50 protein-coding genes and 1 tRNA gene (1 of these 51 running past the window's edge) are annotated in these 57,671 nt (G+C 65.3%); 23 read left to right on the forward strand and 28 right to left on the reverse strand.

Translation table 11 applies throughout. The features are described from left to right. Nucleotides 1-134 precede the first annotated feature (134 nt). The 7 genes from lon to HGR_RS05150 all read right to left on the reverse strand — a co-directional run bounded on the left by lon (nt 135) and on the right by HGR_RS05150 (nt 11,022). Nucleotides 135-2,582, reverse strand: coding sequence for an endopeptidase La (gene lon / locus HGR_RS05120; RefSeq protein ID WP_006297057.1), 2,448 nt, complete (start codon nt 2,580-2,582; stop codon nt 135-137). Nucleotides 2,583-2,849: 267 nt separating this feature from the next. After that, entirely contained in the window at nt 2,850-4,115 is a 1,266-nt protein-coding gene (clpX, locus tag HGR_RS05125; protein WP_006297059.1) for an ATP-dependent Clp protease ATP-binding subunit ClpX, read from the reverse strand. Between the two features lie 136 nt (nt 4,116-4,251). After that, on the reverse strand, nt 4,252-4,899 hold the full coding sequence (clpP, locus tag HGR_RS05130) for an ATP-dependent Clp endopeptidase proteolytic subunit ClpP (protein WP_050797397.1): 648 nt from the start codon (nt 4,897-4,899) through the stop codon (nt 4,252-4,254). Nucleotides 4,900-5,055: 156 nt separating this feature from the next. Then, on the reverse strand, nt 5,056-6,369 hold the full coding sequence (gene tig / locus HGR_RS05135; protein WP_006297061.1) for a trigger factor: 1,314 nt from the start codon (nt 6,367-6,369) through the stop codon (nt 5,056-5,058). 78 nt (nt 6,370-6,447) lie between these two features. Further along, nucleotides 6,448-6,534 (reverse strand) — tRNA-Leu (locus tag HGR_RS05140). 176 nt (nt 6,535-6,710) lie between these two features. Then, nucleotides 6,711-9,860, reverse strand: a complete 3,150-nt coding sequence (locus HGR_RS05145; protein WP_006297062.1) for an efflux RND transporter permease subunit — start codon at nt 9,858-9,860, stop codon at nt 6,711-6,713. 7 nt (nt 9,861-9,867) lie between these two features. Beyond that, the gene (locus tag HGR_RS05150) at nt 9,868-11,022 is read right to left on the reverse strand and encodes an efflux RND transporter periplasmic adaptor subunit (RefSeq protein WP_006297063.1); all 1,155 of its coding nucleotides are present in this window, start codon (nt 11,020-11,022) and stop codon (nt 9,868-9,870) included. 85 nt (nt 11,023-11,107) lie between these two features. Here HGR_RS05150 and hpnC point away from each other — a divergent pair, with 85 nt between their 5' ends. Beyond that, nucleotides 11,108-12,013, forward strand: coding sequence for a squalene synthase HpnC (hpnC, locus tag HGR_RS05155; RefSeq protein ID WP_006297064.1), 906 nt, complete (start codon nt 11,108-11,110; stop codon nt 12,011-12,013). Between the two features lie 67 nt (nt 12,014-12,080). Here the strand turns inward: hpnC and HGR_RS05160 are convergent, their stop codons facing one another. Beyond that, complete coding sequence (locus HGR_RS05160; protein ID WP_006297065.1) at nt 12,081-13,007, reverse strand: LysR family transcriptional regulator; 927 nt, start codon at nt 13,005-13,007, stop codon at nt 12,081-12,083. A gap of 153 nt (nt 13,008-13,160) precedes the next feature. Here HGR_RS05160 and HGR_RS05165 point away from each other — a divergent pair, with 153 nt between their 5' ends. Continuing rightward, nucleotides 13,161-13,940: an SDR family NAD(P)-dependent oxidoreductase gene (locus HGR_RS05165; protein ID WP_006297066.1), complete on the forward strand. Its 780-nt coding sequence runs from the start codon at nt 13,161-13,163 to the stop codon at nt 13,938-13,940. Between the two features lie 117 nt (nt 13,941-14,057). Here HGR_RS05165 and HGR_RS05170 read toward each other — a convergent pair whose 3' ends face one another. From HGR_RS05170 to HGR_RS05195, 6 genes are all read right to left on the reverse strand, one after another. After that, entirely contained in the window at nt 14,058-15,512 is a 1,455-nt protein-coding gene (locus tag HGR_RS05170) for an aldehyde dehydrogenase (protein ID WP_006297067.1), read from the reverse strand. A gap of 10 nt (nt 15,513-15,522) precedes the next feature. Next, nucleotides 15,523-16,377 (reverse strand): ABC transporter ATP-binding protein, encoded by an 855-nt coding sequence (locus HGR_RS05175; RefSeq protein WP_006297068.1) that lies wholly within the window; start codon nt 16,375-16,377, stop codon nt 15,523-15,525. Continuing rightward, nucleotides 16,374-17,171 (reverse strand): ABC transporter ATP-binding protein, encoded by a 798-nt coding sequence (locus HGR_RS05180; RefSeq protein WP_006297069.1) that lies wholly within the window; start codon nt 17,169-17,171, stop codon nt 16,374-16,376. The genes HGR_RS05175 and HGR_RS05180 overlap by 4 nt, the downstream gene beginning before the upstream one ends. A gap of 109 nt (nt 17,172-17,280) precedes the next feature. Then, nucleotides 17,281-18,309: a branched-chain amino acid ABC transporter permease gene (locus HGR_RS05185; RefSeq protein ID WP_039852493.1), complete on the reverse strand. Its 1,029-nt coding sequence runs from the start codon at nt 18,307-18,309 to the stop codon at nt 17,281-17,283. Nucleotides 18,310-18,339: 30 nt separating this feature from the next. After that, nucleotides 18,340-19,230, reverse strand: coding sequence for a branched-chain amino acid ABC transporter permease (locus tag HGR_RS05190; protein WP_006297071.1), 891 nt, complete (start codon nt 19,228-19,230; stop codon nt 18,340-18,342). 165 nt (nt 19,231-19,395) lie between these two features. Further along, nucleotides 19,396-20,598: an amino acid ABC transporter substrate-binding protein gene (locus HGR_RS05195; protein ID WP_006297072.1), complete on the reverse strand. Its 1,203-nt coding sequence runs from the start codon at nt 20,596-20,598 to the stop codon at nt 19,396-19,398. Nucleotides 20,599-20,777: 179 nt separating this feature from the next. Here HGR_RS05195 and HGR_RS05200 point away from each other — a divergent pair, with 179 nt between their 5' ends. Next, nucleotides 20,778-21,773, forward strand: a complete 996-nt coding sequence (locus tag HGR_RS05200; RefSeq protein WP_006297073.1) for an AraC-like ligand-binding domain-containing protein — start codon at nt 20,778-20,780, stop codon at nt 21,771-21,773. 45 nt (nt 21,774-21,818) lie between these two features. Here HGR_RS05200 and HGR_RS05205 read toward each other — a convergent pair whose 3' ends face one another. After that, the gene (locus HGR_RS05205; RefSeq protein ID WP_006297074.1) at nt 21,819-23,459 is read right to left on the reverse strand and encodes a methyl-accepting chemotaxis protein; all 1,641 of its coding nucleotides are present in this window, start codon (nt 23,457-23,459) and stop codon (nt 21,819-21,821) included. Nucleotides 23,460-23,685: 226 nt separating this feature from the next. Here HGR_RS05205 and hpnD point away from each other — a divergent pair, with 226 nt between their 5' ends. From hpnD to hemH, 4 genes are all read left to right on the forward strand, one after another. Next, a complete protein-coding gene (hpnD, locus tag HGR_RS05210) occupies nt 23,686-24,579 on the forward strand; it encodes a presqualene diphosphate synthase HpnD (RefSeq protein ID WP_006297075.1) in 894 nt (297 codons plus the stop codon). Nucleotides 24,580-24,637: 58 nt separating this feature from the next. Continuing rightward, entirely contained in the window at nt 24,638-25,957 is a 1,320-nt protein-coding gene (gene hpnE, locus HGR_RS05215; RefSeq protein WP_039852495.1) for a hydroxysqualene dehydroxylase HpnE, read from the forward strand. A 78-nt stretch (nt 25,958-26,035) separates the two neighbouring features. Next, entirely contained in the window at nt 26,036-28,552 is a 2,517-nt protein-coding gene (locus tag HGR_RS05220; RefSeq protein WP_006297077.1) for a penicillin acylase family protein, read from the forward strand. 9 nt (nt 28,553-28,561) lie between these two features. After that, nucleotides 28,562-29,593, forward strand: a complete 1,032-nt coding sequence (hemH, locus tag HGR_RS05225; RefSeq protein ID WP_006297078.1) for a ferrochelatase — start codon at nt 28,562-28,564, stop codon at nt 29,591-29,593. 46 nt (nt 29,594-29,639) lie between these two features. On the opposite strand, the gene HGR_RS05230 is transcribed toward hemH, so the two are convergent. The 8 genes from HGR_RS05230 to HGR_RS05265 all read right to left on the reverse strand — a co-directional run bounded on the left by HGR_RS05230 (nt 29,640) and on the right by HGR_RS05265 (nt 37,051). Continuing rightward, entirely contained in the window at nt 29,640-30,200 is a 561-nt protein-coding gene (locus HGR_RS05230) for a cysteine hydrolase family protein (protein ID WP_006297079.1), read from the reverse strand. 49 nt (nt 30,201-30,249) lie between these two features. Then, a complete protein-coding gene (locus HGR_RS05235) occupies nt 30,250-30,924 on the reverse strand; it encodes a glutathione S-transferase family protein (protein ID WP_006297080.1) in 675 nt (224 codons plus the stop codon). Nucleotides 30,925-31,038: 114 nt separating this feature from the next. Continuing rightward, nucleotides 31,039-31,905, reverse strand: coding sequence for an alpha/beta fold hydrolase (locus HGR_RS05240; protein WP_006297081.1), 867 nt, complete (start codon nt 31,903-31,905; stop codon nt 31,039-31,041). After that, nucleotides 31,902-32,999, reverse strand: a complete 1,098-nt coding sequence (locus HGR_RS05245; RefSeq protein WP_006297082.1) for a branched-chain amino acid ABC transporter permease — start codon at nt 32,997-32,999, stop codon at nt 31,902-31,904. The genes HGR_RS05240 and HGR_RS05245 overlap by 4 nt, the downstream gene beginning before the upstream one ends. Before the next feature lie 148 nt (nt 33,000-33,147). Next, complete coding sequence (locus HGR_RS05250; RefSeq protein ID WP_006297083.1) at nt 33,148-34,134, reverse strand: branched-chain amino acid ABC transporter permease; 987 nt, start codon at nt 34,132-34,134, stop codon at nt 33,148-33,150. Nucleotides 34,135-34,255: 121 nt separating this feature from the next. Beyond that, the gene (locus HGR_RS05255) at nt 34,256-35,041 is read right to left on the reverse strand and encodes an ABC transporter ATP-binding protein (protein ID WP_006297084.1); all 786 of its coding nucleotides are present in this window, start codon (nt 35,039-35,041) and stop codon (nt 34,256-34,258) included. Between the two features lies 1 nt (nt 35,042). Next, nucleotides 35,043-35,801, reverse strand: coding sequence for an ABC transporter ATP-binding protein (locus HGR_RS05260; protein WP_006297085.1), 759 nt, complete (start codon nt 35,799-35,801; stop codon nt 35,043-35,045). Between the two features lie 56 nt (nt 35,802-35,857). Next, entirely contained in the window at nt 35,858-37,051 is a 1,194-nt protein-coding gene (locus HGR_RS05265; RefSeq protein ID WP_006297086.1) for a substrate-binding domain-containing protein, read from the reverse strand. 210 nt (nt 37,052-37,261) lie between these two features. On the opposite strand from HGR_RS05265, the gene HGR_RS05270 reads away from it, so the two are divergent. From HGR_RS05270 to HGR_RS17960, 12 genes are all read left to right on the forward strand, one after another. Then, nucleotides 37,262-37,750 carry an RNA-binding S4 domain-containing protein gene (locus HGR_RS05270; protein WP_006297087.1) on the forward strand — a complete coding sequence of 163 codons (489 nt, stop codon included), beginning with the start codon at nt 37,262-37,264 and terminating at the stop codon, nt 37,748-37,750. 246 nt (nt 37,751-37,996) lie between these two features. After that, entirely contained in the window at nt 37,997-38,923 is a 927-nt protein-coding gene (locus HGR_RS05275) for a MerR family transcriptional regulator (protein ID WP_006297088.1), read from the forward strand. 4 nt (nt 38,924-38,927) lie between these two features. Further along, nucleotides 38,928-40,007 (forward strand): SAM-dependent methyltransferase, encoded by a 1,080-nt coding sequence (locus tag HGR_RS05280; RefSeq protein WP_006297089.1) that lies wholly within the window; start codon nt 38,928-38,930, stop codon nt 40,005-40,007. A gap of 100 nt (nt 40,008-40,107) precedes the next feature. Then, a complete protein-coding gene (locus HGR_RS05285; RefSeq protein WP_006297090.1) occupies nt 40,108-40,656 on the forward strand; it encodes a DUF2878 domain-containing protein in 549 nt (182 codons plus the stop codon). Further along, nucleotides 40,649-41,437, forward strand: a complete 789-nt coding sequence (locus tag HGR_RS05290) for a DUF1295 domain-containing protein (protein ID WP_006297091.1) — start codon at nt 40,649-40,651, stop codon at nt 41,435-41,437. The genes HGR_RS05285 and HGR_RS05290 overlap by 8 nt, the downstream gene beginning before the upstream one ends. Beyond that, a complete protein-coding gene (locus HGR_RS05295; protein ID WP_006297092.1) occupies nt 41,434-42,159 on the forward strand; it encodes a DUF6134 family protein in 726 nt (241 codons plus the stop codon). Before HGR_RS05290 ends, HGR_RS05295 begins: the two co-directional genes overlap by 4 nt. Before the next feature lie 28 nt (nt 42,160-42,187). Next, nucleotides 42,188-42,748: a lipocalin family protein gene (locus HGR_RS05300; RefSeq protein ID WP_006297093.1), complete on the forward strand. Its 561-nt coding sequence runs from the start codon at nt 42,188-42,190 to the stop codon at nt 42,746-42,748. Further along, a complete protein-coding gene (locus HGR_RS05305) occupies nt 42,748-43,716 on the forward strand; it encodes an acyl-CoA desaturase (protein WP_006297094.1) in 969 nt (322 codons plus the stop codon). Before HGR_RS05300 ends, HGR_RS05305 begins: the two co-directional genes overlap by 1 nt. Next, nucleotides 43,713-44,963: an NAD(P)/FAD-dependent oxidoreductase gene (locus tag HGR_RS05310; protein ID WP_006297095.1), complete on the forward strand. Its 1,251-nt coding sequence runs from the start codon at nt 43,713-43,715 to the stop codon at nt 44,961-44,963. The genes HGR_RS05305 and HGR_RS05310 overlap by 4 nt, the downstream gene beginning before the upstream one ends. Then, entirely contained in the window at nt 44,956-45,759 is an 804-nt protein-coding gene (locus tag HGR_RS05315; protein WP_006297096.1) for a DUF1365 domain-containing protein, read from the forward strand. Before HGR_RS05310 ends, HGR_RS05315 begins: the two co-directional genes overlap by 8 nt. Then, nucleotides 45,756-47,024 (forward strand): SAM-dependent methyltransferase, encoded by a 1,269-nt coding sequence (locus HGR_RS05320; protein WP_006297097.1) that lies wholly within the window; start codon nt 45,756-45,758, stop codon nt 47,022-47,024. The genes HGR_RS05315 and HGR_RS05320 overlap by 4 nt, the downstream gene beginning before the upstream one ends. Before the next feature lie 74 nt (nt 47,025-47,098). Continuing rightward, nucleotides 47,099-48,754 (forward strand): methyl-accepting chemotaxis protein, encoded by a 1,656-nt coding sequence (locus tag HGR_RS17960; protein WP_006297098.1) that lies wholly within the window; start codon nt 47,099-47,101, stop codon nt 48,752-48,754. Here the strand turns inward: HGR_RS17960 and HGR_RS05330 are convergent. Together HGR_RS05330 and HGR_RS05335 are read right to left on the reverse strand one after the other, a co-directional pair. Beyond that, nucleotides 48,735-50,678 (reverse strand): FAD-binding monooxygenase, encoded by a 1,944-nt coding sequence (locus HGR_RS05330; protein WP_006297099.1) that lies wholly within the window; start codon nt 50,676-50,678, stop codon nt 48,735-48,737. The two genes, HGR_RS17960 and HGR_RS05330, sit on opposite strands and share 20 nt — an antisense overlap. Before the next feature lie 179 nt (nt 50,679-50,857). Next, nucleotides 50,858-51,466 carry a MarR family winged helix-turn-helix transcriptional regulator gene (locus HGR_RS05335; RefSeq protein WP_006297100.1) on the reverse strand — a complete coding sequence of 203 codons (609 nt, stop codon included), beginning with the start codon at nt 51,464-51,466 and terminating at the stop codon, nt 50,858-50,860. A gap of 115 nt (nt 51,467-51,581) precedes the next feature. Between HGR_RS05335 and HGR_RS05340 the strand changes: the two genes are divergently transcribed. From HGR_RS05340 to HGR_RS05355, 4 genes are all read left to right on the forward strand, one after another. Continuing rightward, complete coding sequence (locus HGR_RS05340; RefSeq protein ID WP_006297101.1) at nt 51,582-51,935, forward strand: TA system antitoxin ParD family protein; 354 nt, start codon at nt 51,582-51,584, stop codon at nt 51,933-51,935. 134 nt (nt 51,936-52,069) lie between these two features. Further along, nucleotides 52,070-53,785 (forward strand): DNA-3-methyladenine glycosylase 2 family protein, encoded by a 1,716-nt coding sequence (locus HGR_RS05345; RefSeq protein ID WP_006297102.1) that lies wholly within the window; start codon nt 52,070-52,072, stop codon nt 53,783-53,785. Continuing rightward, complete coding sequence (locus HGR_RS05350; protein WP_006297103.1) at nt 53,782-54,348, forward strand: methylated-DNA--[protein]-cysteine S-methyltransferase; 567 nt, start codon at nt 53,782-53,784, stop codon at nt 54,346-54,348. Before HGR_RS05345 ends, HGR_RS05350 begins: the two co-directional genes overlap by 4 nt. Beyond that, nucleotides 54,345-55,238 carry a DMT family transporter gene (locus HGR_RS05355; protein WP_006297104.1) on the forward strand — a complete coding sequence of 298 codons (894 nt, stop codon included), beginning with the start codon at nt 54,345-54,347 and terminating at the stop codon, nt 55,236-55,238. Before HGR_RS05350 ends, HGR_RS05355 begins: the two co-directional genes overlap by 4 nt. A 79-nt stretch (nt 55,239-55,317) precedes the next feature. Here the strand turns inward: HGR_RS05355 and HGR_RS16750 are convergent, their stop codons facing one another. The 3 genes from HGR_RS16750 to HGR_RS16755 form a co-directional block, all read right to left on the reverse strand. Continuing rightward, nucleotides 55,318-55,980, reverse strand: a complete 663-nt coding sequence (locus HGR_RS16750) for a hypothetical protein (RefSeq protein ID WP_006297105.1) — start codon at nt 55,978-55,980, stop codon at nt 55,318-55,320. A 113-nt stretch (nt 55,981-56,093) separates the two neighbouring features. Continuing rightward, nucleotides 56,094-56,321: a DUF4357 domain-containing protein gene (locus HGR_RS05365; protein ID WP_006297106.1), complete on the reverse strand. Its 228-nt coding sequence runs from the start codon at nt 56,319-56,321 to the stop codon at nt 56,094-56,096. A 144-nt stretch (nt 56,322-56,465) separates the two neighbouring features. Beyond that, on the reverse strand, nt 56,466-57,671 hold the 3' portion of the coding sequence (locus HGR_RS16755; RefSeq protein WP_237701374.1) for an AAA family ATPase. 372 nt of this gene lie beyond the right edge of the window; the window shows 1,206 of its 1,578 coding nt (coding positions 373-1,578); the start codon falls outside the window, past its right edge — the gene reads right to left on this strand; it ends in the stop codon at nt 56,466-56,468.

Consider the following 57,671-nt stretch of genomic DNA (forward strand, 5'->3'; position numbering starts at 1 on the left):
ACCTCAACCTTGGCAAGGTTGCGCTCTACCAACTGAGCTATTCCCGCGTTAAGAGACCATGATTATAGAACGAATTTCAGTCTCGTCACGAGGGCCAGTGTGAATTTTTTTCACACTGGCCCAAGGGGCCAAGCTCAATGTTTGATCGAGCCCTGAGCAGCCGCTGGCGTCACGGCTTCCACCGTCGCAGCTGCTGCTGCTGCGGCGGCGGGCTCATCGTCTGGCAAAGGCGTGGGCAGGCGTTCCAGGGCAATCTCCAGGACCTTGTCAATCCATTTGACCGGCACGATATCCAGTCCACTCTTGACGTTGTCAGGAATCTCCTGAAGGTCCTTGACGTTCTCCTCCGGAATCAGCACGGTCTTGATGCCGCCTCGCAGGGCCGCGAGCAGTTTTTCCTTCAAGCCACCAATGGCTGTGACTTCGCCGCGTAGGGTGATTTCGCCGGTCATGGCCACTTCACCGCGCACGGGAATGCCGGTCATGGCGGAGACCATGGCCGTGGTCATCGCCGCACCCGCGCTGGGACCGTCCTTCGGTGTGGCGCCATCCGGCACGTGCACGTGGAGATCACGCTTCTCAAAGTACTCGTCTGGAATACCCAGACTGCGTGCGCGGCTGCGAACCACAGTGCGGGCGGCCTCGACCGACTCTTTCATCACGTCGCCCAGAGAGCCGGTACGTGTGATATTGCCCTTGCCGGGCATGAGCGCTGCCTCGATGGTCAGCAAATCGCCGCCCACCTCCGTCCACGCCAACCCCACGACCTGGCCCACTTGGTTCTGCTGTTCGGCGCGCCCATAGTTGAACTTGCGCACACCCAGATAATCGTGCAGATTCTCCGCGTTGACCTGAACCTGGGGCGTCAGTTTCTTGAGCTGCAAGCCCTTGACGACCTTGCGGCAGATCTTGGAGATCTCTCGTTCCAACGAGCGGACACCCGCCTCACGGGTGTAGTAACGAACGATGTCGCGGATCGCGTCTTCGGTGATCAGCAACTCCTCGTCCTTGACGCCATTGTTCTTCAGCTGCTTGGGACTCAGGTAGCGCTGAGCGATATTGACCTTCTCATCTTCCGTGTAGCCTGAGAGACGGATGACCTCCATGCGATCCAGCAACGCTGGCGGGATGTTCATGGAGTTGGAGGTGGCGACGAACATCACATCCGACAGGTCGAAATCGACCTCGACATAGTGGTCGCCGAACTTGTTGTTCTGCTCAGGATCCAGCACTTCCAACAGAGCGCTCGACGGATCACCCCGAAAATCCGTGCCCAGCTTATCGATCTCATCCAACAGGAAGAGCGGGTTGCGCGTGCCGACCTTGGCCAGCGACTGCAGCACCTTGCCCGGCATGGCGCCAATGTAAGTCCGTCGATGGCCCCGGATCTCCGCTTCGTCGCGCATGCCTCCCAACGCCATGCGGACATACTTGCGTCCGGTGGCCTTGGCAATCGACTGCCCGAGCGAGGTCTTGCCGACGCCGGGTGGCCCGACCAAGCACAGGATCGGCGCCTTGACCTTGTCCACGCGCTGCTGGACCGCGAGGTATTCAAGGATGCGGTCCTTGACTTTTTCCAGGCCGAAGTGATCCTGGTTCAGCACTTCCTCGGCATTCGCCAGGTCATGCTTGATCTTGGTTTTTTTGCTCCAGGGCAAACCGACCAGGGCGTCAATGTAGTTGCGCACCACGGTGGCCTCGGCCGACATGGGCGACATGAGCTTGAGCTTCTTGAGTTCGTTCTCGGCCTTCTTGCGCGCCTCGGCGGGCATGCGGGCGAGCTTGATCTTTTTCTCGATCTCCTCGAGATCCGCACCGTCCTCGCCCTCGCCCAGTTCTTTCTGGATGGCCTTGACCTGCTCGTTCAGGTAAAAATCGCGCTGATTCTTCTCCATCTGACGCTTGACACGCCCACGGATGCGCTTGTCCACGTTCAGGATGTCGACTTCGCGCTCGATCTGCTCAAACAGATTCTCAAGCCTGTCTTTCACCTCGGACAAGCTCAGCACCGTCTGCTTGTTCTCCAGCTTGAGTGGCAAATGCGCGGCGATGGTATCGGCCAGTCGGCCGGGGTCATCGATGCTGGAAATCGAAGTCAGGATTTCGGGAGGAATCTTCTTATTGAGCTTGACGTACTGGTCAAACTGCTGCATCACGGCCCGGCGCAAGGCTTCGATTTCACTGCTCAGCTTCTCTCCCATCACCTCCGAGGCAGCGGCCTGCACCGGGACCACCGTCGCGGTGAAATGGGTTTCGCCTTCCGTGATGTTTTGAACGTTGGCGCGCTGCTGCCCTTCGACCAGCACCTTCACCGTGCCATCGGGCAACTTGAGCATCTGCAGAATCGTGGAAACACAGCCCACGTCGAACATGTCCGAGACTTGGGGTTCGTCCTTCGCAGCGGCTTTCTGCGCCACCAGCATGATGCGGCGCTCAGCTTCCATCGCGGCTTCGAGGGCCTTGATGCTCTTGGGGCGCCCCACGAACAGCGGAATCACCATATGGGGGAAGATCACCACGTCGCGCAGAGGCAGCAGCGGCAATTCCAGGGGTTCAGGCGGCAGATGAGTTTGACCGGACATGGAGGGTCCTCGCAATGTTTTTGATGAGCAGGCTGTGAAGGGTTAGATGCGGGGAAGATTCTCTTTTTCCAGCCCTGCGATGCATATTAAGCCGCTGAGGATGATGTTAAGCAGGATTAGACCTGCTGAAACCACGAAGGAAACCATGGAAAACCGACAGCTTTCCATGTTCCTGCGTTTTTCGCATGATTTTCTGGCAAAACCGCCCCGATCAGACGCCCCCTGGGATTGGCAAGCGCACCGCCCCCAAGGAATCACGCATTCGCGTCAAGCTTGCTTGGCCGCCTCGCGGTACACCAACAGCGGCGGCTTATGTTCCTCGATCGTGGACTCATCCACGACGACCTTCTCCACATTGCTCAAGGTCGGCAAATCAAACATCGTGTCGATCAGGGACTGCTCCATGATCGAACGCAGCCCACGCGCGCCAGTCTTGCGGGCCAGACTTTTCTTGGCGATCGCGGCCAGCGCCGTGGGGCGAATCTCCAGCTCCACGCCCTCCATGCCGAAAAGCTTGGCGTACTGCTTGACCAGCGCATTCTTGGGCTCGGTCAGGATCTGCACCAGGGCATCCTCGCTCAGCTCGGCCAACGTGGCGACCACGGGCATGCGCCCCACGAGTTCGGGAATCAGGCCGTACTTGATCAGGTCTTCCGGCTCGACTTCCTTGAACACTTCCGTCAAGCTGCGCTGAGTCTTGCTTTTGACGGCCGCACCAAAGCCGATGCCCGACGATTCCGTGCGTCGCTCGATCACCTTCTCCAGACCAGCGAACGCGCCACCACAGATGAACAGGATGTTGGTCGTGTCGACCTGGATGAAATCCTGGTTCGGGTGCTTGCGCCCGCCCTGCGGCGGCACCGAGGCCATCGTGCCCTCGATGAGCTTCAGCAAGGCCTGCTGCACACCTTCGCCGGAGACGTCGCGGGTAATGCTGGGGTTGTCGCTCTTGCGTGAGATCTTGTCGATTTCGTCGATGTAGACGATGCCACGCTGGGCCTTCTCGACCTCGTAATTGCAGTTCTGCAGCAACTTGGCAATGATGTTTTCGACATCCTCACCCACGTAACCGGCCTCGGTGAGGGTGGTCGCGTCAGCCATCACGAAAGGCACGTTGAGCTGGCGCGCCAGGGTCTGCGCCAGCAGGGTCTTGCCCGATCCGGTGGGGCCGATCAGCAAGATGTTGCTCTTGGCCAGTTCCACCTCATCCTTGCGCGCGGTCTCTTTGTGCTGCAAACGCTTGTAGTGGTTGTACACCGCCACCGCGAGCGTGCGCTTGGCGGCATCCTGTCCAATCACGTAGTTGTCCAGGTTGGCCTTGATCTCGGCCGGGGTAGGCAAGCTGCCGCGCCCCGCGTTCTGGTCGGTGGGGGCAGGCAGCTCGTCACGGATGATTTCATTGCACAGCTCGATGCATTCGTCGCAGACGAAGACCGAGGGACCGGCAATCAGTTTGCGCACCTCGTGCTGGCTCTTGCCGCAGAAAGAGCAGTACAAGGTTTTTTCGCTGGATGTGCTTTTTTTGTCGGCCATATATTCATCACCTTCCTTGCCCACCGGGAAATTCCCGGGCAGATCATAACCAAGCGCGCGCCCTGCTCTGGCGAGCCCTCCTGGCCTTGAAAAAGGCACGGGGTTGGCCCGACAAAAACCGTGCCGCCCGGGGAACTCAAGGCCGTTTTGCGATCACCTGGTCGACCAGACCGTAGTCCTTGGCCTCGTCAGCCGAGAGGTAGTAGTCACGTTCGGTGTCGCGTTCGATTTTTTCCAGCGGCTGACCCGTGCGTTCCGCCAGGATCTTGTTCAACTGCTCGCGCGTCTTGAGGATCTCGCGGGCGTGGATCTCGATTTCCGTCGCCTGGCCCTGCGCGCCGCCAAGTGGCTGGTGGATCATGATCTTGGAATTGGGCAGGGAGAAACGCTTGCCTTTGGCACCGGCCGCCAGAAGGAAAGCGCCCATGCTGGCCGCCATGCCGATGCACAGCGTGGACACGTCGGGCTTGATGAAGTTCATCGTGTCGAAGATGGACATGCCCGCGCTGACGCTGCCGCCCGGGGAGTTGATGTAGAGCGAAATCTCCTTGTCGGGGTTCTCGCTTTCCAGGAACAGCAACTGCGCCACCACCAGGTTGGCGGTCTGGTCGTTCACCGGCCCCACCAGGAAGATCACGCGCTCGCGCAACAGGCGCGAGTAGATGTCATAGGAACGTTCGCCACGCCCCGACTGCTCGATCACGATCGGCACCATGCCCAAGGCTTGCGTTTCGGTGGCGCCATGGTAGGCGGAGGGATGAGCGACAGAGTTGCGCAGATTCATGTTGACTCCAAATTAGAGACCCGGACTTTATCGCCATTTATATAACGGAAATCGCCGGGGCCGCGAACGGCGGAAAGACCGCCGTTCAAGCAAATGGGGCCTGCAACCGGGACTGCAAGCCCCGGCTCAGGCCCCAACCACGTGCGACGCCGGGAATCAGCCGGGCTGTCCCATCAGATCATCGAAGGAAATCGCCTTTTCCGTAACCTTGGCCTTGGACAGCACGAACTCCGTGACGTTGTTCTCAATCACCACGGCTTCGACCTCGGCCATGCGGCGGTTGTCGCTGAAATACCAGCGCTTGACGTCTTCCGGACGCTCGTAGCTGGCAGCCAGTTCATCCACGTGGGCCTTGATCTGCTCGGGCGTGGCTTCCAGCTTGTTGGCGCGCACCAGTTCGGCCACCACCAGGCCCAGGCGCACGCGGCGCTCGGCCTGCGGCGTGAAAAGCTCGGTCGGAATCGGGGCTTTGTCGGCGTCCTTGATGCCGCGGGCCTTCAGATCAGCGCGCGCGCTCTCGACCATGCGATCCAACTCGGCAGCGACAATGCTCTTGGGCAGGTCGAGCTCGGCCTTGGCGATCAGGGTGTCCATCACCGCCTGCTTGTTGCGCGCCACAAGGCGGGCCTTGACCTCGCGCTCCAGGTTCTTGCGGATGTCGGCATGCAAGGCGGCCACGGTGCCCTCGGCCACGCCCAGGGACTTGGCCAGCGCATCGTCCACCTCGGGCAGGTGGGCGGCCTCGATCTTCTTGACCGTGACCAAGAAGTCGGCGGTCTTACCGGCCACGTCCTGGCCGTGGTAGTCGGCCGGGAAAGCCAGAGGGAAGGTCTTGCTCTCGCCCGCCTTCATGCCACGCACGGCATCTTCGAACTCCTTGAGCATCTGGCCTTCGCCCACCAGGAATTGGAAGCCGTCGGCCTTGCCGCCCTGGAAGGGTTCGCCGTCGATCTTGCCCTCGAAGTCCACCGACACGCGGTCGCCATCCTGGGCGGCCTCGTCCTTGCCCCGCTGGGCGAAGGTGCGGCGTTGCTTGCGCAGGATGTCCACGGTTTTCTGGATCGCGGCCTCGCTGACTTCGGCGTTCACCTTTTCAATCTCGGCGCCGGAGAGTTCACCGATCTTCACTTCGGGATAGACCTCGAACACCGCGTCGAAACTGACCTGACCCTCGGGTGCATTGTCCTTTTCGGTGATGCGCGGTTGACCAGCGACGCGCAACTTGGCTTCATTGGCGGCGGAGGCAAACGCCTCGCCCACCTTGTCGTTCATGACCTCGTACTGCACGGAGAAACCATAGCGCTGGGCCACGACGCTCATCGGCGCCTTGCCCGGACGAAAGCCGTCCATGCGCACGGTACGCGCGAGCTTCTTGAGGCGAGCATCCACCTCGGTCTTGATCACGTCCACGGGCAGGTTCAGGGTGATCTTGCGCTCGAGCTTCTCGAGGGTTTCAACGGTAACGGCCATGGTCTACTCCAAAAAATCGACGATTCGGACAGATCGGGGCAAATACAGCGGCCTTGGCCGCCAGGAATTGCCACAGTGTGGTGCGCGGGGGGGGACTCGAACCCCCACACCCTTGCGGGCGTCAGGACCTAAACCTGGTGCGTCTACCAATTTCGCCACCCGCGCAAAGAAAGACAAAAGGCGGTGATCGCAGGCCCGAAGGCATGCAACACCGCCTTACGAAATCGGTGAACCGTCTATTTTAACCGGGCCGACACCCTGATTCCGCGCCTGGGCATGGCGTCATGCAAGGGCGATGAGCCTGCGGGACTCAAGCCGTGGCGGGCCATGCCCACCGCAGATCAGTACAACGCCGGTTTGTCACGCTTGACGCGGAACCAAGCGGCATACATCGCCGGCAATGCCAGTAGCGTCAGGACGGTCGCCACGACCAGCCCCCCCATGATGGCAATCGCCATCGGCCCCCAGAACACGCTGCGCGACAAGGGGATCATCGCCAGCACCGCGGCGGCGGCCGTCAATACGATGGGGCGCAAACGCCGCACGGCGGACTCGACAATCGCATCCCAGGCAGCCACCCCGTTCGCGCGCTCCTGTTCGATCTGGTCAATCAGGATCACCGAATTGCGCTGAATCATGCCCATGAGCGCGATCACGCCCAGCAGCGCGACGAAACCAAACGGCCGATTGAACAGCAGCAAGGCCGCGGCCACGCCCGCGATGCCGAGGGGACCTGTCAGGTAAACCAGCAGGGCACGGCTGAAACTCTGCAATTGCAGCATCAGCAGGGTGAAGGTAATGAAGAGCATGACCGGCATGCCAGCCGCAATGGAACTGGAGCCCTTGGAGCTCTCCTCCACGGTGCCCGCCACCTCGATGCGGTAGCCGTTGGGCCAGCGCAACTCCAGGGTTTTGAGCACGGGCAACAGTTCCGCCGTGACGGTCGCGCCCTGCAGGCCCTCGGCAATGTCGCTTTGAACCGTGATGGCGTAATCTCGGTTCTGGCGCCACATCACGCCGGGCTCCCAGGTGAACTGGGGCTTGGCGATCTGGGTCAACGGAATCTGGCGGCCGCTGGCCGTGGGCAGGTAGGCGTTGCCCAGGTCGGTGACGGCATCACGTTCGTCCAGCGGCTGGCGCAACACAATGTCGATGAGCTTGTCACCCTCGCGGAACTGCCCCACTGTCGCGCCGACCAGCGTGGTCTTGGTGGCCTGCGCGATGGACTGGCTGGTCACGCCCAGGGCACGGGCTTTGTCTTGATCCACCTCCAAACGGATCACCTTGACCGATTCGTTCCAGTTGTCATTGACGCCACGGGTGTTGGCGTTCTCGCGCATGAGGGCTTTGACCTCGTCCGCGCGCGCGCGCAGCACCGCCGGGTCCGGCCCCATCACGCGGAACTGAACGGGGTAGGCCACGGGCGGGCCATTGGGCAGCAACTTGACGCGTCCACGCACCTCCGGGAATTCCTGGGCCAGCACCACGGGCAGCTTCAGCCGCAGCGACTCGCGCACCTTCAGATCCTTCGACATGACGATGAGCTGGGACACGTTGGTCTGCGGAAACACCTGGTCCAGCGGCAGATAGAAGCGTGGCACGCCCGAACCCACCCAGGTACTGACAGCGGTGACACCTTCCTCGGCCATCAGGCGGCGCTCGACGCGGCGCGTCACCTCCTCGTTGGCCGCGAAGGATGTTCCCTCGGGCAGCCAGAGATCCACCAGAATCTCCGGACGCACGGAATCGGGAAAGAACTGCTGCTGCACCCGGCTCATCCCAACCAGGCCAAGCGCAAAAGTCAGCAAAGTCGCACCGATGGTCAGCCACCGATGCTGGACGCACCAATCGACCGCTCGGCGGAAGGCCTGGTAGAAGGGCGTGTCGAAGTGTTCGTGGTGCTCGGCCCCCGCCGCCGTGGGCTTGACCTTGAGCAGCACATTGCCCAGATACGGCACGAAATAGATCGAGGCCAGCCAGGACAGCACCAGCGCGATGCCCGTGACCGCGAAGATGGCGAAGGTGTACTCACCCGTCGAGGACTTGGCCATGCCGATGGGCAGGAAGCCCGTGGCCGTGATCAGCGTGCCGGTCAGCATTGGCATGGCCGTCACCTCGTAGGCGAAGGTCGCGGCGCGGGCCTTGTCGTAGCCCTCTTCCATCTTGCGCACCATCATCTCGACGGCGATGATGGCGTCGTCCACCAGCAGGCCCAGCGCGATGATGAGGGACCCCAGCGACACCTTGTGCAGGCCGATACCCCAGTAGTGCATGGCCAGGAAGGTCACCGCCAGCACCAGTGGAATGGTGATGCCGACGACGAGACCCGGGCGCATGTCCACGTACCAGCGGCGCCACGGCGGCAGAGTGCCCCCGACAGGGGTGTCACGTTTGTGCAGGCCCAGGCTGAGGAAGCTCACGGCTAGCACGATCACCACGGCTTCGATCAGCACGTGCACGAACTCGTTGACAGATTCAGACACGGATCTGGGTTGGTCCTGCACCTGCAACAGGCGCACGCCCGCGGGCAAAGTTTTCTCGATGCGCGCCGAGACTGCCTTGAGCGCCTTGCCGAGGGCAATGATGTCGCCACCCTTGACCATGGACACACCCAGGGCGATGACTTCACGCCCGTCATGGTGGACCTTGACCGCTGGCGGATCGGCGTAGCCGCGCGTGATGGTGGCGATGTCGCCCAGGCGCAACTGCGCACCCGAGGTGCCACGGATTGGCATCTCGCGCAGTTCTTCCAGCGCATTGAACTGCCCAGCCACGCGCACCTGCACCACGTCCAGCGGCGTTTGCACGGCACCCGCGCTCTCCACGGCGTTTTGCTGACCCAACTGGGCCAGCACTTGGTTCATGTCCAGTCCCAGTTGCGCCGCCGTCTTCTGGGAGATCTCGACAAACACCTTTTCGTCCTGAGCGCCGAACAATTCGACCTTGGCCACATCGGGCACGCGCAGCAGCTGCTGGCGGGCGTCATTGGCGAAGTCCTTGAGTTCGGCGTAGCTGAAACCCTCGGCGTCCAGCGCGTAGATGACCCCGTACACGTCACCGAAGTCATCGTTGAAGTAAGGCCCCTGGATGCCTGCGGGCAGCGTATGACGCATGTCGCCCACTCGCTTGCGCACCTGGTACCAGGTGTCCGCCACTTCCGACGGGGGCATCGAGTCCTTGAGGTTGAAGACGATCTGCGATTCGCCTGGCTTGGAATAGCTGCGAATCTTGTCGGCGTAAGGCACCTCCTGCAGGGTGCGCTCGAGCTTGTCCGTGACCTGCTCGGCCACCTGTTGCGCGGTGGCACCCGGCCAACTGGTGCGCACCACCATGGCCCGGAAAGTGAAGGGCGGGTCTTCGTCCTGCCCCAGTTGGAAATACGCCGTCAAACCCAGCACCATCAGCACCACCATCAGGTAGCGCGTGAGCGCGGGATGCTCCAGGGCCCAGCGCGAGGGGTTGAAGCCCTTTTTAGGTTCCATCTGCGTCATGACCGTCTCACTCCGCAGCCTGGGCCGACTTCGGTTGGTAGATCGTCACTTTCTGACCTGGCGAGAGCACGTGGACTCCCGTGGCCACGACCAGCTGACCCGGCTGCAAGCCAGACGCGATCACGGCCTCGTTGCCATCGGCCGTCGAAACCTGGACCGGCTGCGACCGGACAGTCATGGTGGCCGTGTCCAGCACCCACACCGCGGTCACCTGCCCGTCCTGGCGCAAGGCACTGCTGGGCAACTTGATGGCCTGCATGGTGGTGGCGTTCGTGTTGGCGTTCTTTGCCTGCACCGGGGTGGACGGCAGTACCGCCACGGTCGCACCCAAGGGCGGCAGCTTGCGTGCGGAATCCGACGCTTCGATGCTGGCCTTGACCAAGAAGGTGCGCGTCACCGGATCAGCGCTGGCCGCGACCTCACGCACGCGACCAGGCAGCATCTCCCCCGTGGCCCAGATTCGCAGCTGAACCGGCATGCCGTTGATCATCAACGCCACTTGCCCTTCGGGCACGGAAAACACCACGTCGCGGGGACCATCCTGAGCGATGCGCAACACCGGAGCGCCTGCCGCGACCACCTGACCCGGCTCCGCCTCGATCGCGGTGACGACACCCGCGGCATCGGCAACGAGCTTGGCATAGCGGGCCTGGTTGCCTTGCGTCGTCAGTTGGGCCTCGGCCTGATCCAACTGGGCCTGAGCGGCTTTCAGCTGCGCCTCGCGCCGGTCCAGTTCCGCATCGCTGATGAAGTTCTGCGCCCGCAGTTCGCGGTAGCGTTGCAGATCGGCCGCCGCCAGGTCGCGATTGGTGCGAGCCGCCGCCGCCTGCGCGCGGGCCGCGTCCGCCGTCAGCTGATAATCCTGCGCGTCCAGCTGCGCGAGCACATCGCCCACGTTCACATGCTGGCCCAGGTCCACTTGGCGCTGAACGATCTTGCCAGCGACCCGGAAGCCCAGCCGCGACTCGGTGCGGGCACGCACCTCGCCCGCGAACTCGCGCGTGGACTGCAAGGGACTGGCGCCCACCGTCAGCACCTTGACGGCCCGCACCGGCTCTTCCACGGGGGACTGCTTTGAACAGGCGGCAAGCACAATCGCAGCCGCCAGCGTGAGGCCGATGGCGCCCACCCGGGACAAGGAAGATGAAAAACGATGCCGCATGAGAATTATTCCGCCGTTTGAATGCTAATGACTGACCAGTCAGTAATTTATTAAAACCCCTGTTGCTTGTCAAGCCATCCCTGTCGTGAACCCCGCCTCCTCCGTACAGCACTACGAAAACTTTCCCGTTGCATCGCTGCTCTGTCCACCGCGGCTGCGTGCTCCGATCCAGGCGCTCTACCACTACGCCCGCACGGCAGATGACATCGCCGACGAAGGAGATGCCCCGGCCACGCAGCGCCTGGCGGATTTGACTGCCTACCGGGACGAGCTACAGACCTGTTTCGCCGCCTCTGCGGCGCAGGCCAAGACTCCGTCCCGCTGGCCCCACATCTTCGACCCGCTGCGCCTCGTCGTCCATCGTGTCGAGCTTCCAGAAACACCGCTGACCGACCTCCTGTCCGCCTTCATGCAGGACGTTGAAAAAACCGAACAAACGATCCGCCAAGGCAGCCGGCCGGGCGCAGCCTATGCCGATCGCGCTGAGTTGCTGGACTATTGCCGCAGGTCGGCTAACCCGGTGGGCCGGCTGGTGCTGCACCTGCATGGCATTGACGACCCGGCATCGCTGGCGCAAAGCGATGCGATCTGCACGGCCTTGCAGCTCATCAATTTCTGGCAAGACCTCAGCCGGGATATCCCGCGTGGTCGGCACTATCTGACGGCGGCCGACCGCGCTGCCCACGGCGTGAACGACGCGGACTTGCAAGCGCTGCGCGGCACGGCACAAACGCAAGCCCTGATCGCCGACTGCTGCGCCTGGGCAAGGCAACTGATGCGGCAAGGCGCTCCACTGGTCCACCGCATGCCTGGCCGCATGGCCTGGGAGTTGCGCTTCGTCGTGCAAGGCGGCCTGCGCATCCTCGACAAGATCGAGGCCCAGGGCTTCAACACCCTGCAGCGCCGACCGCGAATCACCGTGGCCGACGGAGCACTGCTGCTGTGGCGCGCCCTCGGCATGCGCGCGCGGGCCACGAGCCCGGGGCCTTGAAGCGCCCCTGCTTCGGCCAGCGTGGGCAGCTTGCCGATGCCGATGCCGATGCCGATGTCGATGCCGGCTAGCCTGGTGCCGGATCGGTGGGCGTCCGCGCCAACTTGGCGCTCAGAACCTCGGCCAGCCAGTTCATGAACACCTGCGTGCGGCGCGGCAGTTGCCTGCGGTTCGCGTAGACCAGCGACACCGGCATGGCGGGCGCACGCCACTGGGGCAGCACCTCGACCAGCAGGCCCTGCTCGATCAGGGGCCGCGTGCCAATGGCCGGTGCCTGGATCAGGCCCAGCCCCGCCATGCAGGCGGCCGAGTACGCCGCTGTGTCGTTCACCGTCAACGCCCCCGCCATGGGCAGGTTACGGACATCGCCCTGCTCCACGTACTCCCAGCCCACGGGCCGCCCTCCCAAGGTCGGCAAGTAGTGCACGAGGCGGTGCTTCGCCAGATCTTCCAGCGTTTGGGGGGTGCCGTGCTGGGCCAGATAGGCCGGACTGGCGCAGTTGAGCTGCACCATGTAACCCAGGGGCCGGGCCACCAGGGCCGAGTCGTCCAGCGTGCCGATGCGCAGCACGCAGTCGAAGCCCTCGCGCACCAAGTCCACGCGTCGGTCGGTGCTGCTGAGTTCCAGCTCCAGCTCGGGATGCAGCGCGAGGAACTCACCGAGCCGGGGCAGCACCTGCTGGCGCGCCACGCCGCTGGGCATGTCCACGCGCAGGCGCCCGCGCACCGCCTCGCCACCTCTGCGGAACAGGGACTGCGCGTCGTCCAGTTGTGCCAACAACTCCTTGCAACGCTCGTAGAACACTTGGCCGTCCTGCGTGGTCTGAACGCGGCGGGTCGTGCGGTGCAAGAGCCGCGTGCCCAAGCTGGCTTCCAGTTGCTGCACTGCCTGCGACACGCTGGCTTTTGGTAGGCCCAGGCTGTCGGCCGCCTGGGTGAAGCTGGCCAGTTCGGCCACGCGGGTGTAGATCTGCAATTGCTCGGGACGCAGCATGGCGGACTCCTGGTGGGAGGGTGAGTGTGGCCGGGTCAGACGCTTCCATTGTTCAATTTAAATGAACAAATTTATCAAATTTTCCCAATTTATCGCAATGGGACGAATCAATAAAGTCACTCCTGTCTCAACCACCTCACCAGGAGCATGACCATGAACCCCACACCGTTACAGACACCCACACCCATCGCTCTCATCACCGGCGGTAGCCGCGGACTGGGCCGCAACGCCGCGCTCACCCTCGCCGCCCAGGGCAGCGACATCATCGTCACCTACCAGCGCCAGCAGGCCGAGGCCCAGGCCGTGGTGGCGCGGATCGAAGCCTTGGGCCGCCGCGCAGCCGCACTGCAGCTGGACGCAGGCGACAGCGCCAGCTTCGCTGCCTTTGCCACCCGCGTGCTCGAGCTGCTGTCCAAGCAATGGCAGCGGAAAAACTTCGACCATCTGATCAACAACGCCGGCTTCGGCCACTACGCCGCCTTTGCGGAAACAAAGGAAGCCGACTTCGACGCGCTGTACCGCGTGCACCTCAAGGGACCGTATTTCCTGACGCAGGTATTGCTGCCGCTGATCGCCGACGGTGGCCGCATCATCAATATCTCCAGTGGCCTGGCGCGCTTCAGTTTCGCCGGCAGCTCGGCCTACGCCGTGATGAAGGGCGGCGTCGAGGTGATGACCCGCTACATGGCCAAGGAGCTGGGATCGCGCGGCATCGCCGTGAACACGCTGGCGCCTGGCGCGATCGAGACTGACTTCGGCGGTGGCCATGTGCGTGACAACGCGGAACTCAATCGCTCCATCGCCGCGCAGACCGCGCTGGGCCGCGTCGGCTTGCCGGACGACATCGGCGGCGCCATCGCCGCGCTGCTTGCGCCGGGCAGCCGCTGGATCAACGCGCAACGCATCGAAGCCTCGGGTGGCATGGTGCTCTGAGCCCGATCCGCCTTCTCTCTGAAGGCATCGATCAACCGTACTCTGACTCACACTGCGAGTACGGCGAGCATCGCAAGCGCGGGAGCGGCCCGCACTCTAGGTCGACCGGTGTCTTCCTTAGAAGGGGTAGTGGCGCGGGGTCGTCTGCACCGTGATCCAGCGCAGTTCGGTGAATTCGTTGACGCCTTGCCGGCCGCCGAAGCGCCCGATGCCCGAGGCCTTGACACCGCCAAAAGGCATCTGGGCTTCGTCGTGCACGGTCGGTCCGTTGACGTGGCAAATGCCGCTGTCGATGCGACGCGCCACGTTCATGGCGCGCGCGATGTCGCCGCCGAACACAGCCGAGGACAAGCCGTACTCGTTGTCGTTGGCGCAAGCGATGGCTTCTTCCACGCCCTTGACGCGCACGACGGCCTTGACCGGGCCGAAGGTCTCCTCGTGGTAGATCTTCATGGCCGGCGTGACGTGGTCCAGCACGGTCGCGGGCATCAGCGTGTTGGTGGCCTTGCCGCCGCACAGCAGCTTGGCCCCCTTGGCCAGCGCGTCGTCGATCAAGGCATTGCAATGCTCGACCGTGCTCATGCCGATCACCGAGCCCAGCACCACGGGTTCGGGCTTGCGCGGGTCGCCCAGCGGCAGGTTCTTGGCCTTGTCCGCGAACTTCTTGACGAAGGCGTCGGCGATCTTTTCGTCCACGATCAGGCGCTCGGTGCTCATGCAGATCTGCCCACTGTTGGCGAAGCAGCCAAAGGCCGCGCCGTTGACGGCGTCGTCGAGGTCAGCGTCGTCCAGCACCACCATGGGGGCCTTGCCGCCCAGTTCCAGCACCACGGGCTTGAGGTACTTGGCGCAAGTCATGGCGATGATGCGACCGACGCGGGTCGACCCCGTGAAATTGACGCGCCGCACCGCCGGGTGCGCAACCATGGCTTCGACCACGGCACCCGCGTCGGCCGGTGCGTTGGTGATGTAGTTCACCACGCCCGGCGGGAAGCCCGCGTCGATGAAAGATTCGATGATGAGCTGGTGCGTGCGCGGGCTGTTCTCCGAGCCCTTGAGCACCACCGTGTTGCCGCAAGCCAAGGGCACGGCGATGGCGCGCGTGGCCAAGATGACGGGCGCGTTCCAGGGCGCGATGCCCAGCACCACGCCCGCGGGCTGCCGCACGGCCATGGCCAGCGAACCCGGCACATCGGACGGGATCACCTCGCCTGCGATCTGCGTGGTCAGCCCCGCCGCCTCGCGCAGCATGCCGGCGGCCAAGTGCACATTGAAGCCCGCCCACATGGCCGTGCCGCCAGTCTCCGCGCCGACGGCCTCGATGAACTTGGGCGTCTTGGCTTCCATCGCATCCGCGGCCTTGAGCAGCAACATGCGCCTTTCGGTGGGGCCGGTCTGGCTCCAGGTCTTGAAGGCCTCGGCAGCGGCCTCGACGGCCATCACCGCGTCGGCGGCCGAAGCGGCGGGCGCGCGCGTGGCCACGGTGCCATCCAGGGGATTGCGGCGCTCGAAGGTCGCGCCTTTTTCGGCCGTGACTTTCAGGCCGTTGATGAGCATGGACAGATCGGACATGGTGTTCTCCTTAAACAGGTGCCGCGGCATCGGCGGCGGAATGGGTGCCGGAATGGGTGCCGGAATTGGCCAGGGTTTTGCGTCGTTGCACGGCGTCGCTCGCCGTGGTCTGGTCGGCGGCACCCGCCCCCAGGTAAGCCTCTCGGATGACGTTGCTGCGCTCCAGCAGACGGGCCGGGCCGCTGGCCACCAGCACACCGCGTTCGAGGACATACCCACGGTCGGCCACGGCCAGCGCTTTCTTGACGTTCTGCTCCACCATCAACACGGTGGTGCCGGCATCGGCGATGCGGCGAGCGATGGTCAGCAATTCGTCGACCATGCGGGGTGCCAGGCCCAGCGAAGGTTCGTCCAGCATCAGCAGACGGGGTGCGCTCATCATGGCGCGGGCCACGGCCACCATCTGCTGCTCGCCGCCGCTCATGGTGCCGGCGAGTTGCTGGGCACGTTCGCGCAACTTGGGAAAGTCAGCCAGTACCTGCTCGATGCGGTGTGCGCGCTCGGCCTTCGGCACCAGCCAGCCGCCCAGCTCCAGGTTCTCCAGCACCGTCATCTGCGGGAAGAGTTGTCGGCCTTCGGCCACCAAGGTCACGCCGCCGCGCACCACCTCGTGCGTCTTGTCGGGCAGCTCCTCGCCGTCGAGCAATGCCAGGCCCTGGCGCGGAATCAAGCCCATCAAGGCCTTCAACAGCGTGGTCTTGCCCGCCCCATTGGGTCCCAGGATCACGGTCAGGCCAGGCTTGACCTCGAAACGCAGATCGCGCAGCACGAGGAAGGCACCGTAGCCCGCGGAGAGGCCCTGCACTTGCAGGTGCGCGCGCTTGGCGTCGCCAAGCACGAAAGGGGTGTCACGCCACCACATCATGCTGCGGCCTCCTCGGTTCGCGTGGATGCCACCGTTTCAGGCTCGGCCATTTCGTCGCCCAGGTAAGCCTCGATGACCTCGGGGTTGCGCACCACGTTGGCGGGCGTGTCGTCGGCGATCTTGCGGCCCTGGTGCAGCACGATCACGCGCTCCACATGGCGCAGCAGGGTAGTCACGGCATGCTCGATCCAGATCACGGTCAGGTCCAGCTCGTCACGCAGCCGCCCGATCAGGCGCGCCATGTCCTCGATCTCGGCTTCGGTCAGACCCGCCGCCACCTCGTCGAGCAGCAGCAGCCTGGGCCGCGTGCCCAGCGCCATGCCAATTTCCAGCAGACGCTGCTGGCTCGGTGTGATGGCCGCGGCGGGCAATCCGGCCTGCGCGGACAAACCGATCAGTTGCAGGATGCTGCTCGCGTCCCGCAGCGCCCACGGCACGTCTTTTTCCTCGCCCCACAAGATGTACTTGCGCGGCCGCCGTCCCGCGAATTTCAGACCGAAGGCGATGTTGTCCAGCACCGTCATGTCGCCGAAGACGCGCGGCGTCTGGAAGGTTCGCGCCACACCGTGCGCCGCGTAGCGATGCGGTCGACTGCCCGTCAGGTCATGGCCTTGGCACATCAAACGGCCATCGGTCAGGGGCTGCACGCCGGATATGGCGTTGAAGAACGTCGTCTTGCCCGCGCCGTTGGGACCGATGATGCCGACCAACTCGCCCGGCATGAAGGAAGCACTGACCGCGTCCACGGCGGTCAAGCCACCAAAACGCACGGTGACGTCCCGGGCTTCGAGCAAGAATTTCCGAGCCCCGTCGCCGCCAGAGCGCGCCAAGGCGGACTGGTTTGCTTCAGGGGTGTGCGCGGCATGCGCCGCGGCGATCAGCGCGGGTGCCGGTGTCGAGGTGCTAGACAAAGTAGCTCTCCCGGGCGCGTTTCAAGGCACGCTGCTTCTCGCGTTCTTTCTCACCGGACAGGTCGCGCTTCAAGTCCCGTGCCCACTCGCGGCTGTCGGTCCACCAACCCTTGAAGGTGGCCCAGCGCAAGGACGCCAGTCCACCGGGGAGATACAGCACGCAGAGGATGAGCAGCAGACCCAGCGACATCAGGTAGATCTGCGGGAACTGCAGGCGCAGCGATTCGGCCAACACGCTGAAGATGATGGCGGCGAGCAAGGGCCCCCACAGGGTTAGAACGCCGCCGATCAGGGTGATCAACACGGTCTGAAAACCGATGAAGGGGTTGAACACGGTGTGCGGATCGATGTAGGTCCAGCGCACGGCCATGGCCGCGCCCACCGCGCCTGCGAAGGCTGCCGTCAAAGCGAATCCCGCGACCTTCACCAGCCGCGTGTTGACGCCCAGGGTCTGCGCGCGCTGCTCATCGGCACCGATGGCCAGCAGCGCCAGGCCAAAACGCGTGCGCCGCACGACGATGGACGTGGCCACCGCCAGCACGGCCAGCGCCAGCACCGTGAGGTAGATGGTCTCGCGCTCGGGCACGACCATGAGCACCCGGCCCACCGTGCCCGTGACCGACTTCTCGAAATAGGTCACGGCATGCAGGATGAGTTCCGTCATGCCGAACGTCAGCACCGCGAAATAAGTGCCGCGCAGGTGCAGGACAGCCGCCCCCATGAGGACGGCGACGACCACCGCGATGCCGGCGCCGATCAGGATCACCGTGAGCCAGGCGAACTCTCCGAGCAGGATGGCCGAGGTGTAGGCACCGATGCCGAAGAAGGCCGAGGTCGCCAGCGAAAGGTAGCGCGTGCTGCCGCAGAACAGGCCCCAGCTGGAAGAGAGGGCGACGTACATCAGGCAGGTCAGCGCCATGGAGGCCACGAACTCGCTGGCGTAGGCCGGCAGCGCCAGGGCCCAGCCCGTGAAAGCCAACAGCACCAGCAGGTCGCGGATCAGGATTTGTCTTGAAGTCATCACAAACATCAGGAATCGGTGGCCGCCACCTCAGGCCTTGCGGCTCTTGCGCGTGAACAAGCCCTCAGGTCGCAACAACAGCACAGCGATGAAGACCGTGTAGGACAGCAAGGCCTTGAGGGAAGGGTTCGTGAAGTGCATGCCCAGCGCCTCGATGACTCCCAGGAACAGCCCGCCCACCAAGGCCCCGCCCATGCTGCCGAAGCCGCCCAGGGTGATGACGATCAAGGCCGTGACCGTGTACGGCTGCCCCATGAAGGGCGTGATGGTGTAGGCCATGGACAGCAAGGCGCCCGCCACGCCCGAGAGCCCCAGCCCGATGCCGAACATCAGCGGGTGCAGCTTCTGCGTGTCGATGCCCATGAGCTGCGCGCCCGTGGGCGATTGCATGAGAGCACGCACGCCCTTGCCGAGCAAGGTCTGGCGCATCAGCACGATCAGTGCACCGGCAAACAGCAGGGCCAGGAAAAAGATCAGCAACTTGTTGGCCGCGAACTGCATCTCGCCGAACTTCACCGGCTCGGTCAGGTAGTCGTAACCGCGCAGGTCACCGCCCCAGAGCCAGGACACAAAGTTCTGCACCAGGAACATCAAACCAAAGGCCACCATCAGACTGCGTGCCTCGAACACATCGAGGTTGGGTGAGGTCCGCGTCAGCCGCCGAAAGCACAGGAAATGCAGCACCATGCCCAGCGCCATCAGCACGGCGAAGGACACGGGAATCATCAGCAGGGGCGAGATGCCGAACTGCGTCTGCACCAACCAGGTGAGGTAGGCCCCGACCATCAGGAACTCGCCGTGCGCGATGTTGAGGATGCGCATCAGACCGTACTGGAGGTTCAGCCCCAGGGCGATCAGCGCATAGATGCCCCCGGTGATCAGACCGGAGACGATGAGTTCAAACCAGGCGGTGAAAGACATGACGATGAATCGGCCTACTGAGCGTCACCCAGGTGCCGCCTGTGCGCCGAAAGACCGGAAGTGCGGGGTGAAAGCGCAGCGAAATAAAGGAGGAGGCCCGGCATACGCCGGGCCGGGGGACATTCGCGGAGCTTTTACCCCGCGATTCCGGTCGTGCTTCGATATTTACCACTTGGGTTTGGCAATCAGCTTGGCCGTCGCGCGCGCCGGTGGCCACACCACCTCGAACTCGCCCTTCTGCCACTGCCCCACCGTGCCCGGCGTGCCCACGTTCTCGCTGCCGTTGAACTTGATCTCGCCCAGGATGGTCTGGTGCGTGGTGTTCGCCACGTAATCGCGAATGGCCTTGCGGTCCAAGCCCACGCTCTTGACGGCGTTGGTCAGGATCTCCAACCCGGCCCAGGCAGCACCGCTGGCCCAACGGTCCGGCTCTTTCTTCTGGCTGGCCACATGCGCGTCGAAGTAAGCCTTGGCGCCCGGGCTGGTCTTCGCGTTCCAGGAGCCCATGCCCATCACGCCCTCCGCGCCCGCCACCGTCATGACCTTGGTATAGAGCGGGAAAGCCGTGCCCACCGAGGCGTAATAGAACTTCGGATTGAAGCCGACTTCCTTGGACTGCTTGCTGGCCAGGATGGTGTCCGGCGGGTAGGAGAAGCCGATGAAGGCATCCGGGTTCTTGTCCTTGATCGAGCGCAACACGGGCGACAGGTCTTGCGTGCTACCGGGATAGCTTTTCTCCTCCACCAGCCGGATGCCACTGCCCTTGACGGCCTCTTTCAGCGCGGCGTAGTTCTCCAGGCCGAACAGGTCGTCGACGTAGATCACCGCGACGGTCTTCACCCCCTGCGACTTGAGCAGGTCCACCAGCGCACCGATCATCGGCGCCGGCTGCTGCAGCAGCAAGAAGAAGTAAGGCAGCTTCAGGTCCACCAACTTCTTGGACAGCGCGGTCGGCGCCAAGAAGGGGTAGCCGTAACGGTTGGCCAGCGGAGCGACGGCGAAGTTCGCGCCGCTGCCCCAGGGCGGCAAGACCAGATCCACCTTGTCGCTGCCCATGAGCTTTTCATAGGTGCGCACGACGGTCTCCACATTGCTCTGGTCGTCGCTGCTGATGAGCTCGATCTTGCGGCGCACGCCTTTGACGTCCAGCCCCCCCGCGGCGTTCTGCTGCTCGGCCCACAGCAGGTAGTTGGGCTCCTGGCTGGTCTGCGCGCCGCCAGTCCACGGGCCCGTGCGGGCCATGGTGTAGCCGATGCGCACCGGCGCGTTCTGGGCCATCAATTGCGGGGCAAAGGTCGCGGCGCCGACGGCGGCCGCGGCACCTTTGATCAAGGTGCGCTTGCTCTGTTGAACCTGGGCTCGGGCCATGCTGGTCTCCTCTCGAGTTGTGGGGCTGATTTGCCATCTTGGAAGCTCTGCAATCCTAGGGGCCTGCCCGCCGCGCGGCTTTGCTGAGCGTGCACAAAGTAATTGCCGCTGCGCGCACGGGCATCGGGGTTAACCCGCGCGCCCCTTGTCCACGCGGATGAGGCTCCCATAATCCCTGCATGCATGCCGCCACCTTGAGCACCGATGCCTATGCCCCCACCGAGCGGGCATCGATCTGGCGTGACTGGAATTGGTCGCTGTTCGGTGGACTCGAATGCGACCTGTACGGCGACAGCGACTTCGACGGTCACATCGCCCGCGCGCACGCGGGCGACATCATCCTGACCCGACTGGAAGCGCGGCGCCATCGCGTGGATCGCACGGCGCAACTGGCGCGCGCCGACGTCGCACCCGGCTACCTCAAGATCGTCGCCCCCTTGCAGGGACGCGCGCGCGTCGAGCAGGATGGCCGTGAAGCCTGGGTGGGCCCCGGTGCCTGGACGCTCTACGACACCACGCGGGGCTACACGGTCGACAACCCGGGCAAGGTGGAACACCTGATCGTGATGCTGCCCAAGGCGCAACTCATCGAACGTGGGCTGCGGCTGGAGCCGCTGGTGGCTCGTCTGGTTGGCGCGAGCCCTGGCGGTGAAGCCTCGGGCATTGCGCGCGTCGCGCTGTCGACCATGCGCAGCACCTTCCATGAACTGCCGCACATGAGCACCGATGCCGCCCACGGGGCCGGGGAACTCATCGCTCAGCTCGTGCGGCTCTCACTGATTGAGCTGTCGGGCCGGGAAACCCACCACACGCAACGGCAGGCGCTGAAAGACCGCATACGCGGCTACCTGGCCCTGCACCTGCGCGATCCGGCGCTGACGGTGGAACGCATGGCCGCCGCGCTCAATTGCAGCAAGCGGCACCTCTACAACGCCTGGGCCGACGAAGAGCGCACGCTGTCCAACCACATCCAGACGCTGCGGCTGGAGGGCTGCATTCGAGAACTGTCACGCCCGGCAGCGGACGCCACGCTGAAGGAACGCGCGATCACCGAGATCGCGATGTCCTGGGGCTTCAGCAGCCCCGCGCATTTCAGTCGGGTGTTTCGAGACCACACGGGCCTGAGCCCGAGCGAGTTCCGCGCCGTGCGGCGGCCCAGGAATGCTTCAGACTGAACGACTGAACGACTGAACACTTGAGCGCGCCGCGCGCTCGGACACTCAGGACGTGAGCAACAAGGGCCGCGCGGAAGCGCCCACCGCGCCGCCCGGGGCGGAACGGCCCATCCCCGACGACGCGAGGCGGAACTGGCGCACGATGTCGGCCAGACGATCCGCTTGCTCACGCATGGATTCGGCCGCCGCCGTGGACTCCTCCACCAGCGCAGCGTTCTGCTGGGTCATGCGGTCGATTTCCTGGACCGCCTGATCCACCTGGCCAATGCCATGTGACTGGCTGTCGGCCGCCGTGGTGATCTCGCCCATGATGTCGCGCACGCGCTGCACGCCCGAGACGATCTCCTGCATGGCCGCGCCCGCGGCCTCCACCTGGCGCGCGCCACCGTCGATGGCGGACACGCTGGCGTCGATCAAACGCTTGATTTCCTTGGCCGCCTCGGCGCTACGGCCGGCGAGACTGCGCACTTCGCCCGCCACCACCGCGAAGCCGCGGCCCTGCTCGCCCGCGCGCGCGGCTTCGACCGCCGCGTTCAACGCCAGGATGTTGGTCTGGAAAGCGATGCCATCGATCACGGCGACGATGTCCGCGATTTTCTTGCCGCTGGTGCTGATGCTGTACATGCTTTGCACGGCCTCTTCCATCTCCTTGCCGCCGCGCTGGGCCGACTGGGTGGCGCTGGCGACCAGCTGGTTGGCATTCTGAGCGGCGCTGGCCGTGTGCTGGACGTGGCCCGTCAAGCCGCTGATGGAGCTGACGGTCTGCTGCACATTGCTCGCGGTCTGCTCGGTGCGGGTGGACAGGTCGTGGTTGCCCGTGGCGATCTCGCGGCTGGCCGTCGCGATGCTTTCGCCGGCATCGCGCAACTGGCCCACCATGCCCGCCAGTTCGGAGCGCATCTGTTCCAAGGCGCGCAAGAGATCCGCCACCTCATCGCGTCCCTCGGCCTGCTGGCTCTGTGTCAGATCGCCACTGGCGATGGACTGCGACAGCTGCCGCGCCAGCTCGACCGGCTGGCAGATGGCCCGCATGTTCAACAGCGTCAGCGGCACGACGATCAGCAAACTCACGACCACCAGCCCCGCGAAGATGAACAGCATGTTGTCGAGCAGGTCATTGCGGTTGGTGTTGGCGTCCTTGGCCTCCACGCGCAAGGCTTCGTCCAACTGCGTCAAGGCCTTGTCGGTGGCGGTCAGCTCGCCCACGGCGCGCATGCTCATGCGGTTGGCGGCCGTGGCGGTGTCATAGACGCTGCTCTCGATCTGCCGGGAGAGATGGGCAAACAGGTTGTGGTACTGCTTGAAATGTTCCATCGCCTTGGTGATCTGATCTTTTTGCTCACCTTGCAGGGTTTGGGACAGCTCATTCAGGGCCTGCTCGATGCGGGTCGCCGAGGCGTCCCAACGCGTGCGGGTCTCGGCCACGCGCTCGGGCTGCTCGTACTGGATGATCATGTCCTTCTCATGCTGGCGCGCCAGCGCCATTTCAAGGCGGAGCTTGGACACCCGATCCACCGCCTCCAGGGACTCGTTGATCACCTTGCCACTGATCTGATGGATGCGGAACATGCCGAAAATGCCCGCGCCCCCCACCAGCAGCAACAGCACCAGCACGACGCCAATGGCGGCGTACATGCGGAAACGAATGGTGAATTGGCGCATCAGCGCGAACAGCCGGTGACTCATCTGGATCGTCTTTCTTCTGATCAAACAAGGGAAAAGGGGCCGGTTGCGGCCCGGGCCTGCCAACGCTTCAGGCGCACATGGATAGTACATAGATTGTCGGCATTGGCCGGCACTTGTTAACAACGCGTTGCGTCTGCGATGACATCAGGGTAAACCCTCGACAGGACTGCACGCAAAACCGGGCCCGTCGCGAACCATGAAGCTCGGCATGGGAGAATGCCCAGCCATGCCGGTTCACGTTCCCTCGTCTTCCTCTCCCGCGCAGTACGTCCAGGACAAGGCCGCCGCCTCGGGCAGCAGCTTCTACTACGCCTTTCTGTTCCTGCCAGCGCCCCGGCGGGCGGCCATCACCGCGTTCTACGCTTTCTGCCGTGAAGTGGACGACGTGGTGGACGAGGTGAACGACGCGGGGGTGGCCGCCGCCAAGCTAGGCTGGTGGCGGGCCGAAGTGGCGCGCGCCTGGCAGGGTCAGCCCAGTCACCCCGTGCTGCAGGCGCTGATGCCCCACGTCACCACCTACGGCATCGAGGCGCGGCATTTGCTGGCCGTCATCGAGGGCTGCGAGATGGACTTGCAGCAGAGCCGCTACCTGGACTATCCGGGTCTGCAGCGCTACTGTCATCTGGTCGCGGGCGTGGTGGGCGAAGTGGCCGCGCGCATCTTTGGCGGCCATTCGGGGACAGACCCGACCCTGGATGAGCTCCGCACACGCTACGCACACACCCTGGGACTGGCCTTCCAGCTCACCAACATCATCCGCGACGTCGGCGAGGACGCCCTGCGCGGGCGCATCTACCTGCCCATCAACGAACTGCAGCGTTTCGAGGTCAAGGCCCACGAAATCCTGAACCGCCAGTACTCGGAGCGCTTCACGGCGCTGATGCGTTTCCAGACGGAACGCGCCCAGTCCTTGTACGACGAAGCACTGAGCCTGCACGCCCAGATGCCCTCCGAGGAACGGCGCGCTCAGAAGCCGGGCCTGATGATGGCCAGCATCTACCGCACCCTGCTGCGCGAGATCGAGCGCGACGACTTCCAGGTACTGCATCAGCGCATCGGCCTGACGCCCTTGCGCAAGCTGTGGCTGGCCTGGAAAGTCCAGGCCCTGGGCCGGCTGTGAATCTGCCCCGCATGCGCCGTGCGCTGCCACGCGCTTGCCCCCCGAGATTGCGGCGGCCGTGAAGATCACCATCGTCGGGGCGGGCTGGGCCGGCCTGGCGGCCGCCGTCGCGGCCACACAAGCCGGCCACCACGTCACCTTGCATGAGGCCGCGCGCGTGGCGGGCGGACGGGCTCGCGGCGTGGACATGGCGCTGCCCAACGGCCAGACGCTCACGCTGGACAACGGCCAGCACATCCTGATCGGTGCCTACACCGAGACCTTGCGGCTATTGCGCACCGTGGGCGTGAACGTGGCATCCGGTCCCCAGGCTGGCGCCGAGAGCCCCTTGCTGCGCCTGCCCCTGGCGCTGATCGGCCCGGACGGCCAAGGCCTGCGCCTGCCTCGCCTGCCGGGATTTCTGCCCGCGTCCTGGGCGGTGCTGGCGGGCGTGCTGCGGCATCCGGACTGGCCTTGGCGTGAACGCCTGGGCCTGCTGCGGGCCGCTCTGCGCTGGCAAGCCCAGGGCTTCCAATGTGACGACCGCTTGAGCGTGGCCGACCTCTGCGCCCAGGCGCGTGGCGCCATCGGCCCGCGTGTGCTGACCGAGTTGATCGAACCGCTGTGCGTGTCCGCGCTCAACACCCCGGCCCCCGAAGCCAGCGCCCAAGTCTTCCTGCGCGTGCTGCGCGACGCCCTGTTTGCACAACCCCAGGGCGCTGACCTGCTGCTGCCCCGCGTGGACTTGGGCTCGCTGCTGCCCGAGCCGGCCCTGCGCTGGCTCCAGGCACATGGCGTCACGGTCCGTCTCGGCGAGCGCGTGCACGATCTGGCGGCCTTGCAGGGCCAGGACAGCATCGTCCTGGCCTGTCCCGCCCCGGAGGCGGCGCGGCTGTCACACGCCATCAACCCGCGCTGGGCCGCGCAGGCCCAGGCGCTGGGGCACACCACCATCGCCACGGTCTACGCCTGGAGCGCCCATGCCCGGCTGCACGCGCCCATGCTGGCCCTGCCCAGCTCGGCACCATGCCCGGCCCAGTTCGTCTTTGACCGCGGGCGGCTGGACCCCTCGGGCAAGAGCCAGGGGCTGCTGGCCTTCGTGGTCAGCGCCAGCACGGGCGAACGCGAGGAGATCGAAGCCAGCGTGCTGCGGCAGGCGCGGACGCAGCTGGGCCTTGAACTGCAAGCCGTGCGAACCATCGTCGAAAAACGCGCGACCTTCGCCTGCACCCCCGGCCTGGCGCGACCGTCCGCGCGGATCGGCCCCCGGCTGCACGCCTGCGGTGACTACGTGGCGGGGCCTTACCCCGCCACGCTGGAAGGTGCCGTGCGCAGCGGCATTGCGGCCGCCGAGGCCTGCGCCGCAGACCGCGTGTCACCGCATGGGCTGTCAGGGTAGCTGCGGAGTGATACAAACGCGCAGTCCGCACGTCATCGGGCCCACCGAGTGGCCAACGGTCTCCTCCCGACGCTCCGCATGAAAACCCTGCTCAAGCTCCTCGCCGTTTCCCTGCTCACCCTGCTCATCGCCCTGCTGCTGGCGACCGCGCTGGGCTATGGGTACGCACGCGGCAAGCTGCCGCAGCGCGATGGCGAACTCTACCTGCGCGGCCTGGCGGCCCCCGTGCAGGTGCGCTGGGACGAGCGCGGCGTGCCGCACATCCAGGCCAAGAACGAGACCGACCTCTACCGCGCCCTGGGTTTTCTGCATGCCCAGGACCGTCTGTTCCAGATGGAACTGATGCGCCGCTTGGCCAAGGGCGAGCTGTCGGAGATCCTCGGCCCCAAGCTGCTGGAGACCGACAAGCTCTTCCGCACCCTGGGCCTGCGCGCCCAGGCCGAGGCGCGGGTGCAGTCCATCAACCCGCGCCATCCGTCCTGGCCGGCATTGCAGGCCTACCTGGATGGCATCAACGAGTTCCAAGAGACCCGGCCGCTGCCGCTGGAGTTCGAAATCCTGGGCATCCGCAACCCGCTGCCCTATTCCCCCGAAGACACCCTGGCCGTCACCGGCTACCTGGCCTACAGCTTCGCCGCCGCCCTGCGCACCGAACCCGTGTTGACCTATGTGCGCGACCGGCTCGGCCCCGACTACCTGCGCATCTTCGACGTGGACTGGAACCCGCTGGGCGTGCTCAGCCCGCAGGCCCAGTTGCTGGGGCAGGCAAGTCCCGCGCGCCCAGGCACTGCGGGCACGCAGGGGCAGGCGCCCCGCCTGGCGTCTTTGAGCGACGCAGACTGGCAGACCCTGGCCCGCGTGGGCGAGGTCAGCCAGCAGGCCCTGGAGCTGGCCGGTGTGCCGATGATGGAAGGCAGCAACGCCTGGGCCATCGGCGGCCAGCGCACGGCCAGCGGCAAGCCCATGCTGGCGGGGGACCCGCACATCGCCTTCAGCTTGCCGGCGGTGTGGTGGGAAGCTCACCTCAGCGCCCCCGGCTTCGAACTCTACGGCCACTTCCAGGCGCTGAGCCCCTACGCCTTGCTGGGCCACAACAGTGCCTTTGGCTGGAGCCTGACCATGTTCCAGAACGACGACATGGACCTGGTGGCCTTGCGCTCCAACCCCGCCAACTCCCGCCAAATTTGGTACCGAGGGCAATGGGTGGACCTGGGCAGCCGGCAGGAAGTCATCGAGGTCAAGGGCGCCGAGCCTGAGTCTCTGCAAGTACCGCAGTCTCCCTACGGTCCCATCATCAACGCGGTTTTCGCGGACACGCTGGGCACCAGTTCATCGGCCACGCCCATCGCGCTGTGGTGGGCCTTCTACGATGCCGAGAATCCCATCCTCGAAGCCTTCTACGAGCTCAACCGCGCCGACACCCTGGCCAAGGCCCGCCAGGCCGCCAGCAAGCTGCACGTGCCGGGCTTGAACATCGTGTGGGCCAACGCGGCGGGAGACATCGGCTGGTGGGCAGCCGCCAAGCTGGTGCAGCGACCCGCTGGCGTGAATCCCAACTTCATCCTCGACAGCACGCAAGGCCAGGCCGATAAGCCCGGTTACTACCGCTTCGCCGACAACCCGCAGGAGGAAAACCCCGCGCGCGGCTACATCGTGTCGGGCAACCAGCAACCCCTGCCGCGCAGCGGCGTGCCGGTGTACGGCTACTACAACAACCCGGAGCGCGCGCGCCGCCTGGACTTCGTGCTCAGCAGCAAGCGCGGCGGCTGGACTGTGGCCGACAGCCAGGCCCTGCAATTGGATGAGCAAAGCGGCTATGCGGTGCGTATCCTGCGCCCTTTGCTGCCCTTGCTGCGCGCGGCGGCCGAGCACTCGCAAGAAAACACCGTCGAGCAAACCGTCCTGTTGAACCAGCTCAGCGAGTGGGACGGCCGGCACGAGGCGGGCAGCATCGCGGCCACGGTGTTCAACCAATTCGTCTACGAACTGGCGCGCGCGGCGCTGGCCGATGAGCTGGGGCCCGCCCTGTTCAACAACTTGCTGCGCACCCGCGTGATCGACGCGGCGATGACCCGCTTGGTCACCGACGAGAACTCCCCCTGGTGGGATGACCGCGGCACGCTGGCCGACCAGGAAACCCGCGCCGACATCGTGGCGCAAGCCTGGGAAGCCACCCTGGCCCATTTGGTGAAACTGCACGGCAAATCGGCCATCAACCACTGGGCCTGGAGCGCCAACCACCAGCTCACCCACAACCACCCGCTGGGCCAGGTCAAGCCGCTGAACCTGCTGTTCAACGTGGGGCCTTACCCCGTGTCGGGCGGGCGTGAACTGCCGAACAACCTCAATTTCCCCATAGGGCCCGCCCCTTGGAGCGTGCACCACGGCCCCTCGACGCGCCGCGTGATCGATTTCGCCGCGCCCGGCCAAGCCCAGGGCATCAACCCCGTGGGCCAAAGCGGCGTGCTGTTCGACCCGCATTACAAGGACCAAGCCGTGGACTACGTGCTCGGCCGCTACTACACCATGCACCTGAATGCCGACGACGTGCGCAAGTCCACGCGCAGCATCCTGCTGCTGCAACCCGACGATTGAACCCGACCCATGACCCCGCTGCCCTCTTCCATGTCCACCCCCAAGACCGCCGTCCTGCTCTGCAACCTCGGCACGCCCGACGCGCCCACGCCAGCGGCCCTGCGTCGTTATCTGGGCGAGTTCCTGAGTGACCAGCGCGTGGTCGAACTCCCCCGCTTCGTCTGGTGGCCTATCCTGCACGGCATCATCCTGCGCGTGCGCCCGGCCAAGTCGGCAAAGAAGTACGCCAGCATCTGGATGCGGGACGGCGACACCTCGGGTTCGCCCCTGCGGGTGTGGACCGAACGACAGGCCAACGCCCTGGATGCGCAACTGAAGGCGTCGGGCCAGCACGTCACCGTGCGCTACGCCATGCGCTACGGCTCACCTTCCATCGCCCAACAACTCGACGCCCTGCAGGCCGAGGGCGTGCAACGCATCCTCATCCTGCCGGCCTACCCGCAGTACTCCGCCACCACCACGGCCAGCGTGGTCGACGCGGTGGCGCACTGGACCAGCAAGATCCGCTCCCTGCCCGAACTGCGCTTCGTCAACCGCTACCACGACGACACGGGCTACATCAACGCGCTGGCCGCGCGCATCAACACGCATTGGGCACAGCACGGCCGCCCAGACGGAAAAATCAGCAAGCTCGTGCTCAGTTTCCACGGCCTGCCCGAGCGCAACCGCACCTTGGGTGACCCGTACTACGACGAATGCCAGACCACGGCACGGCTGCTGGCCGAAGCACTGCGGCTCACCCCCGATCAATACCTCGTCACCTTCCAGTCGCGCTTCGGCGCGGCGAAGTGGCTGCAACCCTACACCGAACCCACGGTCATGGCCCTGGCCCGCTCGGGCGTGCAGCGCGTGGATGTCGCCTGCCCCGGCTTCACCAGCGACTGCATCGAGACCCTGGAAGAAATCGACCAGGAGGTGCGCGAGGCCTTTTTGACCTCAGGGGGACAAGAGTTCCGCTACATCCCTTGTCTGAATGACGAGTTGGCGTGGATCAGTGCCCTGGAACGGATCGCGCAAAAGCATTTGAGCGGTTGGCTGTGATTCCCATGCGGCCGTCGAACGCCAAATCTCAATGCGAGGGCGGCACTCACAACCACTGAAGTTGTTGTCGCAGCTCGGCGCTGGTGAGAACCTGCGCATACTCTCCCTGCAAATTGGCCAAGGCCATGGCATGGACCTCTTCCGCGCTGCGCGGGACACCGTTGTAGTCGGATTTCGCGAATGCGAACGTTGCATCGGAGGCCACATAGGTGGTGAACCCCAGATTCCCCGCGGTTCGCGCAGTCGCTTCAACCGAGTTGTTGGTGCTCACGCCCACGATGGCAACGGACTCGATACCTCTGACACGAAGCCAACGTTCGAGCCCAGTGTGGATGAACGCATCGGGCACATTCTTCTCGACGACATGCTCCACATCCAAAGGCCGCAAATCCTGCTGGAACTCAACGCCTGCTTGACCTGGCCAAAAGGGTGAGCCAGGCGTCCTGGAAATATGCCGCACATGAACAACCGGAGCTTGGGCCGTGCGCCAAGCCTCCAGCGTCATCGCGATGGCGAGTTCGGCTTGGGGGTTGTTGCGCGAACCTGCCAATGGGCTCTGCATACCGCGCTGCATGTCAATGATGATGAGAGCCGTCTGACGTTTCACGGGAATGACCTCGATCTGATGTCCAAGGTGGTGCGCGCGACGCTGTCTTCTAGGCCGACTTCTTCTTCAAAGCCTGGTAAGCGTCCCGCGCCAAGCACCCCTTGAGCCACGCACTCGTCAGCGGAAATTGGTCCATCAGCGTGCGCGTCGCCCGCACCCACAAAAGCACGCTGGCGACGCAGAGGTCGGCCACGGTGAAACGGTCGGCGGCGATGTGCGCTTCGCCTCGGGCTTGCTGTTGCGCCAGGTGCGCTTCGAGCACGCGCAGCGGGACGTGCAGGCGGCGCTCGGCCTGGTCGGCCAGCTCGGGCTTGCGCTGGGGCTCGGGCATGCTGAAGCGGTGCATGAGCACGGTGAGCGCGTCCTTCTCCACTTCCGTCATGGTCCAGAAGGACCAGCGCAGCGCCTCGGCGTCCTCACGCGGCGTGGCAGGGGTAATCGTGGTGCCATCGGCCTTGCCGGCCACCGTGCCGTGATAACGCGCGATGTAGAGCGCGCAAGCCATGCTTTCCCAGATCACGACGTCACCGCCTTCGCTGTCGGGCCGATGGTCCACCACCACGGGCACGCGCCCGTTGGGGTTGAGCGCCAGGAATTCCGGCGTGCGCGTGTAGCCCTGGCGGTAATCGGTCTGCACATGCTCGAAGGGCAGGCCCAGCTCGGTCGCGGCCCACAGTGGCCGCAGCGCGCGGGACGCCAGGATGCCGTAGATGGTCAAGGGCATGAAGTTCCTCTCAGATACTGCCGCCCCAACGGCCGGCGACAAGCGGCATCAAAAAAAGGATGGGGACGGGCTTGGCGCGTATTGTCCACACAGCGCGACGGTCAGTTCAGCGTCTCAGGTGCGCAGGAACTTGAGCACGGCACCCAACTGGTCAGGCACGTTGAGCGCGGGGGCATGGCCGCAGCCAGGCACCTCGATGACCTGCAAGCGCCCGGCCCGGCCAGGGCCGGTCTCGCGCATGGCCGCCACGGTCTCCGGCAAAAGCAGGTCGGAGGACTCGCCACGCAACAGCAGTACGGGCACCTCGATGCGGGCGTACGTGTCATGCAGCTTGTAGTCGTCTGGATGGTGGATGAACTGCCCGGCCATGGCCGGGTCGTAATGCGGCGTCACGCGGCCGTCGGGCAGGCGACGGACCGAGGTCTCCGTCATGCGGCGCCATTGCGCGTCGCTGATCCAGCCGTAGGGCTTGTAGATGGTGCGGAAGTAGGCCTCCAGCTCGCTCACGGTGTCGAAGGCCGGGGGGTTGCCCGCATAGGAGCGGATGCGCTGCTCCGCAGCCGCCGCCAGCTCGGTGCCGATGTCGTTGAGCACCAGGCGGGTGATGCGTCCTCGCAAGGGGCCAGCAGCGCAGACCATGCCGATGGCACCGCCCATGGAGGTGCCCACCCAATCGAACTGGCACAGACCGAGCTGGTCGGCCAGGGACAGGGCCAGCCTGGCATAGAAGTCCAGGCAGTATTCCTGGACGGGGTCGGGGCTCCACTGGCTCAGGCCACGGCCTACCGTGTCGGGGCAGATCACGCGGTAACCGTTGGCACACAGGTGCGCGGCGAGTTCGTCCATGTCGCGCCCCGTGCGCGCCAGGCCATGCCAAGCGATGACGGTACGGCCGCCTACCCGGGCGCTCGAGGCATTCCAGTCCATGTAATGGATTTCACGCCCCTCGCAGCGCAGGTAGTGGGAGGTGGCTTGCGTCATGCGGGTTCCTTCAAAGTCTTGCGCGCGGCGGGCCGGGCCGCGCGCTCCCGCAGGCGGCCGACGATGCCGGTTGGAAAGTGGTAGACCGAGAGCACGAAGAGCAGGCCCAGCCAAAGCAGCCAGCGGTCGGGCGTGAAGATGGCGGGCAGCAAGGGCCAGCCTTCCATCGCCGCACCGAGCAGCTTCAACACGTCCTGCAAATAACTCTGCGCGAGCAGGAAGAGCGTGCTGCCGAGGATGGCGCCATAGAGCGTGCCCATGCCGCCGATGACGACGATGAGCAGGATGTCCAGCATGATCTCGAAAGACAGCGAGGTGTCCGGCCCGTTGTAGCGCAGCCAGAGCGCGAGCAGGCAACCCGCCAAGGTGGCGAAACCCGCCGAGATCACGTTGGACAAGGTGCGGTACACCACGGTGCGGTAACCCAGCGCCTCGGCGCGGAAGTCGTTCTCGCGGATGGCCTGCAGCACCCGGCCAAAGGGCGAGTTGACGATGCGCAGCAGGGCCAGGAACATCAGCACCACCGTCAGGAAGATCAGGTAGTAGGTGACGATGCGGCCATTGACGGCCACGCCCAAGACGTCCTGCTCGAACAGGCGGAAGCCCGGCATCAGCAGCTGCGGCACGCGGAAGGTCAGGCCATCCTCGCCGCCGGTCAAGTCCGAGAGCTGAGACGCCAGCGTGAGAAAGGCCGAGGCCACGGCCAGCGTGATCATGGCGTAGAAGATCGCCTTGACCCGCAAGGAGAACAGGCCGATCAGCAGGGACAGCAGCAGCGAGACGGCCAAGGCGCTGGCCACCCCGGTGGCCAAGGCCGTCCAGTTCGCCCCCAAGCGCGTGAAGGCGATCGCCACGCCATAGGCGCCGATGCCGAAGAACATGGTGTGCGCGAAGCTGACGATGCCGGTGTAGCCCAGCAGCAGGTCGAAGCTCGCCACCAGAGCAATGAAGATCAGCACCTTGGCCGCGACGTTGAGTGCCTTGACGCCCGGCACCAGGAAAGGCGCCAAGGCCAGACCCAGCACGAGCACGATGAGCAGCAACGCGAGCACGCGGCTGCGCGGCAGGTCCTTGGACAGAATACGTGTCAGCATCTCAAACCATTTCTCTCAGTGGACATCCCATCCATACCGAGCATTCTCAACACCAGGGCTCCCGCGGAGCTGGCTTTGCCAGGCCGCTGAGAGCGCCCTCTTGAGGGGGTGGTGAAGCGTCCAACGAGACGCGTAGCCTGGGGATGCTTCATCTGTCGGTGACCGGGTACACGCCTTGCGGCCGCCAGAGCAGGATGGCCACCATCAGCGCGATGTTGGAAAACAGCGCCACCTTCGGCACCAGAAAGCCGGTGTAGTTCGCCATCAGGCCCACCAGCAGCGCGCCGATCAAGGCCCCGAGCGTGGAGCCGAGACCGCCGATGATGATGACGATGAAGATCAGCACATTGACCTGGGCGCCCATCTGCGGCGTCACGCTCTGCTGGTACAGGCCCCACATCACACCGCCCAGGCCCGCCAGCGCGCTGCCCGCGACAAAGACGCCGATGAAAAGGCGCTGGATGCGGTAGCCCAGGCTTTCGACCATTTCGCGGTCCTGCACGCCAGCACGGATCAGCAAGCCGATCTTGGTGCGGTTCAGCGTCCAGGCCAGCGCCGTGAACACGGCCAGGCCCACGAGCACGCAAAGCAAGCGGAACTTCTCCACCGCCGCGTCGCCCAGGTAGAGCACGCCGCTCAAGGCCGGCGGCAGCGGCAGCGCGATCTGCTGCGGGCCCCAGATGACCTTGATGAGTTCCTCGCCGATGATCATGCCGCCCATGGTGATGAGGATCTGCTTCAGGTGTTGGCCATAGACCGGCCGCACGATGAGCCGCTCGAAGGCCCAGCCCAGCGCGCCCGCCACGGCCATGGCCACCAACATCGCGGGCAGCAGGGCCAGCAGATTGAGCCACAGACTGCCGGCCTGCACATAACTCCCCATGCCACCCAGCACCGACACGGCGACGAATGCGCCCAGTGCGATGAAGACGCCATGGCCGAAATTGAGCACGTCCATCAGACCGAAGACCAGGGTCAGGCCCGAGGCGATGATGAAGATGATCAGGCCCATGGCCAGGCCCGCCACCGTCAGCGTGAGCCACGTTGAGGGACTGCCGATGGCCGGCAGCGCGAAAAGCGCCAGCACCGGCACCAGGGCCAGCGGCTTCCAGTCGAAGTCTTTCAGCGTGGTCATTGAACCTCCCGCCGAGCCACCCCAAGGGAGGCGAAGGCCCTAGATCCAAATCTAAGCAAAGTGCGGGACCCGCCTGCACCTGAGGGCCGCAAACACACGAAGCGTTGAGCGTGGAGGTACTTCATCCGTGCGCCCCCAAGGAAAGACCCAACAGCCGAGCCTGCAAGGCTTCGTCCTCCGCCAAGGCCTGCATGCTGCCGCTGTGCACCACACGCCCTTCGTCCATCACGGCCACGCTGTCGCCCAGCTGCTTGGCGAAGTTGAAGTTCTGCTCCACGAGCAGGATGGTGGTCCGCGCGGCCTTGAGTTCCTTGAAGGCCGTGATCATGTTCTGCACGATGGCCGGCGCCAGTCCCTTGCTGGGTTCGTCGATCAGCAGCAATTGGCGTGGCTCGACGATGGCGCGCGCCACGGCCAGCATCTGCTTTTGCCCGCCACTGAGCTTGCCGGCAGGATGCAGCCAGAACTTCTTCAGCGCGGGAAAGAAGCCGAAGATCCATTCCAGCCGCGCCGTGTCCATGTCGTCCACCGTGCGTGCGCCGCGCGCGGCCAGGAGCAGGTTCTCCTTGACGCTGAGGTCGGAAAAGATGCCCATGTTTTCAGGCACGTAGGCCACGCCGCCGCCGTCACCTCGCGCGATCTCGGGGGTCTGAAACTGCGTGATGTCCAACACGCGCTTCGTGTTGACGCGCTTCGTTTTGTCTTGATTCACCGCCAGCGTGATGCGCCCCGCGCTGGCGCGCCACAGGCCCATGATGGTGCGCAGCGTGGTCGTCTTGCCCGCGCCGTTGCGGCCCAGCAGCATGGTGAGTTGGTTCGCCGGCACGACAAGATCCACGCCGTGCAGGATGTGGTACGCGCCAATGTGCGTGTGGACACCCTCTAGCTTCAACAGGGGTTCGGACATTTCAAACAGCCTCTTCCTTGGGGCTCACGCCCAGATAGGCTTGCTGCACGACGGGCGAGGCGATCACCTCCGCGGGCAGCCCATCGGCCACCAGCTCGCCGTTGTGCAGCACGATGATGCGGTCGGCCAGCTCCCGCACCACATCCATCTTGTGCTCAACGAGCAGGATGGTCTTGCTCTTGTCGCGCTTGAGCTTGCGAATCAGGTTCAGGATCACCGGCGCCTCGTCCACGCTCATGCCCGCCGTGGGTTCGTCGAACATGAAGACGCTGGGCTCCAGCGCCATCAGCAAGGCCACTTCCAACTTGCGCTGGTCACCGTGTGGCAGGCTGGCGGCATCTGCGTCGCGCTGGGCGGTCAGGGCCACGGCCTCCAGCACCTGCTCCGCTTTTTCCAGCAAATCCCGCCGGTCGCTCCAGATACGCCAGAAGTCCAGCCCCGCTCCTGCCTTGGCCTGCACGGCCAGCCGCACGTTCTCCAGCACGCTGAGCTTGGGAAACAGGTTGGTCAACTGAAAAGCGCGGCCCAGGCCCGCGCGCGTGCGCAGCGGGGCGGACAGCGGTGTGAGGTCCTGTCCGTTGAGCAGCACACGCCCCGCGCTGGCTGGGATCTGGCCCGAGATCAGATTGAAGTACGTGGTCTTGCCCGCCCCGTTGGGACCGACGATGGCGGTCAGCGTGCCGGGCGCGAAGGCGCAGGACACGGCGTTGACCGCGACATGGCCACCAAAACGCACGGTGAGGTTTTCTGTTTGCAGCATGGATCGCAAAAGAAGCGCCCGGCGAGCGCCGGGCGCGTGTTCGTCAGATCGAACGATCAGCGCTTGTTGCGGATCGGCAGATCGATGTCTTCCGCCTTGATCTCGCGCACCAGCTCGGGCACGCCCCAGGCGTAGGCCTGGTCGGCCTTGATGCGGAAGTGGTACATGCTTTGGAGGGCCTGGTGGTCTTCCTTGCGGAAGGTCATCTTGCCCTTGGGCGTGTCGAAGCTCATGCCCTCCATGGCGGCGATCAGCTTCTCGGCATTCGCATCGCCGTTGGTCTTCTTGAGCGCCGTGACGATGGCCATGGCCGCCGAGAAACCACCCGCGGTGAAAAAGTCCGGCGGCGCGTTGAACTGCTTCTGGTGCTCCTTGACCATGTGGTCATTGATCGGGTTCTTCGGAATGCCGAAGTAGTAGTACAGCGCGCCTTCCATGCCGGGGAACTGCTTGTAGGCCACCATGGCAGGCAGGATGTTCCCGCCCGTGGCCAGTTCGATGCCGTAGCGGTTCTTCAGGTCCATCTCCGCGATCTTGGGGAAAGGCGTGGGCGAGCCCGACCAGATGACGGAGATGAACTTGCGGCCCTTCTCGCTCTTGAGCTTGTCCACGATGCGCAGCAGGCCCGCCGTGAAGTCCGTCGTGCCCACGGGCAGGTACTCCTCGTGCACGACCTTGGCCTTCTTGATGAAGTCCTTGCTGGCCTTCACGCCGTCGCGGCCAAAGGCGTTGTCGTTGGCCAGGGTGGCGATCACGTTGCCCGGCGCGTCCAGCGCGATGGCGTTGGCGGCGGCGTCCTGGCTGCTGCTGCGGCCCGTGCGGAAGATGTAGCGGTTCCACTTGTCGCCGGTGATGGAGTCGGCCACGGCGGGCTCCACCAACAGGATCTTTTGGTACTCCTCGGCCACGGGCAGCATGGCCAGCGCCACGGGCGAGGCGGTCGGGCCGATGGCGATGTCCACCTTGTCGTCGGCGTAGGCCGCGGCCAGCAGGCTCTTGCCCACGTCGGGCTTGCCCTGGTCGTCCTTCTCGATCACGACCAACTTCTTGCCCGCGACCACCATGGTGCCGCCAGTGGCGTAGGACAGGCCCATCACCAGGCCCACGTTGCTCTGCTTGGCGTAAGCCTCGAGCGGACCGGTCTTGCTGTGGATCTGGGCGATGCGGATTTCGCCGGTCTGCGCCTGGACCGATGCGGCCAACAGGGTCGCCAACAGGGCCGCTGCGACCGTGAACGTGCGTCGTTGCATGGTTGTCTCCTCTCGTGCTTGTTGTGCGTGGGTTGAACTACGGGCACGACCCTTGGCATGGCTCGCAGGTCAAGGCCCAGCCTCTTGCGCCGCCGCATTGTGTGGAGCTTCAACCCGGCGCCCCAGAGGGTTTTCCAGCCCTGCGTAGTTGTACGTAATCGCATGCGCGGGGTCGGCCTAGAATCGCGCGCAGCAACGACACGCCCCCGCATGACCTCCCATCGCGCCTCGCATCACCCCGATCCCACAACGTCCGAACGCGCGGGCCTGGACACGATGCGACTGGACAAATGGCTGTGGGCCGCACGCTTCTACAAGACCCGGGCGCTGGCCGCCGAAGAAATCAGCAAAGGCCGTGCGCGCGTGAACGGCCAGGTCGCCAAGCCCGCGCGCGATCTCAAACCCGGCGACACGGTGGAACTGCGCCAGGGTGCGATCGGACGCACGGTGCGCGTGCTGGCCTTGAGCGCCCAGCGCGGCCCGGCCCCGGTGGCCGCCTTGCTCTACGACGAAACCCCCGAGTCCATCGCCCTGCGCGCGGCCGCTGCCGAACAACAGCGCTTGGCGGCCGAGCCCGCGCTGTCGCTGACCCAGGGCCGCCCCACCAAACGGGACCGACGCCAGCTCGACCGCGAACGCGGCAGCCCGCAGTCGGCGTCGAGCGGCTGGGGCGAGCGCTGGAGTGCTTCACTCGACTGAATCGGTTACCGGTCCAGCGAGCGGCCGCGACGACCGAAGCAGAAAGCTGCCGGGTGTCGGAGCCCCTGCCCCACCGACCTAGGGCTGTGCAAGCTCAATGCAGGGGGCTCCACCTGGGCCACGCAAATACTGGATATACGCCCATATTTGTAACATTTTTGTATAACTTTTTGATCAAAATATCCGCATATCGCCCTGCGGATTCGGTGTTCGGATAAAGTCTGTACAACTTTTGTACAAGAACCGATGTCCACCGATCCGTCGCAGGACCCCAACGCCCAGGAGTTTTTTCCGATCCGCACCGTGTCCACGCTGACCGGTGTGAATCCGATCACCCTGCGCGCCTGGGAGCGACGCCACGGACTGATCCGCCCCACGCGCACGGCCACCGGTCATCGGGTCTACACGCGTTCCGACATCGACACGGTGCATCGCATCCTCGCCCTGGTGGACTCGGGCGTCACGATCAGCCATGTGAGCGAGGCTCTGGCCGCTCAAGCGCGATCTTCCTCACTGGCCGCCACCGACGAAGGCCCTTGGGTCCGGGCTCGGGCCCAGATGGTGGATGCGATTTCGCGCTTCGACGAAGCCCGGCTGGAAACGCTCTACAACGAACTGCTGGCGGTGCATGCGATCGAGGAGGTCACGGCGCGCCTGTTGCTGCCGCTGCTGGTGGAGCTGGGCCAACGCTGGGACAACAACCAGCCCGGCGGCATCGCGGAAGAGCATTTCTTCGGCATGTACATGCGCATCAAGCTCGGTGCGCGCCTGCACCATCGCAGCCGCGCGGTGCTAGGCCCCAAGCTGATTGCGGCCTGCCTGCCGGGCGAGCAACACGAAATCGGCTTGCTGTTGTTCGCGCTGGCCGCGCACGAACAGGGCTACCGCATGGTGCTGCTCGGTGCCAACATGCCACTGGACCAACTGCCCCACGCCGCCGAACGCACGCAGGCCGCGGGCATCGTGCTGTCCGGTTCGATCGAAGCCCCGCGCGCGCTGCACGCCGAAGCCCTGCCAGCGCTCGTGCGCGACGCTGCCATCCCCGTATTCGTGGGCGGTCCGACCTCGGTGCACCAGCAAGATGAAGTGCGCGCCGCAGGCGCCGTTCCCCTGGGCACGGACATCGCCCGTGGACTGCAACTGCTGCACCTCACCCTCAACCCTACGGAGTAAATCCATGACCGCCCTGACCCAGAATGCACCGCCTTCGAAGGCGCCCGTGTCCCTCGCGCTGCGCTGGGCCGAACAGGGCTACCTGCCCGATGCGCTGATCCGCCACGGCATCCGACGCCTGACGCGCGAACGCCTGCAAGAGATCGACGCCGATGACGCCGAGGCCAGCGCCGAGCGGGCCACCCGCTTCATCTCCGCCCTGCCCCACCTGCCCGTGGCCCTGGTGCCCGAGGCCGCGAATGCCCAGCACTACGAGGTGCCGGCCGAATTCTTCCGCCACGCCCTGGGCAAGCACCGCAAGTACAGCTCGGCCTGGTGGCCCGAGGGCGTGCAGACCCTGGACGAGGCCGAAGCTCGCGGCCTGGCCGCGACCTGCGAGCACGCTGGCCTGGCGGACGGGCAACGTATCCTCGAACTCGGCTGCGGCTGGGGTTCGCTGACCTTGTGGATGGCCGAGCACTACCCGCAGGCGCGCATCACCGCAGTGTCCAACTCAAACTCGCAGCGCGAGCACATCATGGCCGAGGCGAAACGTCGCAATCTCGGCAACGTGAACGTGATCACCTGCGACATGAACCGCTTCGAGGCCCCGGAGCACTACGACCGCGTGGTCTCGGTGGAGATGCTGGAGCACATGCGCAACTGGGACGAAATCTTCCGCCGCGTGCACGGCTGGCTGCTGCCCGGGGGCCGCTTCTTCATGCACGTCTTCGTGCACCGGTCCGTGCCCTACGCCTTCGAAGTGCGCGACGAGAGCGATTGGATGAGCCAGTTCTTCTTCACCGGCGGCATGATGCCCAGCGATGACATGGCCCTGCACTTCCAGCGCAAGCTGCGGCTGGTGCAGCGCTGGCGCTGGGACGGCACCCATTACGAGAAAACCGCCAACGCCTGGCTGCGCAACATCGACGAGCGGCGCGCCGAGGTCATGCCGGTGCTGGCCGCCACCTATGGCCCGGACCAGGCGGCGCTCTGGTTCCAACGCTGGCGCATCTTCTTCATGGCTTGCGCGGAACTCTTTGGCTATGAACAGGGTCAGCAATGGTGGGTCAGCCACTACCTGTTCGAACGTCCCGCCGACTGAGACGGTGACGTCCCAAAAGAGAGCGATCGACCGTCCTCCTGCCGGATGACCGCCTTCACCGGGCCGACATCCTTTCCCTGACCCCGACCCCGAGACCTTTGTGCGCAAACTCATCAACTTTCTGATCTATCAGACCGGCTGGCTGGTCTGCGTGCTGGGCGCCGCCCGAGGCTGGCCCTGGGCCGGCGTGGTCTTCGTGCTGCTGGCCCTGGCCTGGCATCTGCGCCAGGCCGAAGACCTGCGCGCGGAACTGCGCCTGGCCCTGATCGCGGGCCTGGTCGGCGCGCTCTGGGACACCGCGCTGGCCGCCACCGGCCTGGTGCGCTTCACCAACGGCGTGCTGATCGACGGCACCGCGGCGTACTGGATGGTCGCGCTGTGGGTGCTGTTCGGCATGACGCTCAACGTCAGCCTGGCCTGGCTCAAGGAACACCTGCTGGGCGCCGCCATCCTGGGCGCCGTGGGTGGGCCTTTGGCGTACCTGGCGGGCGCCAAGCTCGGCGCCTTGTCCCTGCCCGACACCAACCTCGCCCTGCCGCTGCTGGCACTCGGCTGGGCGCTCATCACCCCCCTGCTGTGTGTGATCGCGCGCCGTTTCGACGGCTTTCGCGCGATGACCGCAAAACCCTTGGAGCCTTCTCATGTTTGACTGGAATGCCGCCCTCTGGGCCTTGCTTGCGATGAGCCTGTTGGGCTTCGCCGGCTGGCTGCTCAGCCTCGCCAAGCGCGACGTCAGCATCGTCGACAGCCTGTGGCCCCTGTTCTTCCTGCTGGGCGCTTGGGTCCATGTGATCGCGCAGACGGGCATGGCCAGCCCCGGCCCGCGCGCCCTGCTGCTGCTGGGCCTCGTGCTGATCTGGGCCCTGCGTCTGTCGGTCTACCTGACCTGGCGCAACTGGGGACAGCCGGAGGACCATCGTTACCAAGTGATCCGGGCGCGCAATGAGCCGGGATTCTCGGTCAAGAGCCTCTACCTGGTCTTCGGCTTGCAAGTCGTGCTGGCCTGGATCATCGCCGCCCCCCTGTTCGCGGCGCTCGGCAGCACCGAGCCCCTGGGTTGGCTGGACGCCCTGGGCGCCGCCGCTTGGTTGATCGGCATGTTCTTTGAAACCGTGGGCGACGCGCAGCTCGCGCGCTTCAAGAGCAACCCCGCCGAGCGTGGCCGTGTGCTCGACACCGGTTTGTGGCGCTACACCCGCCACCCCAATTACTTCGGCGAGGCGCTGCTGTGGTGGGGCTTCTTCTTGATCGCCGTCGCTGCTGGCGGCTGGTGGAGCGTGTTTGGCCCCCTGCTCATGACCGTGCTGCTGCTCAAGGTCTCGGGCGTGGCCCTGCTGGAACAAGACATCGCGCAACGCCGGCCGGCCTATGCCGACTACATCCGCCGCACCAACGCCTTTGTGCCTTGGTTTCCCAAGGAGCGCGCATGACCCTGGGTTCGCCCGCGCACGCGCCCGAGCCTCGCACCGTGCGAGTGCTGGCCAGGAGACTCCAGTCCGGCCTTAGCGCGGCTTGGTTGCCTCTGCTGGGCGGGCTCGCGCTCGTGCTTGGATTGGGCTCGACCCCGGCCTGGTCCAACGAGCGTGTCTGGCAATTCCGCGTGCTGCTGGACGGCGACGAGGTCGGCAGCCACAGTTTTCGCGTCACCGAGGATGCCCGGCGTGGCGAGCGCGAAGTCCGCAGCGATGCGAAGTTCACGGTCCGCGTTCTCTTCGTGGAGGCCTACCGCTACGCCCACCAAGCGCGTGAAGTCTGGCAGGGTGATTGCCTGGCCCGCATCGAAGCCCGCACCGACGATGATGGTGACATCCTCTCCGTTCAGGGGGAACGCCGCGCGGGCGGCTTTTCCGTGGACGGCCCCAAGGGGCGCGAGCAAGTGGCGGACTGCGTGATGAGCTTCGCCTACTGGAATCCGCGCATGCTGAAACAGAGCCGCCTGCTCAACAGTCAGAGTGGTTTGTGGCAAGAGGTGCGGATCGAACCCCGGGGCGAGGAAACGTTGAACGTGCGTGGCACGCCCACCCGCACCCGCCGTTACGCCCTGCGCGGCGAGAAGCTGGACATCGACCTTTGGTACACCGACGCCGACGACTGGGTTCAGCTGGAGTCCCGCGTGACCGGCGGCCGCACCTTGCGCTACCAGCGCCTCTGACGCAACCCGATCTCCACCCGACACCACCATGCTGCAACGACTCAAACCTTTCCTCGCGACGCTCGGCCTGAGCGGCCTCGTCGGCTTGCTGGCGGGCTGCCAAAGCAGCCCCGTGGCGCCCATGCCCACGGTGCCCCAAGTGGACTTGCCACGCTTCATGGGCGACTGGTACGTCATCGCCAACATTCCCACCTTCATCGAGCGCGGCGCGCACAACGCCGTCGAGAGCTACCGCATCGACGCTGACGGCAGCATCGCCACCACCTTCCGTTTCCGCGCCGGCGGCTTCGACGGCGCCGAGAAGGTCTACAACCCGCGAGGCTTCGTGCTGGACGCCAGCAACGCCTTGTGGGGCATGCGTTTCGTCTGGCCGATCAAGGCCGACTACCGCATCACCTACCTGGACGCCAGCTACAGCCAGACCGTGATCGCGCGCCAAGCGCGCGACTACGTCTGGATCATGGCGCGCACCCCCTCGATTTCAGAGACCGACTACGCTACCCTGGTGCGCCACGTCGCCGCACTGGGCTACGACGTCAACCGGCTGCAAAAGGTGCCACAGCGCTGGCACTCGGCCAAGGAGCAATGATGCGCAGCCTGCTTGCCTGGTTCGACAACCAGTACGCCCCCGTCACCGACACCGAACCCTCGGATGCCCAGGGCGCGCCCGCGCGCCGCGTGGACTGGCTGCGCGTGCTGCCTTTCATCGGGCTGCACCTGGGCTGCCTGGCGGCGTTCTGGACCGGCGTGAGCGCGACCGCGTTGGCGGTGGCGCTGGCGCTGTATGCCGTGCGCATGTTCGCCATCACGGGCTTCTACCACCGCTATTTCGCGCACAAGGCCTTCCGCGCCTCTCGCCCCATGCAACTGGTCTTCGCGTTGCTGGGTGCGAGCGCGGCCCAGCGCGGACCGCTCTGGTGGGCTTCGCACCACCGGCACCATCACGCGCATGCGGACCGCGAGACCGACGCGCACTCTCCGCATCACCAAGGCCTGCTGTGGTCCCACATGGGTTGGTTCCTCGCGCGGGAAAACTTCGCGACGCGCATGGCCCAGGTGCCGGACCTGGCGCGTTATCCCGAGCTGCGCTTCCTTGACCGTTTCGACGTGCTCGTGCCGGTGCTGCTCGGCGTGGGTCTCTACGGCACGGGCGAATGGCTGGCCGCTGCCTGGCCTGCGCTGGGGACCGATGGCCCCATGCTGCTGGTCTGGGGTTTTTGCATTTCGACCGTCGCGCTTTACCACGCGACCTTCCTGGTCAACTCGATGGCCCACAAGATCGGCAGCCGGCGCTACGCCGTGCGGGACACCTCGCGCAACAATTTCTGGCTGGCCCTGCTGACCTTTGGTGAAGGCTGGCACAACAACCACCACCGCTACCCCGGCTCGGCGCGCCAGGGCTTCTATTGGTGGGAAATCGACCTCACCTACTACGGCTTGCGCGCGCTGTCCGCCGTGGGCCTCGTGCGCGACCTGCGTCCCGTGCCTGCGGCCATCCGCGCTGGCGGCCGCGTGGAGCAGCCTGACCACGACGACCTGCCGGGAGGGCCGGCATGAGGATCGCCATCGTTGGCACCGGCATCGCTGGCAACGTGGTCGCCCACCATCTGGCGCGCGAGCACGACATCACGGTCTACGAAGCCGGCTCCCATGTCGGCGGCCACACCCACACCCACGAAGTCCAGCAGGGCGGCCGCAGCTACCAGGTGGACACGGGCTTCATCGTCTACAACGACTGGACCTACCCGAACTTCATCGCCCTGCTGGAAGAACTGGGCGTGGCCACGCAAGCCAGCAGCATGAGCTTCTCGGTGCGCGACGAGGGCAGTGGCCTCGAATACAACGGCACCACGCTCAACACCTTGTTCGCGCAGCGGCGCAACCTGCTGCGCCCCTCCTTCCTGCGCATGATCCGTGACATCCTGCGCTTCAACCGCGAGGCGCCGGCCCTGCTGCAAGACGGTGCCGAAGACATCACGCTGGGCGACTACCTGGAGCGAGGCCGCTACACACGCGGATTCATCGAGCACTACATCGTGCCCATGGGCGCGGCGATCTGGTCCACCGACCCGGTGAACATGCTTGCCTTCCCAGCCCGCTACTTCGTGCGCTTCTTCCACAACCACGGCATGCTCTCGGTGAACGAACGCCCCCAGTGGCGCGTGATCCGTGGCGGCTCCGCGCGCTACGTCGAAGCGCTGGTGGCCCCCTTCCGCGATCGCATTCGTCTGAACACCCCGGTGCAGTCGATCCGCCGCGAGGGTGACCACGCTTGGGTGCAGGCGCAAGGCCAGGCGGCTGAGCGCTACGACGCGGTCTTCCTGGCCTGCCACAGCGACCAGGCCCTGCGCCTGCTGGCCGACCCCAGCGCGGCCGAACGAGAGGTGCTGGGCGCCATCCGCTACCAGCCCAACGAGGCCGTGCTGCATACCGACGCCCGCCTGCTGCCGCGAACGCGCCGCGCGTGGGCCGCGTGGAACTACCACGTGCTGCCCAAGGACACGGGCCGGGTCGCGCTGACCTACAACATGAACATCCTGCAGTCGCTGGATGCGCCCACGCCCTTCCTGGTCACGCTCAACCACAGCGATGCCATCGATCCGGCCAAGGTGATCAAACGCATTCCCTACGAGCACCCGCTGTACACCCGTGCGGGCGTGGCGGCTCAGGCGCGCCAGGGCGAGATCAACGGCCCCCTGCGCACCTATTTCTGCGGCGCGTACTGGCGCTACGGCTTCCACGAGGATGGCGTGGTCAGCGCCCTGGCCGCGCTGGAACATTTCAAGGCGCGCGCCCATGTTTAGCGCGCTCTACGTCGGGCGCGTGCGGCACCGGCGCTTGCTGCCCCGGCCCCATGATTTCCGCTACGGCCTCTTCATGGTCTACCTGGACCTGGCCGAACTGGACCGCGTGTTCGCGGGCCGCTGGTTCTGGTCCACGCGGCGCATGGCCCTGGCCCGCTTCCGGCGCGAGGACTACTTGGGTGACCCGGCCCTGCCGCTGGACGAGGCCGTGCGACTGCGCGTGGCCCAAGCCACGGGGCAACGCCCCACCGGACCGATCCGCATGCTCACGCACCTGCGCTACTTCGGTTATGTCTTCAATCCGGTGACGTTCTATTACGTGCACGATGCGGCCGACACGCGGGTGGAAACCATCGTCGCGGAGATCACCAACACGCCCTGGAAAGAGCGGCACAGCTATGTGCTGCCGCAGGACGCGCACGCCCCCAAGCCGGACTTGCATCGCCACCGCTTCACCAAGAATTTTCACGTTTCCCCCTTCATGCCCATGGAGCAGGAGTACGACTGGCGCTTCACGTCACCCGGCGAGACCCTCTCGGTGCACATGGAGAACCTGCAAGCGGGTCAGAAAGTCTTCGACGCGACCTTGGCCCTCGAACGCAGGCCGCTGACCGGCGCCAACCTCGCGCGCGCCCTCCTGTTCTACCCGGCCATGACCTTGCAGGTCGTCGTTGGCATCCACTGGCAAGCGCTCAAGCTCTGGCTCAAGCGCACGCCCTTCCACATCCACCCGAGCAAGCGCGCGCCCGATCCGGTCTCGGCGGGTGCCGCCACCCCACAGGAACCCAGGCCATGAACACCCTCGCGAACACCGTCCCCAACAGCGCGCCCGCCTCCATCGCTGGCTACACCCCCAAGCCCCACTTCCTTGACGGCTTGGCCCAGCGCGGCGTGCGCGAGCGCCTGGCGCAGCTGCGGCATGGCCGCGTCAGCCTGATCGATCAGGGCCAGCGCGTGGACTACGGCCTGCCCGACGCGCGCTGCCCCCTGAGCGTGCAACTCGAAGTGCTGGACCCGCGTTTCTGGGGTGAGCTGGCGTTTGGCGGCTCCATCGGGGCCGGTGAAGCCTACATGGCGGGCTACTGGCGCTGTGACGACCTGACCGGCCTGGTGCGCATCCTGCTGCAGAACCGGGACGTCCTCGACGGCATGGAGGGCGGCCTGGCCCGACTGACCGCGCCCCTGCAAAAGGCCTTGCACTGGGCCAACCGCAACACGCGCAGCGGCTCGCGCCGCAACATCGCCGCGCACTACGACCTGGGCAACGACTTCTTCGCCCTCTTTCTCGACCCGACGATGATGTACTCCTGCGCGTACTACGAAACGCCGCAGACCACGCTCGAAGAAGCCCAACAGGCGAGATTGCACCGCGTCTGCCAGCACCTGAAGCTGGGGCCCGACGACCATCTGCTCGAAATCGGCACCGGCTGGGGTGGCATGGCCATCCACGCGGCCCAGCACTACGGCTGCCGCGTGACCACCACCACCATCTCGCGCCAGCAGTACGAATTGGCGCAAGAACGCGTGGCCGCCGCCGGGCTGCAAGACCGCATCACCTTGCTGCTGGAAGACTACCGTGACCTGACCGGCCAATACGACAAGCTGGTGTCGCTGGAAATGATCGAAGCCGTGGGCCACCAGTTCTACGGCGACTACTTCGCGCAATGCGCGCGCCTGCTCAAGGACGACGGACTGATGCTGTTGCAGGCCATCACCATCGCCGACCAGCGCTACGAAGCGGCGCGCAAGTCCGTGGATTTCATCCAGCGCCACATCTTCCCCGGCAGCACCATCCCGTCCATCACGGCCATGCTCAACGCCATCACGGCCGAGACCGACATGAAACTGGTGCGGCTCGACGACATCGGCCCGCACTACGCCACCACGCTGCGTCACTGGCGCGAGCGTTTCATGGCCCGGCTTGACGAAGTTCGTCTACTCGGTTATCCGGACACGTTCATCCGCATGTGGGATTTCTACCTCTGCTACTGTGAGGGCGGCTTCGAGGAACGCGCCCTCGGCGACGTGCACATGCTGCTTGCGAAGCCCGGCGCCCGCTGAACCTGGCTGTGACCTTGGCGGTGAAGGTGCCGCCACATCACACCTCCCCCGGCTGTTCACCCCCTCTCTCATCCATGTCCATACGCAACAAACTCCTGCTCGCCTTTGGCTCGGTGGTGGCCATCGTCTTGCTGGCCATCGGGCTTGCCATCTATCTGCTCTCCGAGGCGAACGCGCGCTTTGACAACTACGTGTCGGGCATCAACGCGCGGGCCCTCACCGCCGCTCAGGTCCGCGCGGCGGTGGACCAACGCGCGATCGCCGCGCGCAACCTCGTCCTGGTCACCCGCGCCGAGGACATCGCCGAAGAAAGCCGCATCGCTCAGCAAGCGCACCAGGAAGCCACCGTGGCCCTCAAGCGCCTGACCGAGCTGGCGCAAGACCCGGAGGCTTCCCGAGAAGCGCGCGAATTCATCCGTGACATCGCGGCGGTCGAGGCCCAGTACGCCCCCGTGGCGCTGAACATCGTGGACCTCGCCGTGCGCGGTCAGCGCGAGGAAGCCATACGCAAGATGAACGAGGAGTGCCGACCGCTGCTGGCGCGCTTGATCCAGGCCACCGACAGCTACGCCAAGTTCACCGCCTCGCGCGCCGATCAGCGGGTGGCCGCGGCAAGCGAAGCCTATGAGAGTCAACGCGCGCTGCTGATCGCGGTGTGCGGACTCGCCATCGCCTTGGCGGTGGCGGCCGGTCTGCTGATTGAGCGCAATCTGCAGCATGACCTGGGCACGGAGCCCGCGCAGATGCGCCAGCTGGTCGGCACGGTGGCGGCCGGTGACTTGTCCGCCGCGCTCGCGGTGCGCGAGGGCGATCAGCGCAGCGTGCTGGCGACCATGGCGCGCATGCAGGGCAGCCTGCGCGGCATCGTCGCCACGGTCCGGGAAGAAGCCCGCGAAGTCTCGCTGGCTTCCGAGCAGATCGCGGCGGGCAACGCGGAGCTGGCCTCGCGCACCGAAAGCCAGGCCAGCTCGCTGGAGCAGACGGCCGCGGCCATGGAGCAATTCGGCGCGACGGTGCGTCAGAACGCCGACAACGCCGCCCGCGCCGACGAGCTGGCCCGCCAAGCCCGCGACGTCGCCTTGAACGGCGGCGAGGTCGTGGGCCAGGTGGTGCAAACCATGCAGGGCATCAACCAAAGTTCGCGCAAGATTTCCGAGATCATCGGCGTGATCGACGGCATTGCCTTCCAGACCAACATCCTCGCGCTGAACGCGGCGGTCGAAGCCGCCCGCGCGGGCGAGCAAGGTCGTGGCTTCGCGGTCGTGGCCAGCGAGGTGCGCAACCTCGCCGGCCGCAGCGCCGAGGCTGCGAAGGAAATCAAGACCCTGATCACCGGCAGCGTGGCGCAAATCACGAGGGGCACCGAGCTGGCGGAAACGGCGGGCGCGACCATGGAACGCATGGTCAGCAGCATCCGTCAGGTGACCGAGGTGGTGGAAGAGATCGCCAGCGCCAGCAAGGAGCAAAGCGCGGGCGTAACGCAGGTGAGCGAGGCCATCGTCTTCATGGACCGCGTCACGCAGGACAACGCGGCCATGGTGGAAGAGATGTCCGTCTCGGCGCGCGGCTTGCACGAAAAATCGCAGACCTTGGTGCGCACCGTGGCCAGCTTCCGCCTGCCCTCGGATCGGGCCATCGCGGCGGCGGTCAACATGCCCAGCCGCTCGACGACCTACCCTGGCCAGAAAGCCTCGCAGGATCTGCCCGTGCTCAAGCAGCTGGCCGCATGAACCCTGCGAAGAAACTGGCCAGTTGCGCATGCGCGGCCAGCGGCAGCACGAGCGCGATGTACTGATCGGGGCGCACCACGACCAGCGCCCCCTGCGCGCGGTCCACGCCGCGCAGGTCAAAAATGTCCGGTGCGGGACGGCCTGGCTTGATCTGCGCGCTGAACAGCTTCTCGTAGTCACGCAGACCGTGGTGGCCCTTGCGCGGCCACAGCAGCGCGGGCATGGTTTCGATGGCCAGGTCCCGGTGGCTGGGTTGGAAGATGGCGCGCAGGTCGAACACGGCGTCCGGGTCCTGGCCCGCAGGAGTGAACTTGCGCACGGGCGAATCGGGCGAGGTCTCCAGAAAACGGCAGAGCGCGCGCACACCGTTCTTGTCATCCACGGCGTCGTTCTGCCCTGCGAAAGCGTAAAGACGCCAGCGCCCGTCGGCCTTGCCCGCATGCCCCAGGTGAACCACCTTGGCGTCGGTGATGCGCAAGACCTCGGCGGAATGGAAACGCGTCCCCACCTCGAACCCCGTGGCCAGCGCCTGATGCGCGCCATCACCGCAGATCAGCGAGGCGCTGTACTTCGTGCCCATGCCCGCTGTGAAGCGCAGGTGCCGCTCGAAGTAGCTCTGGAATTCCTTCGGGTCCACGCCGCCCTGACCCGGCCCGCCACCAGCTTCCTCTGAAGCTGGTTTCTCGCTGATCATCTTGGCCCACTCGCGGTCGAAGTCGATCAGCTGCTGGCCCACGGTCTGGCGCTCGGCGTTGTAGCTGTGCAGCAGCGAGGGCGGACACAGGCCGCGCAACACGGCGGCCAGCTTCCAGCCCAGGTTGAAGGTGTCCTGCATGGAGAAGTTCATGCCCTGGCCCGCCTTGGGGCTGTGGGTGTGGCAGGCATCGCCCGCGATGAAGACGCGCGGCAATTGCACCGCTTCCCGTCCCGCGGGCACGTCGTCGTACTTGTCACAGATGCGGTGGCCGATCTCGTACACCGACCACCAGGCGACCTCTTTCACCTCCAACGTATGCGGCTGGAAGATGCGCTGGGCCGCGCCGATCAGCTGCTCGACCGTGATCTGCTTCTGGGCCACGCGCTCATCCTCGCCCAGCTTGTCCATCTCCACATAGAAGCGCACCAGGTGCCCGCCCTCGCGCGGGATGATCATCAGGCTGCCCTCGTTCGACTGGATGGCCACCTTGTGCCGGATGTCCGGAAAGTCCGTCAGCGGCAGCACGTCCATCACGCCCCAGGCCTGGTGCGCGGCCTCGCCCACCAGTTCACGGCCGATGGCCGCGCGGGTGGCGCTGCGCGCGCCGTCGCAACCCACCACGTAGCGCGCGCGCACCGTCTCGCGCTGGCCGGCGTGCGCGGCATCGACGCGCTCCAGCGTGACCGTGACGGGGTAGTCGACCGCCTGGTCATCCACCGTCACCTCCAGCAGCTTGCGTCCATAGTGCGGCTCCAGGCGGCTGGGCGAATGGCGCATGGTCTCCAGGTAGAAGTCGTGCACACGGGCCTGGTTCAGCACCACGTGCGGGAACTCCGACAGGCCATCTTCCGTGTCTTGCACGCGGCCATGGCGCACGATGCGGTCAGGACGTTGCGGATCGGGTTTCCAGAACGTCACCTCGTTGATCCAGCAAGCCTCCTTCAGCACCCGCTCCGAGAAGTTGAAGGCCTCGAACATCTCCATGGTGCGGCAGGCGATGCCATCGGCCTGCCCTTTCTCCAGCGGGCCGTCCTTCTGTTCGACGATGGCGGTGCGGATCTCCGGAAAAGCCGCCAGCTGCGTGGCCAGCGTCAGCCCGGCCGGGCCGCAGCCCACGATGAGCACGTCCACCTGGGCGGGCACGGCCTCGGTATGCGGCAGGGCCAAGGGTGAGGCGGGATGGATGTGGGGGTCACCGGCGCGAAAGCCGTCGAGGTGGAATTGCATGGCGGGTCTCCAGACAGGTCCGGCGTGACCCGGACACAATTAATATGTATGAATACTATATGCATGCTGTTTAGTTGCCGTCAAGAGGGCCATCCAAGACCGTGGGGCCAGCTCGGACATGCCAGCCCCTGGCGGCGGACCGACGGCCACGCCTCCTCAAAAACAGACAGGAACAGCGTTCAGTCGCGCGCGGGCGTGCTGCTGAGTTCGGCCTGGGCCTCGATGATCAGCGCCATCAGGCGCATCAGTTCGTCGCGCTCGCTGGCCGACAACGGCTCCAGCAAACGCTCCTGCGTCGTGAGCACGCGCGGGATCACCGCCTTAAGGATGCGCAGACCCTCGTCCGTGGGGCTGATCAGGCGCACACGCCGGTCTTGGGGGCTCATGCTGCGCAGCACCAAGCCCCGCGCCTCCAGACGGTCGATCACGCCTCCGATGGTGGCCGCGTCGTAACTGATGGACTGCGCCAGCGTTTTCTGGTCGATCCCCGGCTGCTGGCAGATCGCGTGCAGCGCCGAGTACTGCACGGGCGTGAGGCCCAGCTCCGCCACTTCCTCACTGAACAAGGCCACGGCCAACTGCTGCAGCCGCCGCGCCAGGTGGCCAGGCAAGGTGCGCGGGTCCAGGCTTTTCCATTTGTCGGTCATGTCACTCCGTCTCGCTTGCCGCGGCTTGAAGAGCCGCTCCACCTCGTCGCCATCGCGCATCTCGTCCAGCGCTGCACCACCCAAGGCCCACCCAGCCGCGGGCGAGCTGGGTGTCTTGCGGCTTTGGGCTGCATTGTGCATGCGTGACCCTCGACCATTGAGCGGTCATGAATTCCCGCCGGAAGGTCGTCGCGCGTCAACCCGAGCTGCGAAATGGTTCTGTTTGGCGCAAAATGCGCCAAACAGGAGAAGCGCCATGCCTCAATCCGACACCGGTTTTGCATCCGTCAAACTGCCCGCCACTTTGGTGAACCAGGCGCGCGAGGCCGCGCAGCCCATGCGCCGCTCGGTGGCGGGTCAGGTGGAATACTGGGCCACGCTGGGCCGCATCGTGGAGCGCAGTGGCCTGACCGCGCAGGAAGCGCAAACCGCCATTGCCAGCTTTGATGCAGCCGCACGGCGTGCGCGCGCCGTGCGCAGTGAGCCCGCAAGCCAGGCAGACACCCTGCTCGCCCAATTCATGACCGTGGAAAACGATGGCAGCCTGGCGCAGCGCGTGCGCGAGGTGGTCGCCAGCAACCGGAGCAAAGCGGGCCCAGCAGCCACCTGATATGGGCTCCTGGCCGCTTCACCAGCTTGGCCTTGTGATCGGGCGATGCGCCACCCTCCACAGGTTCTGGGTTTCGAAGGAACAGGTCCGAAAACGGCGAGTCCAGTCTGGGCCGACTGCCTATGATCCAGCCCATGGACACGCCCCTGGACCCCGACCACTGCTACCCGGCCTTGCTGGCGCGGGATGCGCGCTTCGATGGCGTCTGGTTCGTCGCGGTCCGCACCACCGGGGTTTACTGCCGCCCCATCTGCCGCGTGCGCCCACCCAAGCGCGAGAACTGCCGCTTCTTCCCGACCGCCGCGCTGGCGGAAGCGGCACACTTCCGTCCCTGCCTGAAATGCCGCCCGGAACTGGCGCCCCTCGCCCGCCGCTGGAGCGCGATGGACGCGACCGACGTGCTGGCCCGCGAAGCCGTGCGCTGGCTAGACGAATGCTCGCCCGAGATGGCGACGCTGCCCGCCTTGGCGGCCCACCTCGGGGTCAGCGAACGGCATGTGCGGCGCGTCTTCACCGCCGTGCACGGCGTCGGCCCGCTGCAGTATTTGCAGACGCGTCGGCTGCTGCTTGCCAAGCAGCTGCTGACCGACACGGCGATGCCCGTGTCCGAAGTGGCGCTCGCGTCGGGCTTCGGCAGCCTGCGACGCTTCAACGCCTCCTTCGCTGACCACTATCGCCTCAAGCCCAGTGCCTTGCGCCGAACTTCGCAAGAGGCCACAGCCGCGGCACCAGACACAGTTGAACTGCGCCTGGACCTGCGTCCGCCCTTGCTTGGCCGCGCGCTGCTGCAATTTCTGGTGGCACGCGCGGTGCCGGGCGTAGAGCAGGTCGATGTCGAAGCGATGACGGTGTTGCGCAGCGTGCGCCTGAGCCGCCCCGGCGCGGAAGATCTGCTGGGCTGGGTGCAAATCCATCTGCCGCCGGACGACACGGAGCGTGCGCAAGTCCGGGCGCGGCTGAGTGCGTCCTTGTGGCCCGCCATCGCCACACTGATGCCACGGCTGCGCCGCTGGCTGGACCTGGACGCCGATCCGGCCGCGATCGCCGCCGCGCTCGGTGACGAACTCGGTGGCCCGGCGACCGGCCTGCGGCTGCCGGGCACCATCGACCGCTTCGAACTCGCGATCCGCGCGGTGCTGGGGCAGCAAGTGACCGTGGCGGCGGCGCGCACGCTCGCCACGCGGCTGATCACGCGCTTCGGCGAGCGGCTGCCACCCGCACTCGGCGCCCCGGATGGCATCACCCACGCCTTCCCGCCGCCGGAGCGACTCGCCGCCGCGACGGTGGACGACATCGCCTCGCTCGGCCTGCCAGCCCGTCGCGCGCAGGCGCTGATCACCCTGGTGCAGCGCTGGCCCACGCTTGCCTACGCCCAGGGACGCGGCGAGGTGACCGCGGCCATTGCCGAGCTGGTCGAACTGCCCGGCCTCGGCCCCTGGACCGCGCACTACATGCTGATGCGCGGCTGGAGCTGGCCGGATGCTTTTCCACCGGCGGACGTGGTGCTGAAGCAGCGCATGGAACAACGCGCCGATCGGGCGCTCAAGCCCTCGGAAGTGGCCGCCGCCGCACAGGCATTCGCGCCCTACCGCAGCTACGCGGTGCTGCAGCTGTGGCGCGAAGCGGCGCAAGCCACCAGCGCCCGCAGCGCCCGTAGTGCTTCCGGACGCGACGCCGGACACAAAGTCAAACACACGGTCAAGCGCACGATCAAGCACATGGTCCAACGCACAGAAGAAAGCACCGTCAAGGGCAAGGCCCCACATGCATCTCCCGTTGCGACGAGACGGACAACCGATCCGAAGCGCCGCGCCCGATCAGCCCCCCGCCCACCAGGAGCCGCCTCATGAATCACCTGTGCCACACCACCCTGGACACGCCCTTGGGCGCCGTGCTGATCGCGCGCAACGCGGACGGCCTGTCCGGCCTCTGGTTCGAGGGCCAGAAGTACCATCCCGGCACGCTGGCCGCGCCACGACGCGACGATGACGCGCTGTTGACAGAGGCCGTCATCAACTTGTGCGATTATTTCGTCGGCAAACCGTTGCGTGCGCTGCCGCTGTCACCGTCCGGTACCCCGTTCCAGCAAGCCGTCTGGCGCGCCCTGCTCGCTATCCCGGCAGGCACGACGCTCAGCTACGGTGAACTGGCCCGGCGGGTTGGCCGACCGCAGGCGGTGCGCGCGGCGGCGGCGGCGGTGGGACGCAATCCCCTGTCGGTGATCATTCCCTGTCATCGGGTGCTGGGCGCCGACGGCGCGCTGACCGGTTATGCCGGTGGTCTGCACCGCAAGCAGGCGCTGCTGACGCTGGAAGGCGCCTGGCGCGAGACCACGCCGCTCAGCGCGACACCTGCCCGCGCATCATCCCGGACGGCCATGGCGCCGTCCCTGTTCTCTGGAGTTCTTGTTTGAAACAACGTGATGTGATTGAGTTGATGGTGCTGGCCGCCATCTGGGGAGCGTCTTTCCTGTTCATGCGGGTCGCAGCGCCGGAGTTCGGCCCGGTGGCCACGGCTGCGGTGCGCGTGGCCGGCGCGTCCTTGCTGCTGTTGCCGTTGCTCGCCTTCCGTGAGGGACTGAGCGACCTGCGCACGCACTGGAAGGGCCTGCTGCTGGTCGGCTTCCTCAACGGCGCCTTCCCCTTCGCGCTGTTCAGCTTCGCGGCACTGTCGATCAACGCGGGCCTGTCCAGCATCCTCAACGCCACCACGCCCATGTGGGGCGCGCTGGTCGCCTGGGCCTGGTTCGGGCAGCGCTTGGACGCATCGCGCCTGGTCGGTTTGGCGCTCGGCTTCGGCGGCGTGGTGCTGCTGGCCTGGGACAAGGCCTCGTTCACCCCCGGTGGCGGTGGTCTCGCCATCCTGGCCTGCCTCACAGCGACCCTCTGTTATGGCATTGCCGCGAGCGCCACCAAGCGCTACCTGGGTGCCGCCAGCCCGCTGGCCGTCGCCACCGGCAGCCAGTTCTTCGCTGCCCTGTTGCTGGCCGCGCCAGCGCTCGCGCTGCAACCCACCACCCTGCCCAGCGCCAAGGCCTGGATCGCGGTCACGCTGCTGGCCCTGCTCTGCACCAGCGTCGCCTACATCCTGTTCTTCCGCCTCATGAAGCGGGTCGGCCCCACCAACACCATCTCGGTGACCTTCCTGATCCCCGTGTTCGCGCTGCTGTGGGGCTGGCTGCTGCTGGACGAAACCGTCAACCTTGCGATGGCCCTGGGATGCGGCGTCGTGCTGCTGGGTACTGCGTTGGCGGTGGGAGTGATCAAGCTGCCGATGATGGGAGCGGCGCCTGCCGAGAAGTAAAGGCCGCGCTCCGCTCGGGCTTCAGGCCTCGGGGGTTTCGGACTGGAGATCGCCCGCGATCGAGCGATCTAGACTGACATTAACCACGCAGCGCCTTCTTGACCGGCTTAGGCACGGCAGGGTCTATCAATGACGGCAGGCGCTCCTGCGCCATGCCCCGCTCGCGCGCCTTGCCCACGCGCAATGCATCAAACAGCGCCAGCATGTCGTAGAGCTTGGCGTCCTGCATCGCGGCATAAGGCACGGATGGATGCAGCGGCTCCACCCCCACGCCACGCACCGCGCCATTGGGGTGGGGCCATACGAAGTCTGTGCCACCCGGAGCGAACACCCCGGCAAACGCCGGCGCACTGTGACTGGTGGGCACGCCCACTGCCAAGGGCAACTGCACTGCGGGGAAGGCGTATTTGGCCCCGTACAGGGCGAACTCCGCCAGGTTGTGCGGGTGCGGACGCACCGGGTTGTCAGCACCCGCGCCGTTTTCAGCCGCGGCGGCACGACGCACCAGCTTGGCGGCCACGCGGTAAATGGCCTGGGGCTCTTGCGCCGCCAACGCCTGGCTGTCGTCGCTGGCAGGGTGGTTGTGCAGCAGCAAGCCGGCCAACAAACCGCGCTTGACGGCGCCATGCGCCTCGGAAGCACTCAGACCCAGCTCCTGCGCAAGGCGTGCATACGTCCAGCGTTGATCGCCCCAAGCGATGAGCTTGAGGGCCACCAGGAAATCTTGGGGTTTGAGCTGCATTTACATTCTGTATTCGCGATTTTCGAATGCAAAATGTAAATCAAAGCCCTGTGACATGCATGCAAGCAAGCGGGGCGTGGTTGCTCATTTCCGCAACTCGGCCAGGAACGCTGTCACCGTCCTGCCTCCGCCTCCTGCAGCTCTTTCAGCGTCCGTCCCTTGGCGTCTTTCCACTCGATGCGGCCATTGGCACTGCGCCCCAGGACCACCGCCGCTGCGGTGCTGGGGGAACTGAAAGGATAGTCTTGCGTGAATCGGTAGCCCGAACCTTCTTGCACCAAGACACCGTTGGCGATCAGCTCCTGCCGCAGGTCGTACATGCCGCGCACATGTTGCTGCATGGATGGCACCGACTCCCCTACCGCCTGCGATCCCGCCTTGACCACGAAGCCCTGACTGGCTTCGTAAACTTTGGCCGCTACCTTTTGCCCGCTGTAGTCGGGCTCGTTAAACACTTTTGATGCTGAAAATACTAACCGCGTTAGTCACACAAGATTGTTGGTGGCTTGCGTTGGCGCTGAGAATTGAAATAGCGCATACAACAAATCCAGCTTTTCCGTGACTTCAGCGGGAATGGACTTTGGTTCTGCAAGCGCAACCAAACGATGCAACTCGCCTTTTTTCAGAAGAATACTGCCGCCTAAGCGTGCGGCTAGGCGACGGAAAAACTCCTCGGCAAACGTGCTGAGCTTCATGCGCTGCGTCTTGGCCTCCCACACAATCCGCACAGCTTCCGCTGGCGAATTTTTCCAAGCATCAAAGTCCGTTTGCACGCCCTCAAATACCTGTTCCAGCAGCAGGCCGTCCAACACCTCATCAATTTCCATTTGATGCCCACCAAATAACTCCATCTCAGCAAAATACTCGGTGGCATACCGACGCAACACATCAGGGGTGACGAAGTAATTTTCTGCCTCGTACCGCCGCCAATAAGTGAGCTGCAAATTCCCTTCTGTACTGCTTTGACGGTCTCGCCCATCGTTATCCAGCACCGCCAATCCCCTAAGTTGCGGCAACAAATTGCAAAGGCCTTTGAAATGTTCGCGAGGCGTTACACCAAACCCGCCTTCAACTCGCTCTAATTCGCTGTCAAGCGACTTGTCAGGGTAATTGTTCTGCACATAAAACGAGTTGATTCGCTCGTCCCAGGCTGACGCTACCGGGTGATTGAGCCGCTCGGCCAAGGCACGCAACATGTCCACATCTGTACCGCCTTCAACATACAACACATAGCCTCGTTCACGTGCCTTGATGTAATGCTCCGCACCAAAGTGCTTGAGGCTGTTGCGTATATCGGTTTTTCGGGCTAAATCGTCAGCCTTGCCATCTATCAGCAGCGTCAAATTATTGTCTAGTGCTTCATCCAATATGACCTCTGAATGCGACACCATAACCACCTGAGAATTGTTTTCCGCAGCGATGTCACGCAACAGCACATACACCTGCTTCTGACGCAGAATTTCCAAGTGAGCATCCGGCTCATCCACCAGCAACACGCTGCGCTTATGGGAATACAAGTAGGAAAATATCAGTAACATTTGCTGAAAGCCGCGCCCACTCGATGAGACATCCAATGCCTCGCGGACACCTGGCTGCTTGTAACGCATTTCAATAGCGCCTCGGGTTGTCTCTTGCGGAGTTTCCAGCATCACGTTGAACAAGCGCTTCATGAGTTTGACGATGCTGGTCCA

The sequence above is a fragment of the Hylemonella gracilis ATCC 19624 genome (assembly GCF_000211835.1).
GTDB classification, from domain to species: Bacteria; Pseudomonadota; Gammaproteobacteria; order Burkholderiales; family Burkholderiaceae_C; genus Hylemonella; species Hylemonella gracilis.

Bases quoted from the DNA above. Each gene is read 5' to 3' on its own strand.
- HGR_RS05255 (WP_006297084.1), bottom strand. From the start codon at position 35,041: ATGTCCGAACCCCTGTTGAAGCTAGAGGGTGTCCACACGCACATTGGC.
- HGR_RS05275 (WP_006297088.1), top strand. From the start codon at position 37,997: ATGTCCACCGATCCGTCGCAGGACCCCAACGCCCAGGAGTTTTTTCCG.
- HGR_RS16750 (WP_006297105.1), bottom strand. From the start codon at position 55,980: ATGCAGCTCAAACCCCAAGATTTCCTGGTGGCCCTCAAGCTCATCGCT.
- HGR_RS05265 (WP_006297086.1), bottom strand. From the start codon at position 37,051: ATGCAACGACGCACGTTCACGGTCGCAGCGGCCCTGTTGGCGACCCTG.
- HGR_RS05290 (WP_006297091.1), top strand. From the start codon at position 40,649: ATGTTTGACTGGAATGCCGCCCTCTGGGCCTTGCTTGCGATGAGCCTG.
- hemH (WP_006297078.1), top strand. From the start codon at position 28,562: ATGACCCCGCTGCCCTCTTCCATGTCCACCCCCAAGACCGCCGTCCTG.
- HGR_RS05175 (WP_006297068.1), bottom strand. From the start codon at position 16,377: ATGATGTGGTGGCGTGACACCCCTTTCGTGCTTGGCGACGCCAAGCGC.
- HGR_RS05165 (WP_006297066.1), top strand. From the start codon at position 13,161: ATGAACCCCACACCGTTACAGACACCCACACCCATCGCTCTCATCACC.
- HGR_RS05190 (WP_006297071.1), bottom strand. From the start codon at position 19,230: ATGTCTTTCACCGCCTGGTTTGAACTCATCGTCTCCGGTCTGATCACC.
- HGR_RS05270 (WP_006297087.1), top strand. From the start codon at position 37,262: ATGACCTCCCATCGCGCCTCGCATCACCCCGATCCCACAACGTCCGAA.
- HGR_RS05295 (WP_006297092.1), top strand. From the start codon at position 41,434: ATGACCCTGGGTTCGCCCGCGCACGCGCCCGAGCCTCGCACCGTGCGA.
- HGR_RS05220 (WP_006297077.1), top strand. From the start codon at position 26,036: ATGAAAACCCTGCTCAAGCTCCTCGCCGTTTCCCTGCTCACCCTGCTC.
- HGR_RS05315 (WP_006297096.1), top strand. From the start codon at position 44,956: ATGTTTAGCGCGCTCTACGTCGGGCGCGTGCGGCACCGGCGCTTGCTG.
- HGR_RS05185 (WP_039852493.1), bottom strand. From the start codon at position 18,309: ATGACTTCAAGACAAATCCTGATCCGCGACCTGCTGGTGCTGTTGGCT.
- HGR_RS05145 (WP_006297062.1), bottom strand. From the start codon at position 9,860: ATGACGCAGATGGAACCTAAAAAGGGCTTCAACCCCTCGCGCTGGGCC.
- HGR_RS17960 (WP_006297098.1), top strand. From the start codon at position 47,099: ATGTCCATACGCAACAAACTCCTGCTCGCCTTTGGCTCGGTGGTGGCC.
- HGR_RS05150 (WP_006297063.1), bottom strand. From the start codon at position 11,022: ATGCGGCATCGTTTTTCATCTTCCTTGTCCCGGGTGGGCGCCATCGGC.
- HGR_RS05345 (WP_006297102.1), top strand. From the start codon at position 52,070: ATGGACACGCCCCTGGACCCCGACCACTGCTACCCGGCCTTGCTGGCG.
- tig (WP_006297061.1), bottom strand. From the start codon at position 6,369: ATGGCCGTTACCGTTGAAACCCTCGAGAAGCTCGAGCGCAAGATCACC.
- HGR_RS05305 (WP_006297094.1), top strand. From the start codon at position 42,748: ATGCGCAGCCTGCTTGCCTGGTTCGACAACCAGTACGCCCCCGTCACC.
- HGR_RS05205 (WP_006297074.1), bottom strand. From the start codon at position 23,459: ATGAGTCACCGGCTGTTCGCGCTGATGCGCCAATTCACCATTCGTTTC.
- HGR_RS05250 (WP_006297083.1), bottom strand. From the start codon at position 34,134: ATGACCACGCTGAAAGACTTCGACTGGAAGCCGCTGGCCCTGGTGCCG.
- hpnD (WP_006297075.1), top strand. From the start codon at position 23,686: ATGCCGGTTCACGTTCCCTCGTCTTCCTCTCCCGCGCAGTACGTCCAG.
- HGR_RS05330 (WP_006297099.1), bottom strand. From the start codon at position 50,678: ATGCAATTCCACCTCGACGGCTTTCGCGCCGGTGACCCCCACATCCAT.
- HGR_RS05170 (WP_006297067.1), bottom strand. From the start codon at position 15,512: ATGTCCGATCTGTCCATGCTCATCAACGGCCTGAAAGTCACGGCCGAA.
- HGR_RS05240 (WP_006297081.1), bottom strand. From the start codon at position 31,905: ATGACGCAAGCCACCTCCCACTACCTGCGCTGCGAGGGGCGTGAAATC.
- lon (WP_006297057.1), bottom strand. From the start codon at position 2,582: ATGTCCGGTCAAACTCATCTGCCGCCTGAACCCCTGGAATTGCCGCTG.
- HGR_RS05340 (WP_006297101.1), top strand. From the start codon at position 51,582: ATGCCTCAATCCGACACCGGTTTTGCATCCGTCAAACTGCCCGCCACT.
- HGR_RS05245 (WP_006297082.1), bottom strand. From the start codon at position 32,999: ATGCTGACACGTATTCTGTCCAAGGACCTGCCGCGCAGCCGCGTGCTC.
- HGR_RS05335 (WP_006297100.1), bottom strand. From the start codon at position 51,466: ATGCACAATGCAGCCCAAAGCCGCAAGACACCCAGCTCGCCCGCGGCT.
- HGR_RS05200 (WP_006297073.1), top strand. From the start codon at position 20,778: ATGCATGCCGCCACCTTGAGCACCGATGCCTATGCCCCCACCGAGCGG.
- clpX (WP_006297059.1), bottom strand. From the start codon at position 4,115: ATGGCCGACAAAAAAAGCACATCCAGCGAAAAAACCTTGTACTGCTCT.
- HGR_RS05300 (WP_006297093.1), top strand. From the start codon at position 42,188: ATGCTGCAACGACTCAAACCTTTCCTCGCGACGCTCGGCCTGAGCGGC.
- HGR_RS05235 (WP_006297080.1), bottom strand. From the start codon at position 30,924: ATGCCCTTGACCATCTACGGCATCCTGGCGTCCCGCGCGCTGCGGCCA.
- clpP (WP_050797397.1), bottom strand. From the start codon at position 4,899: ATGAATCTGCGCAACTCTGTCGCTCATCCCTCCGCCTACCATGGCGCC.
- HGR_RS05260 (WP_006297085.1), bottom strand. From the start codon at position 35,801: ATGCTGCAAACAGAAAACCTCACCGTGCGTTTTGGTGGCCATGTCGCG.
- HGR_RS05350 (WP_006297103.1), top strand. From the start codon at position 53,782: ATGAATCACCTGTGCCACACCACCCTGGACACGCCCTTGGGCGCCGTG.
- HGR_RS05280 (WP_006297089.1), top strand. From the start codon at position 38,928: ATGACCGCCCTGACCCAGAATGCACCGCCTTCGAAGGCGCCCGTGTCC.
- HGR_RS05195 (WP_006297072.1), bottom strand. From the start codon at position 20,598: ATGGCCCGAGCCCAGGTTCAACAGAGCAAGCGCACCTTGATCAAAGGT.
- HGR_RS05310 (WP_006297095.1), top strand. From the start codon at position 43,713: ATGAGGATCGCCATCGTTGGCACCGGCATCGCTGGCAACGTGGTCGCC.
- HGR_RS05365 (WP_006297106.1), bottom strand. From the start codon at position 56,321: ATGCAGCAACATGTGCGCGGCATGTACGACCTGCGGCAGGAGCTGATC.
- HGR_RS05320 (WP_006297097.1), top strand. From the start codon at position 45,756: ATGAACACCCTCGCGAACACCGTCCCCAACAGCGCGCCCGCCTCCATC.
- HGR_RS05160 (WP_006297065.1), bottom strand. From the start codon at position 13,007: ATGCTGCGTCCCGAGCAATTGCAGATCTACACCCGCGTGGCCGAACTG.